The sequence below is a fragment of the Klebsiella sp. X13 genome (assembly GCF_003323835.1).
Lineage (GTDB): Bacteria > Pseudomonadota > Gammaproteobacteria > Enterobacterales > Enterobacteriaceae > Klebsiella > Klebsiella ornithinolytica.
In genome coordinates, this window is sequence record NZ_CP030874.1 from 3,957,051 (window position 1) to 4,014,542 (window position 57,492).

Consider the following 57,492-nt stretch of genomic DNA (forward strand, 5'->3'; position numbering starts at 1 on the left):
CCTCACGCAGATCGTCGTGGGTCAGCGTCGTGCTGCCGGCCCGCGCCGGTTTACAGGCGGCGGCAACCATGCGCAGCCCCTGGCTGGCGAAGCGAGAGATCTCATCCTCCCAGTACTGGCGCTCGAACGGAACCGTCCCCTGCTTTGTCATCTGCTCGCGGCACATCGCGAAAATCACATCCGGCGCGCCGGTGATCAACACACGCTCAGCGGTGTCGATTCTCTGCTGCGTCGCCATGTACTTATACTGTGAATCAAACGGAATTTTGGCAATCAGCTGCGTCTCAACCGGCGGCAGCTTTGCCTTCGCCGCCAGCACTTTTAACGCCCCTTCGGTCGGGCCGCCGGTGATGCCCCACAGGCCGCGCGCGTCCTGTACCAGCTGGCTGTCGTTGCACAGGTCAATGGTACGCAGATACGTTTCCAGTACGCTTCCGGCATGAATTTGTACCGGCTCATCGCTGCCTTCCAGATAGATATTGCCCTGCGGCTCATAGCTGTCACCCTCAACCCGGTAGCAGCAGTCGGCGGTGATAATCGCTTTGACCGTCATTTCGTTCATGGTCAGCGTACCGGTTTTATCCGAACAGACGACGGTCATCGCCCCCAGCGTTTCTACCGTCGGGAGCTTGCGAATAATGGCGTGTTTGCGCGCCATCGCCTGCACGCCGAGGGAGAGGATGATCGAGATAATCGCCGGAAGTCCTTCCGGGACCGCCGCTACGGCCAGGCTAATCAGGGAGAGCAGCAGTTCCCCCATGGGGATATCACGCAGGGCCAGGCTGAAGACAAACAGCGCCGCCATCATGGCGAGGATAATGACGAAAATCGCTTTACCCAGCTTATCCATCTGCACCAGCAGCGGCGTGCGATGCTTCTCGATACCGGCCATCATCTGGTTGATATGCCCAAGCTCCGTATCCTGCCCGGTCGCCGTCACGACGCCGACGCCACCGCCGGCGCTGATGGTGGTACCGGAAAACACCATGTTGGTCCGGTCGCCCAGCGGCAGTTCGCCTTTCAGCGCATCGGTGATTTTATCCACCACCGTTGATTCGCCGGTCAGGATCGCCTCTTCCACACGCAGGTTGTGAGTTTCGATCAGGCGCATATCCGCCGGAACGCGGTCGCCCGCCCGCAGAATAACGATATCACCCGGCACCAGATCGCGGGTGGGCAAGGTTTCGTGTTTACCGTTGCGCTGCACCCGGGCATTGCTGGAGAGCATGTTGCGGATCCCCTGCAGGGATTTCTCGGCGTTGCTCTCCTGCACGTGACCGATCAGGGCGTTGATGACCGTGACGCCCAGGATCACCAGGGTATCCACCCAGTGTCCCATCACCGCCGTCAGCGCCGCCGCCGCCAGCAGGACGAAAATCAGCACGTCGTTAAAGTGGGCCAGGAAACGCAGCCAGGCCGGCTTGCTTTTCTTTTCCGGCAGCGCGTTAGGGCCAAAGGAGGCCAGGCGTTCTGCGGCCTCGGCGGAGTGCAATCCCTCGGTGCGACTGTGGTTCTGCGCCAGTACCTGTTCAACGGTCTGCCGGTAGGCTGGCTGTGCCGCAGTATCTCCCGCAGGAGGCGAATTATGGGGGTGATGGATTCTGGTCAAATTAAATTTTCCTTATAAATTCCGTTATTCGGAAAGCCTGAAATCATTTCTGGCCAATGAATGAATATGATTTTATATAGCGAGATGAAAATTGATCCAGGACAATTAACGGCCCTCGCAAAATTTAAAATCTGTGATAAGTTAATTCCTCAAACAACTATTACAGAATATTAATAAACATATATTAAACGAGGTTCATTATGTCAGGAATCTACCGCGGACGCCGCCTGGTGCTGTACATCCTGCTGGCTATCAGTATTGCCACGCTGGTGGGATATAGTACCTATACTTTTGTAAAGTACACTCTTTAATAATGACGTTAATTGACATTAAGATGCTATTAATTTAATTACAAATAACGCCAACAATATTAACAGAAGGAATAAAAGCCCTGATATTAGCGCTACGTATAATGGCGTAAAATAATCACTCAGGAAAGGATATTGCGTTAAATGTCATTATACCTGACAATATGTTTTTTAACTGATGATTAACAAGTAATGAAACATCCGCTCGAAACGCTGATCGCCGCCGCAGGCATTTTATTGTTGGCCCTGATCTCTTGTTTACTGCTGCCAGCGCCATCCCTTGGGTTAACGCTGGCGCAAAAACTGGTCGATACCTTCCATCTGATGGATCTCAACCAGTTTTATACCCTGCTCTTTTGCCTGTGGTTCTTAGCGCTGGGCACGGGAGAATATGTGGTGTTGCGTTGGGTCTGGCGCCGCTGGTTTTCCCTTGAGCGCTAACCCGGTAAAGTCACGCATTCCCGCCACCAGCGCCTCGCACCAGGCGGCATAATCATGGCCGCTTGATGAAGGATGGAAGCTGACGCGATAGCCTTTATCGCGTAGCGCCTGTTCAAAGGTAAGGGTATTGCTGTAGATCCCGCCATCGGCTCCCGAGGTCTCAAACCGGCCTGCCTGGAGCCAGAAACGTATCGGATAGCGCGGCGACTGCTGATACTGGCGCGTCAGCCAGCCGGCTTCCTCGCCTTTGGGCGCCCACCAGTAAGAGCCCGACAGACTGAGGACATTGGCAAACAGCCGCGGATAGCGCAGCGCGACCCACGATGCGGCCAGGCCGCCGTAGCTGGAGCCGGCGACAACGGTTTTTTGGCGAATGGCATCCAGCCCCTGTTGTCGCAGCCAGGGCAGCAGCTCATGGGCCATAAAATCGGCGAAGAAGGGGTTGGGCGGCAGCTCTTTCGCCCGGCGCGGGTGATCGAGGCTATCAATAAACACCACATTGATCGGCGGCAGCACATGGCTGGCGATCAGGCTGTCCAGCACGTTGGCGAAGCGGTATTCATCCTGATAGGTTTTGCCATCAAACAACATCAGCGTCCAGCGCGCGGGCTGCGGCAGGCGCGGACGGTAGATCATCACTTCCCGGGTATTATGCAAAAAATCGCTGCGCAGCTGATGGCGGGTCAAAGTGCCATAGCGCAACGGCTGCGCCCTACGCTGCGGCGTGCAGTAGCGCGCCGGATTGAGCGCCAGCAGCGAATAGCGGTTCCAGCGATCGCTGGCGCGGTTGACGCTGTTCGGATTCAGCGGATCGGCCTGAGCGCTGACCAGAATCGCCCGCCGCTGCTCGTGCCCGACGCCGTCGACCTGCGGGACATCCGGCGCCAGCTTATATTGCATCAGGGTATCTGCCGGTACCACGTAGCTGCGAAACCAGACATCGGAATGGCCAAGCCGAAACAGCGGATCGTGATCGCCCGCCGGGGATCCCAGCAGGAAGACGTTTTTTCTCGCCCCGCGCCACAGGAAGGTGACGCGCTTGTGTCCTGCATCCACCGGTTCCACCATCGGCGTCCCTTCCTGTTCGCGCTCCTGCCAGAAACGCGTCGTAGAGCCACCCGCCGCCAGCTCCTGCATCAGCTGCTGCAAACGGGGACTGACGGGATCCAGTGCCTGGGTTTTCGCCAGCGCGGTGGTCTCCTTCATCCGCCAGCGGAAATGCCAGCGGGTGCCTTCTTCGCCGTGGAGCACCAGCGCTGAAGCGCGGTTCACCGGCAGGGAGAACAGCAGCGTTTGCTCGCCATCCGGCGGCCCTCCCGCCAGCAGCGTACGCAGCCGACGGTTATTTTCATCCAGCAGGCGGGCATCCGTTACCCCGGAAATCGTCGCCGAAACGTAGTTTTCCCCTAACGTCGGCAGATCAAAACAGACTTCGCCGCTGGCATCGAATTTTCCCTGCAGCTCTCCCTGCCGCGAAGAAGATTCGCAGTTCATTGCCACCGCCGGTAGCGCACTCATGCCGATCAGCAGACCACCCCATGCCATTTTCATCGCCCGATTTATCCCTGTAAAAATTTGTTACTAACGCTAATGCAAATGGTAATGATTTGCAATAACATCAACTCCGCTCGTTCAGGCCATTAGATTTTTCTGATGGGGGAAAGGGATGATTATGGCAATTTCAACCAAGGACATAGCAAATAAAATGTTTAAATATAATAAGATAACTAAACTCTGGGTCACGGGTCTTGCCGTGGCGACACTCGCCGGGCAGGCGCTGGCGGAGGAGACCCTCGTGGTCACCGCGAGCAGTAATGAAGATCCCACCGCCCCGGTCAAAGGGATCGTGGCGACGAAAACGCTTTCCGCGACGAAAACCGCCGCCGGGCTGGTGAAAACCCCGCAGTCGGTCTCGGTCATCACCCGCGATCAGATGGCGGCGCTGGACGTGACGTCGGTGTCACAGGCTCTGCGCTATAGCGCCGGGGTGTTCACCGAGTATCGCGGATCGTCCAACCGCAATGACGAAGTCTTCGTCCGCGGCTTCAGCTATGTACCGAAGTATCTCGACGGCCTGAGCTATGGCGCCACCGCGTCGTCGCAAACCGGCACAATGGATCCGTGGCTGCTGGAGCGCGTCGAGCTGGTACGCGGCCCGGCCTCGGTGCTGTTTGGCCAGGTCAACCCCGGCGGGCTTATCAGCATGACCAGCAAGCGTCCCACCAGCCAGCCGGTGCATCAAATCCAGTTCCGTACCGGCAACGACAATCTGGCGGAAGGCGCCTTTGATGTCGGCGGGCCGTTAAGCGACGACGGCCACCTGCTCTATCGCCTCAACGGTATCGCCCGCAGCCAGAACAGCCAGGTCGAGGATTATAAAGAGACGCGCATCGCCATTGCGCCGGCGCTGACGTGGTATCCCAACGATGCGACGCGCTTCACGTTGCTGACCAGCTATCAAAAAGATCCCGACGCCGGTTATCGCAACTTCCTGCCGCGCTACGGCACCGTCAACAGCGTCGATGGCAGCTATATTCCGCGCGACTTTAACGTCAGCGACCCCGGCTACAATCAATCCTGGCGCGAGCAGACTCTCATCGGTTATGAATTTGAGCATCAGCTCAACGACATGCTGACCCTACGGCAGAACGCGCGCTATGGGACGATAAAGCAGAAATATCGCTATCTGGTCTATTCCAACAGCGCAGCCAACAGCTCCGTGCTCTCACGTCGCGCCCAGCATGAGGAGCGGCAAACCGATGAGTTCGGTATCGATAACCAGCTTGAGGCGCAGTTCACGACCGGTCAGCTGGCGCACACCGTTCTCGGCGGCCTGGACTACAAAACCAGCAAGGATAAGCAGTACCTCGGTCGCGCCGGCGGTTCACAGTACGATCTCGACTGGCGTGCCCCGGTCTATGGTGTGAAGGTCGATGAAAGCACCTTCCGTACCGCCAGCGATGAACAGCAGAATCTCGATCAGGTTGGCCTCTACCTGCAGGATCAGCTGAGCCTGGAAAACTGGGAGCTGCTGCTTTCCGGCCGCTATGACTGGGCGGAAGTGCGTACCACCGACTTTACCGACAGCAGTCGCACCCAGAAAAACGACAGCAAGTTTACCTGGCGTACCGGTCTGCTGTATGCATTTGACTTTGGCCTGTCGCCCTATATCAGCTACAGCACCTCCTTCGAACCCAACCTGCAAACCAATCGTGCGCCGGGCGTCGCTCCGTTCGACCCCAGCGAAGGGAAACAGGTGGAAGTGGGTGTGAAATATCAGCCTACGCCGACGGCGTTGATGACTCTGGCGATGTACGACCTGACCCAAAGCAACGTTGCGACCTGGAACAGCGCGGCGGGATGGTATGAGAACAGCGGTAAGGTCCGCTCGAAGGGGGTGGAAGCCGAAGCGCACGCCACCTTCTTTGACAACCTCAACCTGATTGCTTCATACACCTGGACCGACGCGGAAACCGTGAATACCACCGTCGCCGGCACCGAAGGGAAAACCCCGGCGCGCATTCCGACCCATATGGCCTCGGCGTTCACCAGCTACACCCTGCCCAATGGCGCGCTAAAAAGCCTGACCGCTGGGGTTGGCGTGCGTTATATCGGCACCAGCTACGGCGATGCGAAAAACACCTTCAAGGTACCGGCGGTGGATCTGTATGACGCGATGGTCAGCTATGAGTTAGGCGAATTGAGCTCGAGCCTGAAAGGGGCGAAAGCGCAGTTCAACATCAACAATATCGCCGACACTAAATATGTTGCCTCGTGCGCCGGCGATAGCGCCTGTTTCTATGGCGTGGGTCGTACGGTGACGATGACGGTAAACTACGCCTGGTAGAAGCCCAAAATGCGTCCGCCGGTCTTTCCGGCGGACGCGCCTCAGTGGGCGCGATTGTGATTCTCTTTGCGGTAAGCACCCGGCGGCTGATGAAAGGTGCGGGTGAAAATGCGGGTAAACGTCTGCTGTGAATCAAAGCCGTATTTCAGGCAGATATCATAAACCCGCTGATCGGTGTCGCGCAGGTCGCGCGCCGCCAGCCGCAGTTTACGTTCGCGGATATAGCGCCCCAGACTCTCCCCTTTGTACTGCAAAAAGAGTCGTTGCAGATGCCATTTCGAATAACCAGAGTGACGCGCAATATCATCAATACGCAGCGGCTGATGCAAATTGTCATCAATCCACCCGACGATAGTCTCAATCACCTGAGCGGAAATAGTCATAAGTCCTCTCCTCTTTAATCAAACCCGTATTTATCGCCACCAGGTAGTAAATGATTGCGTCTTATCGGCAACCCAAACCGGCTCGCCAAGCATCGGCGTTAACAACCGCCACGGTCTTTGCTGGCTGGCCGCAGCCAGCCGCTTATAAGGATCGTCCCAGCTGTGTTTCGCCAGCACAAAGCGCCCCGCATGCCCCGGGAGCACCGCGCGCGTGCGGAGATCGTCGGCGGCCTGAGCCGTCTCGTCAGGCATCATATGAATGTATTTCCAGTCCTGGTCGTACTGGCCGTTCTCCATAATCGCCAGATCCACGGCGCCAAACTGTTCGCCGATGGCTTTAAAGTGCGGGCCGTAACCGCTATCGCCGCTGTAGTAAATCTTCTGCTGCGGGGTGACGAACATAAAGCTGGCCCACAGCGTTTGATTGCGCTTCAGCCCACGACCGGAGAAATGACGGGCCGGCAGCACATGCACGGTCAGTTCGTCGCTGACCTGCACCGCCTGATGCCAGTCCGCTTCGCTGATAATGGCGCTCTCCATGCCCCAGTAGCGCAGATGCGATCCCACGCCGAGCGGCGTCACCACGCGCTTGATTTTTGGCATCAGCGCTTTGATGGTGGCGTAATCCAGATGGTCGTAGTGATCGTGCGAAATAATCAGCAGGTCTATCTCCGGCATACGCTCCGCACGCCACGGATAGTCACCCGGGAAAGCTTTATTAATAAATGAGAACGGTGCGGCATAGTTGCTGAAGACCGGGTCAATCAGGATGCGTTTCCCCGCCAGCTGCACATACCAGGAGGAGTGGCCGAGCCACACCATCGTATCCTGCCCGATCGGCAGGCTGGCGAGATCGGTATTGACCAGCGGCAACGGCTGCGCGGGACGGGCATTTTCGCGTTTAGTCACCAGAAACTCCCACCAGGCGGCCAGCATATTTTTCTGCCCGGTGAAGCCCGGCGTGGGGAGCTGATTATGAAACTGGCCATCGCGATAGTGTGGCGACTGTTCCACCAGACTGAGCTGCGCGCCCTGCGGCGCCCGGCCAAACCCGGCATTTAAGACAAACGGCAAAGCTGTTGCTGAGGCTAATAACATAATGGCGACCACGCTGAAAGTGACACGGTTCATAACCTGACCAGATGAAACTCCCTATTATGAGAGTTTAGTGATATAACTTGATTATGAGTGAGTAAGCACTCATTATTAAGACGAATATGAAAGTCGTCAAGACGATTTTCAATTTTTTAACATCCACCGTTGCAGTGCCATGACATGGCGTGGTTAGATCGGGGTTTGATTTCGCGTGAGGTAAAATGTAGTGGCTCGTCCTAAGAGTGAAGATAAAAAACAAGCGTTGCTGGAGGCCGCAACGGCCGCCTTTGCCCAGTCGGGTATCGCCGCCTCAACATCGGCCATTGCCCGTAGCGCCGGGGTTGCCGAGGGGACGCTGTTCCGCTATTTCGCCACCAAGGATGAGTTACTCAACGAACTGTACCTCTCGATCAAATCGGGGTTAGTTAAAGCGATGGTCTCCGGACTGACGCCAAACGAAAAACGGCCGAAAGAGAACGCCCGCAATATCTGGGACAGCTATATCGACTGGAGTATTCGCCACCCGATGGAGCACAAGGCGATTCGCCGGATGGCGCTCAGCGAACGCATCACCGATGAAACCCGAACCCGCGTGAGAGAGATGTTCCCCGAGCTCAACGAAATGTGTCAGCTATCGGTCAAGCCGGTCTTTCTCAGCGACGCCTACAGCGCCTTTGGCGACGCCCTGTTTCTTTCGCTGGCGGAAACCACTATCGAATTTGCCAGCCACGATCCGCAGCGCGCCCGCGAGCTGATCGCCCTCGGTTTTGAGACCATGTGGCAAGCGCTTCACGAGAACGACGCCTGATGGACCGCGCTTCGCTGCACGCCAGCGCCCACCGGATTGCGCTCAGCTATCCGTTTACCGAACACTGTTGGCCGTTCGGCCCGGAGTATGACGTGTTCAAAGTTGGCGGGCGCATTTTTATGCTCACCATGACCCTTCGCGGTCGGGCGCTGGTGAATCTGAAAGCCGATCCGCAAAAATCGCTGCTCAATCGGGAGATTTACCGCAGTATTGAGCCGGGATATCACATGAACAAAAAACACTGGATCACCGTCGTCCCCGGCGAGGATATCAGCGAGGATCTGCTGGCCGAACTTATCGATGATTCATGGAATCAGGTGGTGAATAAGCTGACAAAAAAAGAGCGGATTCGGCTCCGTCCGGAAGGATTTTCAGGCTAGCGCGATAAGTGTTATCGCATTTTTGTCTCTTATCATTTCCCCGCCTTCGCTGTACTCTTCTCCCACTAAACGCCCCGTAAGGGGCTGTAAACTCGAATTATCTTGAGCATAAACCATGAGGAAGAGTTATGGATATCGTCTCCGTTGCCTTAAAGCGTCACTCCACAAAAGCCTTCGATGCCACAAAAAAACTGACGGCTGAAGAAGCGGAAAAGCTGAAAACATTGCTGCAATACAGCCCGTCGAGCACCAACTCCCAGCCGTGGCACTTTATCGTTGCCAGCACGGATGAAGGGAAAGCACGGGTGGCGAAAGCCGCCAGCGGCACCTATGTTTTCAACGAACGTAAAATTCTTGATGCTTCTCATGTCGTGGTTTTCTGTGCCAAAACCGCCATGGACGACGCCTGGCTGGAGCGCGTGGTGGACCAGGAAGAGGCCGACGGACGTTTCGCTACTCCGGAAGCCAAAGCCGCTAACCACAAAGGCCGCGTTTTCTTTGCCGATATGCACCGTAAAGATCTGCATGACGACAACCACTGGATGGCGAAGCAGGTTTACCTCAACGTCGGCAACTTCCTGCTCGGCGTCGCGGCAATGGGGCTGGATGCCGTGCCGGTTGAAGGGTTCGACGCCGCGATTCTTGACGCCGAATTTGACCTGACCGCACAGGGCTTTACCAGCGTGGTTATCGTTCCGGTCGGCCACCACAGCGTGGAAGATTTCAACGCCACGCTGCCGAAATCACGCCTGCCGCAGGCGACCACCATCACCGAGATTTAATCTCCCCGCGCACGCCGCTCGCCGGCGTGCCAGATTCGTTCTGCATAGCGGCCAATCACCGCCAGCGAAACGGCGAGGATCAGGAAGAACAGCACCTTGTGCATCCCGTCCCAGAAAAACTCGAAAAAACGCGTATAGAGATTGATAGCCAGGAAGGTCAGGCCAAAACCGCGCAGCATTCCGTCATCCGTTTTCAGACTGATATAAATACAGACGCCCGCCGCGACGCCGAATAACAGCGCCCACGGCAGCTGCTGCAGCGGTGAAATGCTGTACCAGGCGTCGGGATCCCGATAGCCAAAAATCGACAGAATCCATAACGCGATAAACAGATACGTCAGGCCCATGGCCTTACTGACGGTAAACAGCCGGCGCTGAAGCAGCCACTTTTGCAGCATAAAACAGAGCGCCAGCAGCACGCCACCGAACAGCACAAAACGCAGCGGATAGTTCATGCCCAGCCAGTAGGCCCCCCATCCCGCCAGGTAGCCGGTTTCCGCTCCGAACCAGTTGCCCAGCGCCAGCAGGAAGAACAGCCACACCAGCCCGGAACGGGCCGCCAGGCCGATAGCACCATAAATAGCGCAGCCGACCAGAAACAGTGGCGCAATATGGCCGCTGCCGTCATCCAGCCGCACGCCGAGTTGCCACAGCGCCAGCGCGGTAAACACCACGCCGACAAACAAAATCGCTTCACTGCTATAGTGCCAGTGCGAGGCCTGCCGCTGGCGACGGAATCCCCAGAGGTAGCAAACCAGCGCCACCGCCGCAGGCAGCGCAATCCGCGCCAGCGCCGAGTCGCTGAACAGGCTCACCAGCCAGGCAATCAGTTCACTATCGGCGAACAGGCTGCCCAGCGCGATCAGCAGGCAGGCCAGCGCCGTCCAGAAGGCATAGCGGCTCAGTCGCTGCCAGTCAAAGGTGCTCACGCGCAAAGTGCCCGCCAGCCGCTGGCTTTCCGCGTGGCTCAACTCCCCCGCGGCCTGCCATTCATCCAGCGCCTGCTGAATCACCCGCTGTTGTTTCCTGGTTACGTTCATCTGCGTTCCCTGTCGCTATAAGAGAGAATCCTGTTTATCCAGCCATGCCAGCGCCTGCTCGCCGGCGTCGTCCATCGGCAGGTACACCAGCAGCCGGGAGCCATTACGCGGGGCGGAATACCAGTACATCTGCTGCAGACTAAAGCGTCCGAGCTGGGGATGATTGAAATTCTTCACCTGATTTTCCACGCCGCGGACGTCATAACGCTGATGCCACAGCGTTTCAAATTCGGCGGAGGCGGCAAAAAAGCGCGCCAGCTTATTTTCCCACAGCGGGTCGCCCCGGTGTTCGGCCATGGCCGCGCGGAAATAGGAGACAAACGTCGGCAGCACATCGCGATTTTCAATACGGCTGCGCCAGGTCTCGTGGGTGAGATAGAGATAAATACAGTTACGGTTTTCTTCGGGAAGCGCGGCAAAATCGACGCCCATCAGCCGACAAAAACTGTCGTTCCACGCCACGATATCGAAATTGGGTTTCTGGATGCTGGCCGGCTGCGGCATCAGGCTATCGAGCATCCGCCGGGTCCCCGGAGCGATCCCTTCACATACGTTGACCTGCGTGGTTTCCGGCGGCGTCAGACCGGCCAGCACGAACAGATGGCGCGTCTCCAGCGGACTGCACTGCAGCGCATTCGCGACGCCCACCAGTACCGATTCCGACGGATTAACCTCCCGCCCCTGTTCCAGCCAGGTATACCAGGTCACGCCGACATCGGCCAGCATCGCCACCTCTTCCCGGCGCAGCCCGGGCGTGCGCCGCCGCCCTACTCGCGGCAGGCCAAGACGCTGCGGATCAAGGCTTTCACGCCGGGAGCGCAGAAAGGCGCCCAGCTGCTTACGGCTATCGTCGGGCGCTATCGGCACCGTTTCACGTTGCGGCATTCCCGTCATATTGACTCCAGCATGGTAGTACCAATACCAGTATAGACAGGAACTGGTACCCGTTTAATTTATCGGTAATGCTACGGCCATCCGCTGAATGACGCAATGGAGAGATCCGATGAATTCGTCTGCTGTTTCACCCGGCCGCGCCGGTTTACTGCTTCTGTTGACCGGCCAGATGCTGCCGCTGATCGACACCTCAATTACCAACGTGGCGCTGGACTCCATTACCCATTCACTGGATGCCAGCGCCACCCAGCTGGAGCTGATCGTCGCGCTCTACGGCGTCTCTTTTGCGGTGTGCCTGGCGATGGGCAGCAAACTGGGCGATAACTACGGCCGCCGCCGTCTGTTTATGTGGGGGGTCGCGCTTTTTGGCCTCGCCTCTTTGCTGTGCGGCATGGCCAACTCCATCGGCGGGCTGCTGGCGGCCCGCACGCTGCAAGGCGCGGGCGCGGCGCTGATTGTGCCGCAAATCCTCACCACCCTGCATGTGACGTTGAAAGGCAGCGCCCATGCGCGCGCGATCAGTCTGTATGGCGGGATTGGTGGGATTGCTTTTATCGTCGGGCAGATGGGCGGCGGCTGGCTGGTCTCGGCGGATATCGCCGGCCTGGGCTGGCGCAACGCGTTCTTTATCAATGTCCCGATCTGCCTGCTGGTGCTGGCGTTTAGCCCCCGCTATGTCCCGGAAACCCGCCGCGAAGCCCATTCGGCCATCGACTGGCAGGGCACCTTCAGCCTGGCGCTGATCCTCTGCTGTCTGCTGTTTCCGATGGCGCTGGGGCCGGAACTTCACTGGCCGTGGACGCTCCAGCTTTTGCTGGTGGCCGTGCTGCCGCTGCTGGTCTGGATGCGGGCCAGCGCGTTGCGTAAGCAGCAGCGCGGCGAACAGCCGCTGCTGCCGCCCCGTCTGCTGAAACTCACCAGCATTCGCTTTGGCATGGCGATCGCCCTGCTGTTCTTCAGCGCCTGGTCCGGCTTTATGTTCTGCATGGCGCTGACCATGCAGGCCGGTCTCGGCATGGCGCCATGGCAGTCAGGCAACAGCTTTATCGCCCTCGGCGTGGCCTATTTCCTCTCCGCGCTGTACGCGCCGAAGCTGATTGCCCGCTTCAGCATGGGACGTATTCTGCTGATTGGGCTGGTAGTGCAGATAGCCGGTCTGCTGCTGCTGATGGCGACCTTCGGTCACTTCGGCGCTCATACCTCGTCGCTGGCGATGGTGCCCTCTACCGCGCTTATCGGCTACGGCCAGGCGCTGATCGTTAACAGTTTTTATCGCATTGGCATGCGCGATATCAGCGCCAGCGATGCCGGTGCCGGGAGCGCCATTCTCAGCACCCTGCAGCAGGCGACGCTGGGATTAGGTCCGGCAATTCTCGGCTCGCTGTTTTTAACCCTCGCTCAACGCGGCGGCGGCACCTATCCGCAGGCGCTGATCGATTTCCTGGCCGTGGAGGTGGCAATGATGCTGCTCTTAGGCGCGATTGCCCTGCGGCTGCGCCATCATCTCAATATTCGTCCGGTGGCTACCGCCTCATAATCCATCATTGCATGACGCCTGATTTGCATAATATACATCCAGCGGTCATCATTACCGCTGGATGTACAGGAGACGTTATGCAGGAATTAATCTCACAAATTGCCGCCTTAGGCATCGAAATTACCCCCACCACTTCACTCATTATTATCTTCGGCATTATTTTACTGACCGCCATTGTCGTTCATTTTATTTTGCATAAAGGCGTGCTGCGCGCCTTCGAAAAGCGCGCGCAGGCCAGCAGCCATTTGTGGCTGCAAATCATCACCCAGAACAAACTGTTTCACCGGCTGGCCTTTACCCTGCAAGGGATTATCGTCAATGTGCAGGCGGTGTTGTGGCTGCAAAAAGGCAGTGAAGCCGCCAATATATTGACCACCTGCGCCCAGCTGTGGGTCATGATCTATGCCCTGCTGTCTTTCTTTTCACTGCTCGATGTGGTCTTCAATTTATCGCAGAAATTCGCCACCGCATCCCAGCTGCCGCTGAAGGGGATATTCCAGGGCATTAAGCTGGTCAGCGCGATTATTATCGGCATCCTGGTGATCTCATTACTGATTGGCCAGTCGCCGGCGATATTGATCAGCGGCCTCGGCGCCATGGCCGCGGTACTGATGCTGGTATTTAAAGACCCGATCCTGGGTCTGGTTGCCGGCATTCAGCTTTCCGCCAACGACATGCTGAAGCTCGGTGACTGGCTGGAAATGCCGAAATACGGCGCCGACGGCGCGGTCATTGATATTGGCCTCACCACGGTGAAAGTCCGTAACTGGGACAATACCATCACCACGATTCCCACCTGGTCGCTGGTCTCCGACTCCTTTAAAAACTGGAGCGGGATGTCCGCCTCCGGCGGGCGCCGCATTAAGCGCAGCCTGAATATTGATACCACCAGTATCCATTTTCTCGATGAGCGGGAGCAGCAGCGCTTAATTCAGGCCCGGCTGCTTAAGCCCTATATGGACTCGCGTCATCAGGAGATCAGCGAGTGGAACCAGCAAAACGCCACCGACCATTCGGTGCTGAACCTGCGCAAGATGACCAATATCGGCACCTTCCGCGCCTATTTACAGGAGTATCTGCGCAACCACCCGCGGCTGCGCAAAGATATGACGATGATGGTGCGCCAGCTGGCGCCGGACGCCAACGGCCTGCCGATTGAGATCTACTGCTTCACCAGCACCGTGGTATGGGCAGAATATGAAAGTATCCAGGCGGATATTTTTGACCACATTTTCGCCGTGGTGGACGAATTCGGGCTGCGTATCCACCAGTCACCGACCGGCAACGATATACGTTCGCTGGCGGCGGCAAATCACGGGTAAGGCTCAGGCACTGGCGCGGGCAATGATGCGCCAGTCCATCATCACCCGTTCGGCGGTGGCCTCCGGGTTGTCGATTTTCTTCAGCAGCAGGGTCACCGCCGTACGGCCAATGTCGCGCGACGGCTGTTCCACGGTGGTCAGCTGCGGCGAGACCATCTCCGCCAGCTCCGTACCATCAAATCCCATGACCGCAATATCGTCCGGCACCCGCAGTCCGGCCTGGGCGATCGCCCGCAGGGCGCCCGCCGCCAGCGAGTCGGCGACGGCAAATACCGCATCCGGCCGCTCTCTGGAGGCCAGCAGCGTTTCCATTGCCGCTTTACCGGCGGCGGCGCTGAGGTCGCTGGCATAAGCCACCTGCTGCCAGGCCAGTTCACGCACATGCAGTACGTTTTTATAGCCGCGCTCGCGCAGGCGGGCATAGCGATAGCTCAGATCGTGGTTAATCAGGGCAATGCGCCGATGACCGCTCTCCGCCAGCCGCGATACTGCCCCCTGCGCCGCATCGATGTCGTTAATGCCGACGCAGGAGATACTGCCGGCATCGGCATACTCGGCGCACTGTACCCACGGCGCATCACCGATCATCATCGTCAGTTCCGGCAGACTGGAGAGCGCGTTCATCGTAATAATCCCGTCGACCACTTTCCCCGACAGCAGCCTCAGCCCGGAAGTCGAGCGCGCCAGATCGGACCCGGAATTACACAGTAAAATACGGTAGCCGTGCTTCTCCGCCTCCTCTTCAATGCCCTTCACCACTTCCGCACAAAACGGGTTCGCAATATTCGACACCATCACCAGAATCATATAGCTCCGTGCCGTCCGCAGCTGGCGGGCCAGCAGGTTAGGCTGATAGTTGCTCTCTTTAATCGCCTGCAGCACGCGTTCGCGGTTCTTCGGTTTAACGGTATCGCTGTTATTCAGCACCCGCGATACGGTTGCCACTGAGACACCCGCCAGACGGGCGATTTTCTGAATTGACATAAAGGCGGCACTTCCTGGGATAAGGGGAATAATGCGCAGGCTACCATAAACGGGCCGTCGGTGTGCAGCGGGGCGCGCGCCAGCCCACTGATGCCCCTACGCATCGTGATGGAAAACTATTAATTATCAGGGCTATTATCCTTGCGCGTTAAGCGCGATGATTTTTCAGGTAACATAAACACCGCGCTCGGGCGCCGATAATTATAAAAGCTTACTATCAATACGTTAGGGATGATGTCATCAATGAAAATTCAAGTCGCACTGCTTGTCCTCGGCGGTTCTCTCGCCGCCCTCACCGGCTGCACCGCCTCAAAATCATCGCCGGAGCGCCATGCGTACTATTTTGTCGCCCATCGTTCTGATTTTGTCGGCGGTAATTTTGCCGTTAACCGGCAGGAAAATTACCGCTTAAATCTGCCGACCTTCACCGAGATCTATAACCGCGGCAAACAGGACCGAACCGCCGGCGTCAGCGAAAGCGATGCCCGACGCAATGCCGATGCCATTAAGCAGCAGGTTATGAAGGGTACCCGGTCACAACACACCTTCACCGGCAATGCCAGCGATAGCTGGAATAATGACATGGAGAATAAAGACGCGGTGCTGTTCGGCAACGAACTTTCCGCCGCCTATCTGGACGGGTATCTCGGCGTAAAATAAGTCATTGCGCGCCACCGGAGTGGCGCACAACCTGCCGCCTATCGCCTATCGCCTGACGCTGACCCAGCGCTGCTGCCGATGGCTTTGCAAAATCGCATCAACGATATACATCACATCCGCCCCTTCATAAAATGAGGCGAAACGCCGTTCGTCGGCTGCCGGCATCGTCCCGGCGCGTACCGCCTGATAGAAGCTCAACATCATATTCTTGAAGGCGTCCGGCCACCCCTCATTATGCCCGCCGGGGAAGTGGGCGCTGGCGGCGATGTCCGCCTGCATCAGACTCGGGTCATCGCTGAGCAGCTGATTTGGCTGCGCGCGCTGGCCAATCCACAGCCGCTGCGGAAGCTCCTGATCCCACGCCAGCGAACAGCGGCTGCCGTTAATTTCAACCGCCAGGCGGTTCTTTCTTCCGGCGCTGACCTGAGAAACGGTAAAACAGCCTTTGCTGCCGTCATCAAAGCGAAACAGCACGGACCCCATATCTTCCGTATCTACCTCGCGCACCTCAAAACGCGGAGATTCCCCCGTCTGGCTGAAGGTGGACTCGCCGGAAACGGCCGCGTGGCGCGTCGGCCAGACGATAGAAAGATCCGCCATCACCTCGGTGATGCGCCTGCCGGTCATAAACTGCACCGTGTCGCACCAGTGGGAGCCGATATCCGCCACCGCCCGCGAAGCGCCGCCCAGCGCCGACTCCACCCGCCAGTTATAGTCACTTTGCTGCACCATCCAGTCCTGCAAATAGCTGCCGTGCGCCGAAAACAGCCGTCCGACCTGCCCGGCGCGCATCATGCTGGCGGCCTGCTGGACCATCGCGAACTGGCGATAGACGAAGCTTACGCCGTGCACCACCCCCGCCTTCTCCGCCAGCGTGACCAGTTCACGCGCCTCATCCGGAAGCATGCACAGCGGTTTTTCCGAGAACAGATGCAGCCCGGCGTGCAACGCCTGGCGATTAATCTTCGCGTGCAGGTGGTTCGGCGTGCAGTTATGTACCACCTGTAAACCGGGATGTGCCAGGAGTTCCTCAACCTGACCATAAGCATGAGCTACATTCAGCTGCCGCGCTTTTTGCTGCGCCTGCGCCAGATTGCTGTCGCACAGCGCCACCACCTCGATGTCCCCGACCCGGCGCAGCGCTTCAATATGCGCCGGACCAATAAATCCAGTCCCAACAATGCCAACCTGAATCATGCTTGCCCCTCGCGACCGCTGGCGAAATCATCAAACGCCCGTTCGGAGACGGGAATAATATGGCGGCGGATAAATTCGCTGCCTTCGCGCGCGCCGGCCTCCGCCTCCTTCAGGCAGCACTCCCACTCCAGCACCGCCCAGCCGTCAAAGTCGTACTCGGTCAGCTTGCTGAAAATGCTCTTGAAATCAATTTGCCCATCCCCGGGCGAGCGAAAGCGCCCCGCCCGCTGCAGCCAGTTCTGATAGCCGCCGTACACGCCGCTGCGGCCGTCGCGACGAAACTCGGCATCTTTGACATGAAAGGCTTTGATCCGCGAATGGTAGATATCGATATACGCCAGGTAGTCCATCTGCTGGAGGTGCAAATGGCTGGGATCGTAGAGCATATTGCAGCGCGGATGGTTATCTACCCGCTGCAGGAAACGTTCAAAAGTCACGCCATCGTGCAGATCCTCACCCGGATGAATTTCATAGCAAAGATCGATCCCCTGCTCATCGTATAGATCGAGGAGCGGACGCCAGCGCCGCGCCAGTTCATCAAACGCCTCATCAATTCGTGACGGATTATGCGGCGGCCAGGGATAAAACAGAGGCCACGCCAGCGATCCGGAAAATGTCGCATGGGCCTGCAGGCCTAAGCGCGCCGAAGCCACCGCCGCCTGACGTACTTTTTCCACCGCCCACTGCTGGCGTGCCGGCGGATTTCCGCGTAGCGCGGCGGGGGCAAAGGCGTCGAACGCCGCGTCATAGGCCGGATGAACCGCCACCAGCTGCCCTTCCAGATGGGTTGAGAGCTCGCTGATGGTCAGACCATGTTCCGCCAGTCGCCCGCGAATCTCATCGCAGTAGGTCTGGCTCATCGCCGCGCGTTCAACATCAAAAATAGCCGGATGATTACACGGGATCTGTAGCGCCTGATAGCCCAGTCCGGCGGCCCAGGCGGCGATCCCGTCCAGGGTGTTAAACGGCGCCTGCGCGCCGATAAACTGCGCCAGAAAAATCCCCGGTCCCTTCATCGTTTTCATACCCCCTCCTGATAGTTAATGCTGCTCTTTCTCGCGATACTGGAAAGAGAAAAGGAAAATCAGCGCGATAACCGCCGCGGCCACCGCCGGGATCCACCAGAAGATGACCCACGCCTGCGGTACGGTCTGCCCGGCCACCAGCTGGTTATACAGCGCGCCGGAAATTTGCGATCCCAGCAGCATCCCGATGCCGTAGGTAAACATGACTATCATGCTTTGCGCCTGGCCTTTGACCTTCTCCCCCGCCACGCGGTCGGTATAGATAAAGCCGACGACAAAAAAGAAGTCGTAGCACACGCCGTGCAGCAGGATGCCGAGATAGAGCAGGAAGCGCCCCTCTTCGCTCACGCCAAGGGCAAAGAAGGCATAGCGCACAAACCACGCCACCATCCCGACCAGCAGCATGTACTTGACCCCGAGACGGCGAAACAGCAGCGGGATCACCAGCATAAACGCGATTTCCGACATCTGCCCAAATGACATCGCGGTGCTGACATCCGCCACGCCGGCATCCGCCAGCCAGGAGGCGGTGTAGGCATAGTAGGTCCCCAGCGGAATCGAGATCAGCGTGGCGCAGAGTGAGAAAATAAAGAAATGGCGCGTCTTGAGCAGCGCAAACGCATCGGCGCAGAGCAGGTCGCGAAACTTCAGCGGAATGCCTTTCGCCGCTGCCGGCGTATGCGGCAAAGTCAGGCTGTAGAGGGCCAGTAAGACCGAACACAGCGCCGCCAGATTAAATATAGCCGTGGTATCGGAAATTCCGCTCACGCCAATACAAATCCCGGCAATAATCCAGCCGATGGTGCCAAAGACGCGCACCACCGGGAAGGTTTTATCAACATTGTTCAGGCTGTGGAAAGCGATATTGTTGGTCAGCGCCAGCGTCGGCATATAGCACAACGTATAGCCAAACAGCAGGCCGATAAGCAGCGCGCCATTGTGCGCGACCAGCGCCTGGGGGACGAACCACAGGATCGCGGCTCCCGCCAGGTGCATCACCGCCATCACTTTCTGCGAAGCAAAGAAGCGATCGACCAGCATCCCCAGCACAAACGGCGACAAAATCGAGGCAATAGGCCCGGCAGAGAACGCATCGCCAATCAGCAGCGCCATATCGTAGCGCGTCATCACCAGCCCCAGGGTCACCGACCAGCTTCCCCAGATAAAGAACTGCATAAACATCATTAATGCCAGGCGCGGCACCAGAAACCGGTGCTGCACGCCAACGCTTTCACGTCCTTCCGTCGTTGATACCATTTTGTCCGCCCTCAAAAAGTAATCGATTACAAAACGTCACGAAATAAAAAGTAATCGATTACAAAAAGAAGATCCTGCGCTAATTACGCTAAGCGCGAAGACGATCACAATAAAAGGCAGATCGCCCCGGCGAAGGCCGGGGCAAGGAGGCATTACGCCGGACGGCGCAGCAGCTTAAAGACGATAAACAGGAACAGGATCCATACCGGCAGCAGAATGGCCGACAGGCGCATCCCGTCGATGGTGCACATCAGTACCAGAATCAGCGCAAGGAAGGCAATACAGAGGTAGTTGCCGCCCGGTGCCAGCAGCGCTTTGAACTTCGGCTCCCGCCCTTTTCGACGCTGGGCCGCGCGGAACTTCAGGTGCGCCATGCAGATCATGATCCAGTTCAGCAGCAGCGTTGCCACAACCAGCGCCATCAGCAGACCCAGCGCTTTCTGCGGCAGCAGATAGTTCAGCAGCACCACCAGCGAGGTAATCACCCCGGAGAGGATCAGCGAATTGACCGGCACGCCGCGTTTGCTGACGCGGGCCAGAAACTTCGGCGCATTGCCCTGTACCGACAGACCGAACAGCATGCGGCTGTTGGAGTAAACGCCGCTGTTGTAGACCGACAGCGATGCCACCAGAATGACGAAGTTAAGTGCAGAAGCTACCACGTTACTGTCAAGATTATGAAAAATCATCACAAACGGGCTGCTGTCGGACTTGATTTCCACCCACGGATAGAGCGCCAGCAGCACCACCAGCGAACCGATATAAAACAGCAGAATACGGTACACCACCTGGTTTACCGCCTTCGGAATGCTCTTTTCCGGATTTTGCGCTTCGGCGGCGGTAATACCAATCAGCTCCAGGCCGCCGAAAGAGAACATAATCACCGCCAGAGACATCACCAGGCCATGCCAGCCGGTGGCGAAGAAACCGCCGTGGCGCCACAGGTTGTCAAATCCGGCTTTGCTGCCGCCGTGGCCGCCAAACAACATCCACAGGCCAAAGCCAATCATGCCGATAATCGCCAGCACTTTAATTAAGGCAAACCAGAATTCCGCCTCGCCATACAGGCGAACGTTAACGAGGTTAACGGCATTGATGATGACAAAGAAGGCCGCCGCCCAGACCCAGGTCGGCACATCCGGAAGCCAGTACTGCATATAGATGCCGGCGGCGGTGAGCTCAGCCATCCCCACCAGCACAAACATCACCCAGTAGTTCCAGCCGGAGAGAAAACCGGCAAACGGGCCCCAGTATTTATACGCGAAGTGGGCAAAGGAGCCGGATACGGGCTCTTCGACCACCATTTCGCCAAGCTGGCGCATGATCAGAAAAGCGACGATCCCGGCGACGGCATAGCCGATCAGGACGGCCGGCCCGGCCATCTGAATCGCCGGTCCGATACCGAGAAACAGGCCGGTACCGATAGCGCCGCCGAGGGCAATGAGCTGAATATGTCGGTTCTGTAAACCGCGATGAAGCGTCGGGCCGCTCTCCGCTGTGGCATCTGACTGCGTTGACGCGTCTTTCACGTCTTTCCCCTGTGAGTTTTTATGAAGGGGCACCTTTTAACACTTCTGCTCGCCCGACTTCAAGTTGCAGATGCGTTGATTGCGCGGCAAGGGATGGTGACGAACGGCGGAAAAGGGATACACAGAAGGGGCGAGCGGCGTTGTCCCGCCCCGAATTTTACGATCAGAAATCGTAGCTCATCGATACTTTAACGGTACGTGGCTGGCCCTGGAACAGATAGGTGCCGGTATCATCAATACCTGACCAGTAGTTCTCATTGGTCACATTATCCACCCCGGCACGCAGGACCATCTGGTTTTGATTCTGGTTCAGCGCCAGACGGTAGCGTACGCCCAAATCGAGGGTCGTATAGCTGTCGAGTTTTTTGCTGTTCGCCGCGTCGGCATACTGTGAACCGGTGTGGTTCACCCGTGCGGTGGCCGTCAGCCCGTCAACCGGCTTGATGTCATACTCCGCGCCTAACACCGCGTAGAAGCGAGAAACGCCGATGGCATCTTTACCATCGTTGATCCCCTTCGCCGTTTTGGTTTGCTCCGGATCCAGCCACTGAACGCTGCCGTTCAGGCGCAGGCCTAGCGTCGGTTCGCCGAAGATGTTCAGTTCGACGCCGCGGTTACGCTGCTCGCCATCCAGACCGTAGTAGCCGTTAGCATCGGAGATAGCGTTAGGCTTTTTAATTTCAAACAGCGCCAGCGATCCCCCCAGGGTGCCATAATCAATTTTCACCCCAACCTCATCCTGTTTCGAATGAGCGATCCCGGTGCTCTGCCCGGCATTTGTCGCGGTATTTGGCGCCACGCTCCCCGGCTGCAGCGCTTCGGTGTGGTTGGCGTACAGCGACAGCGTCTCCCACGGCTTGTAGACCAGACCCACCGTCGGCGTCCAGCGGCTCTGGGTATAGCGGGAAGACGTATCTTCCAGACCGGTTTTGTTGCTGTAGTTACGCACCACCACTTTCTGATGACGCGCGGCGGCGGTGAGCAGCAGGCTGTTATCAAAGAAGCCTAGCGTGTCGCTCAGCAGCCAGCCCTGGGTACGGCTGCGTGACGTGGTGAGCGGGTCGAAGTAGTTGCCGCCAAAATAGGCGTTATCCGGCATCGCCACATCATGGTTGTCATAGATATTGGTGGTCGGGTTTTTCGCCGACATACGCCAGGCGGTGGCATCGGTTCTGACCTGGGCGGCATAGCCGACGTTGACCTGATGAGAGATAACCCCGGTGTTGAAATTACCCCGTACACCGCCCATTCCGCTGATCGAGTCGATGATGCGGTTGGTATCCAGACGCCCGACGGTAGCATCGCCGTTGTCGTTAACCAGCTTCGGCGCGCTATAGGTGCCGGTTTCATGCGAGTGCTGGCCGCCGAGGGCGCTGTACAACGTCCAGCTGTTGGTCAGGTCATACTCGGCTTTGGCCATACCGAATTCGCTTTCTATATCGCTATAGCCCCACTTCTGGCTGTAGTTTTTGCTGTTATCCGGCAGCGCAGGAACAAAATCGACGCCGCTGATATTGATCCCCATCGTTCCACCATGGAACGTCTTTTTCTGATAGCCGAAATCAAGAGAGGAGCGCAAACGTTCGCCGCGATAATCCAGCCCCAGTGACCCCAGCGTCGTGCGGCGCCGGTCATTATCAACCGCGCCCTCACCTTCGCGGTGAACCAGGTTCACCCGGGCGCCAAACTGATTATCTTCGCCAAAGCGACGGCCAAGGTCGAGGCTGCCGCCGACCTGAGAATCAGCGGTATAGTCCACGCCAACGCGGGTGGTCGGCACATCATCCGCACGTTTCGGTTCGAGGTTGATCATCCCGCCGACGCCGCTGCTGGCGACGCCATTGAGCAGACCGTTAGCCCCTTTGAAGACTTCAACGCGCTCCAGCATCTGGGTATCCATCACCTGACGCGGCACCACGCCCGCCAGGCCGCCCATGGTCATATCATCGCCATCCAGCTTAAACCCGCGAATGCGATAGGTTTCGGCAAAGTTACCGTAGCCCTGCACCGCCTGTACGCCGGCGTCATTACCGATAACGTCGGCGATAGTTTGCGCCTGCTGGTCCTGAATCAGTTTCGAGGTATAGCCGATAACGCTAAACGGCACATCCATCGCCTTTTGTTCGCCAAGCATACCGATACGGCCGCCGTGGGCAATTTGTCCGTCAAGGAAGGCCGGTACCACCAGGTCGCCGCCGGCTTTAAAATCGCTGCCTTCGGTCGCCTGAACGAGCATAACCTCTTCGTTTTTGTTGCTATCCGCGGTGTTGTCTGCAGCTACAGCGCTCTGGGTAATGGCGCCAATGGTTAACGCCAGCAGCGTTTTGCGCAGCGGGAATGGGGAAGACGTGATGTGCATAATGAGTCCGTGATGAAGATAAATGGAACAAATGGCCCGCTGCCGGGCCAGAATTTTTTATTGCGCGTTCAGGTCGATGCGGACAACGCTGTCCGGACCTTTGGTGGAGTGATCTTTGTTGAACGGTTGTTTAACGGTCACAAACAGCGTCTGCCCCTCGGCATCAAGCAACAGGCTGTTTGGATTCACGGGGATATCCCACTGTTTTTTCAGCGCATAGGTAGTGCCATCGAGGCTGATAACCTTGCCGGACTCGCGCTGGGAGATATAAATCTCATTGCGTTTCGGGTTGAACAGCACCGCCAGCGAGTCGCCCAGGTCGAGCTGCTTAATCACTTTGCCGCTGTGAATATCCAGCACCAGAGTGGTTTTCGCTTTTGAGTTATCGGTGACGAACAGGCGGCCGGTCTCGCTGTCTTCGGCGATATTCAGCAGCAGCGCCGGCTTGTCGCCCAGCGGCTTCCAGCGCTGTTCAATGCGGTTATTGCGCGGGTTGATTACGAGGATTTCCCCGCCGCCGTTGGCTGCATACAGACGTCCGGTTTGCGCGGAATAGTGCAGGCCGGTCATCCATTTACCGGTATTTTTAATCCGCGCTTTCAGCTTCAGCGTATTGGCATCAACCACCCAGATTTGCGCCGGGTCGGCAACGGCACCCACGTAGAGGGTATTATTCAGCAACAGGATCTGGCGCGCGCCGTACGGCAGCCCCTTCTCGTTGCGCTCGCTAAACAGCAGGCGCTTTTTGACTTTGCCGGTGGCGGTGTCAATGGCGCTGATGCCGCCGTCAAGCGAGTTGGTGACGAACAGCGTTGCGCCATCCGGCGTTATCTGGACGGCAAAGTTTTTCAGGTCGGTGTAGCTCAGGCCGATGGTCTTCAGCGTTTTCGGGTCGAGCTTATAGACCGCTCCGCCCTGCACGTCTTTAAAACCTTCGGCGCTGGCCACGTACAGCGCATCGCCCCGTGGGCTGAGCGCCATTTCGTACAGCCCCTCGGCCAGTTGACGTTTGAGCGGCTGTATGACGGTAACGGCGTTTTTCTCGGCGACCGGCGGGGTTACCTTAGTGGAAGGGGGTGTGGCGCAGCCGCTTAAGACGGCAGAAATGACCAGAGCTAATACCGGAATGGTGTATTTCATCATTGAAATCCTTAACAAAATCAATAAACCGGTGGTAGCTCTTCGCCGATATTATGTTGTTCCGGCATAGCAAGACTGAACCCCACCCTACGCCTTCGCTGTTTCCTTGTGAGCGGCTCACTGGCGCAGGTTAGTCCATTCTTAGCCTGCAAACAAAAAGAAGAATGAGAACTATACTCATTATCTTATAGCGTGCAAGCCTAATCACAACCGACCCGCGCAAAAGCGATAATCTGCTGAAAACAAGGCGTTCTTATGGGGGGAGCGGCTCTCACGAGCGGGAGAAAACGACAGACCCCGCGCGCTGACCGTACGGGGTAAGGGAAAATACGGGCCACATCCGACAAATCGCACGGCCCGATATACGATCGCTTCAGCACTATAGCGGCCGATGGCGCCGGACTAATAGCGTACCATCACCGATTTGAGTTCGGTGTAATCATCGATAAAGGCGCTGCCGAACTCGCGGCCAATCCCCGACCCTTTCATGCCGCCAAACGGCACCGCCGGATCGAGAAAGGTGTGCATATTCACCCAGACAATTCCGGCGTTAATCGCGTCGGAATAGCGCAGCGCCTTGCGGATGTTCTCCGACCAGACGCTGGCGGCCAGGCCAAACGGCGAAGCGTTAATCCGGGACAGCGCCTCCTCTTCGCTTTGGTAGCCGATAAAACTGCACACCGGACCGAAAGTCTCTTCCTGCATCAGCGTGCTGTTTTCGCTCCGGACCTTCACCGCCGTCGGTAAGACAAAATAGCCGTCGCCGGGCAGCGCTTCGCCGCCGCAGACAATGGTGTCGCCCTCTTCCCGCGCTTTTTCAATCAGCTGCAGCACCTTCTCAAACTGCACCCGATTAGCCAGCGGCCCCATCAGCGTCTGTTCATCCAGCGGTGAGCCGGGACGCAGCGCAGACAGGCGCTGCTTCAGTATTTCCAGCACCGCATCCAGCTTGCCCTGCGGCAGATAAAACCGCTCGGCGGCAGCGCAGATTTGCCCCTGGTTCAGATAACCTGCTTCGATAATGCCGTCCGCCATCGCCTCGGGGGTGAGATCGTCGAGAAACAGCGCGGCGTTTTTGCCCCCCAGTTCGAGGGTGACGCGTTTTCCGGCGCCGATCGCCGCATGCTGAACTTTCTCGCCGGTCGCCACCGAACCGGTGAAGCTGACCTTGGCGCAGGCCGGGTGGGCGATCAAGCGCTGGGCGATTTCACCGCCCGCGCCGTTCACCACGTTAATCACCCCGTCCGGGATCCCCGCCTCTTTCGCCAGCTCCGCAACCCGCAGCAGCGTCAGCGGCGTATACTCGCTCGGCTTCATCACGATGGTGCAGCCGCACACCAGCGCCGCCGCCAGCTTCCAGATAGCGATCATTATCGAAAAGTTCCACGGCACGATCCCTACCACTACGCCAACCGGCTGACGACGAGTAAAGGCCGTGTACTGCTCTCCCGCCATGGACGGGAGCGAGACATCCAGCGTTTCGCCGGTGACCTTGCCTGCCCAGCCGGCAAAGTAGCGCAGGAACGCCACCGACTGATCCAGCTCAAGCATTCGCGCCAGGCCGATGGTTTTACCGGAGCACAGGCTCTCCAGCTGCGCCAGCTCCTCACGATGGCTGGCCAGCAGATCGGCCAGCCTGAGCAGCAGCGTGCCGCGCTGCAGGGTCGGCATCGCACGCCAGGAGTCAAAGGCCTGGCTGGCGCTGGCCATCGCCCGATCCGCCTGCCCGACATCCGCCGACGTTACCCCGGCAATCGCTTTGCCAGTGGCGGGGTTTATCACCGCCAGCGTCGGTCCGTTGCCGGGCAAAGCCTCTCCGGCAATAAACTGCCCGTGCGGTTGGCGTAAAAAAGCTGCTACTTCAGCAAGTAAGGTCACGTCGCTCATCGGTGGCATCCGTTTTTTCAGGAAATGTTCCTCATCACATCACGCCAGAAACAGACTGCCTATCGTTCTAAAGAACGTCATTCTTTCGGACGATATTCAGCGCCCCGCCGCCATGCTGTGATGGAGGTCTTAGCCAGGCGAGACAGACAGGGTAACGCTATGAATATCAAAATCGATGCGCTGAACTACTACGGCGCCACCAAAAAATATCAGCTGCATTTTCCGGCGCTGCAGGATGATATTGACGCCGACGTGGTGATCATCGGCGGCGGCTTTTCCGGTATCAACACTGCGCTGGAGCTGGCAGAACAGGGCATCACCAACGTGGTCGTACTCGAAGCCCGTCATTTAGGCTACGGCGGCACCGGCCGCAACGGCGGCCAGGTCATGGCCGGCATTGGTCACGACATCGAAGCGGTGAAAAAACATGTGGGTAAAGAGGGGCTGGAGACGCTGTTTAAAATCTCGAACCTTGGTGCAGGAATCATTCGCGAACGGATTAAGAAATACAATATCGATGCCGACTTTGTTCCGGGTTACGGCTATCTGGCCTATAACCAGCGTCAGCTGAAGACCCTGCGCCAGTGGGAAAAAGAGTTTAAGGCCGCCACTCCGGATGAGGATATCGCGCTCTATACCGGCAGCGATGTGCAGCAAATTGTGGGCTCCGACGTCTACTGCGGCGCGCTCAAGCATATGGGCGGCGGGCAGATCCACTCCCTGAATATGCTGCTGGGCTCGGCAAAAGCGGCGCATTCATTAGGGGTGAAAATTTTCGAATCCTCTCCGGTCGTAGAGGTGAATTACGGCAAAGAGGTGCGGGTTCGCACGGCGATGGGCAGCGTGAAGGCGGCTAAACTGCTGTGGGCCTGCGACAGCTTCCTCAATAATCTGGAGCCGGAAATCTATAACAAGACGCTGGTGACCTACTCTTATCAGGTCTCAACGGAACCCCTTTCCGATGAGCTGATCGAACGCATCAGCCCGCTGCGCGGCGCCTTCAGCGACATTCGCCCGGTCATCAACTACTACCGAATTACGCGGGAAAACCGCCTGCTGTTCGGCAGCGCCACGCGCTACCTTGAATATACGCCGAACGATTTTGCCGCCTGGAATCGTACGCTGCTGGCGGAAGTGTTCCCCTATCTTAAGGATGTCAAAATCGACTTCGCCTGGGGCGGCCCGATGGCCTGTAGCGCGAACCTGTTCCCGCAAATTGGCACCCTGCGCGAGCACAATAACGTTTTCTACGTTCAGGGTTATTCCGGGTTTGGCGTCACCCCCTCGCATATCGTGTGCAAAATTCTCGCCGAAGGAATTAACGGCGGCTCAGATCGTTACCGCCTGATGAGCAGTATTCCTCACGCCACAATCCACGGTCGTGACAGCCTGCGTCTGCTGCTGGTCACCGCCGGAAAACTCATGCATCAAACCGCCGGTTACTGGAAAGGCCGGAGTTAACCAGGAGAACATCATGCAAGCATTTAAACTCGATCAACCGGTTCCTGAACTGCAGCCTATCGGCAGCGTCAGCCTGCTGGGCGCAACGCCAACCGAAGGCGATCCGCAGGTGGCGGGCGCTATGGTTTACGGCGAACCACAGGACGCCTTTACCTGCGGTCTGTTTTCGTCCACTCAGGGGAGTTTCACCATGACCTATCCGTTTACCGAACACGCCACCGTGCTGGAAGGCGAAGTTGAGCTGACCGTCTCTGGCGGCAAGCCGCAGCGCTTCGCCCCGGGCGACAGCTGGTTCGTGAAGCAGGGCACCGAAGTGGAGTGGAAAATCCTCACCCCGCGCTTCGTCAAACACTACCTGGCGAACGTCGAAAGCCGCTAACCAACGCAGACAATCCCCGGTGCCCGGCGGCGGGGATTGTATTCATGCACTGGGTCACAGATTCAACCGCCGTTCTCCACCTTCAGGACGATATTCATTGAGCCGGATGCCAACCTAAATTATGACTATCCGGAATGGCTATTCACTTCCAGCCACTCCCTGCCCTTACCTATCTTGTGCAGAGGTTGACTATGTTCAGTAAAAGACTCGCCAGCCATCTCGAACGCGGCGTCGTCGGCTTTCCTACTACCCTCGCCAGCTCCGTCGGACTGATTATGGCCAGCCCGGTGATCCTGACCGTGACCAGCGGTTTTGGGATGGGCGGCGATACCTTCGCGCTGGCGGTACTGCTGGCGTTTATCATGATGCAGGCGCAGGTCACCACCTTTGCCGAAGCGGCGACGCTAATCCCCACGACCGGCTCGGTATATGACTATATCGCCTGCGGGATGGGGCGTTTTTTCGCCATTACCGGCGCGCTGTGCGCCTATCTGATCGTGCATATTTTTGCCGGCACCGCGGAAACCATTCTGGCCGGGGTGATGGCGCTGGTGAACTTTGAGTCCATCAGCAGCCAGATGGCCGCCCATCAGAATACCTGGATGGTCGGTGTCGGAATGGTGGTGGTGTTCGGCCTGCTGAACGCCATTGGCGTCGAGATCTTCGGAAAGGTCGAAGTCGTACTGACCTTCGGGATGTGGAGCACGCTGACCATTTTCGGCCTGTGCGGAATTTTTATGGCGCCGGTGACCCATCTCTCCGGCTGGTTCGGCACGCCGCTTGATGTCAGCGATCTCTCAGGTCTGTTCGGCTATATCGGCATGGCGATGTTTATGTTCGTCGGCTGTGAACTGGTGACCCCCATGGCCCCGGAAATTAAACACGCGCACCGCACCATTCCTCGCGCGATGGCGCTCGGCCTGCTGGGCGTCGCAAGCTGCATGTTTATCTATGGTGCGGCCATTAACCGTCAGGTCGAGAACGTGGTACTGGACGCGGCGAACAACGTCCACCTGCTGGATACGCCGATGGCTATTCCGGCCTTCGCCGAACGGGTGATGGGCCACGCGGGACAGTACTGGCTGGGCGTCGGCCTGCTGCTGGCGGGCTGCGCGACCATTAATACTCTGATGGCCGCCGTACCGCGGATTATCTACGGCATGGCGCTGGATGGCGCGCTCCCGCGCTTCCTGACCTGGCTGCATCCCCGCTTCAAGACGCCGGTTATCGCCATTGCCATTGGCGTGGCGATACCCTGCCTGCACGCCTGGTATCTGAACGGCAATATCGATCGTATCGTGCCGCTGATCCTCGCCGCCGTCTGCGCCTGGGGCGTCGCCTATCTGCTGGTGACCCTTTCGGTGGTACTGCTGCGTATTCGTCGTCCGGATCTGCCTCGCGCCTACCGCTCGCCGTGGTTCCCGCTGCCGCAAATTATCTCCAGCGTCGGGATTATTATCGCCATCATCAATATCACCCCGCCGGGGATGGACAGCCGCGAAGTGCTGGTGCCATTTGGCATCATGCTCGGTCTGACCGCCGCCTATGCCCTCTTCTGGACGGTGTGCGTCCAGCGGGTCAACCCGTTCCGTCCGGTACCGGTTGAAGAGGTGGTGGAACGCGCGATTGGCAACTATGAGAAACAGAACCAAGGGGAGATGACGCCAGATGCCCTCCGTCCCCTCGTTTAGTACCCCGCTGATGAATGCGGTGCAGCGCGACCTGGCCGGCTGGAACAGCGAAAAGCTCAGCGAGCGCAGTGCGGTGCTGCACCTGAACGCCACCACCGACGTCACCTTCAGCGTTCGCCAGAAAAGGCTGTTTATGGCCAGCATTCACAGCTGCGAATTTGTCGTCGAGGGGCCGGTCACCCGGCCCGCTCAGGGTAACATTCGCGCCCATCAATCCGGCTGGCTTAAACGCCAGCCGGTGACCTTCCGGGCGGCAAAACCGGCCGCCGATCTCGCCCGTTACCTCAACCGTTTTCCGCGTTTACAGCAGACATTAAGCGAACTGGATTACCGCCGTTTCTCCTTAACCATTGATAATCAGCGCTGGCGCTGCTGCATTGAGCCGTGGGCCGCCAGCGAGGTGGTCTGCAAAATGCCGCCGCTGCGCCGCTATCTGCGTCTCGAAAAACATCAGCGGATGCTGCTGCTGAGCGTTATGAATATGCTGCATCAGGCGATCGGTCAGTGGATGGCGCAAACGGCGACAGAGAAGTGACATCAAAGAGAAGTGAAAAGTAGTCTCACACAGGAGAGCGCTTCTCCGCCTTCCTGGCGGAGAAGCGAAAGGAGATTACTTCAGCCCAAACCGGTGCGCCAGTTCGTCAATCGCCTGGCGCTGAAAGCGGGTAAAGGCCTCGCGCGGTTGCTGTTGCTGAATAAACGCCAGCAGCGGATCCTCAACCTCGGTTTTCACGCCGCTCAACGCCTCCATCACCGCCAGCCCGCAGAACGGTACATAGGATTCGGCATAGCCCCCTTCATGCACCATCACCAGCTTACCGCCGCACAGGCGATCGGCCGCCTCCTGCACCCGTTCGGTCATGGCGCGGAAACTATCGCTGTGGAGCAGCATTCGCGCCAGCGGATCCATAGCGTTGGCATCGTAACCGCAGGCGACGATAATCAGATCCGGTTCAAAACGAGCCAGCGCCGGCAGCACGATCGTTTCCAGCGCATAGCGCCAGCCGTCGTCCCCTGCGCCGGCCATCAGCGGAACATTAATGTTGTAACCTTCGCCGGCACCGGTGCCGCGATCTTCCTCTCCGGCATAGCCCGGTGGGAAACAGCCGTCCTGGTGCAGCGAGATTGTCAGCACATCGTCACGATGCAGGTAGATATGTTGCGTACCGTTGCCGTGGTGCACATCCCAGTCGAGGATCGCCACTTTACCCAGCCCGAACCGCGCCTTCGCCCGCTCCACGGCAATGGGAATGTTGGCAAGAAAACAGAAGCCCATCGATTGATCCGGCAGGCAGTGGTGGCCCGGCGGCCGCGACAGAGAGTAGGCATTATCCAGCTCGCCGCTCAGCACCGCCTCAACCGCGGCACAGGCCAGCCCGGCAGAAAGGCAGGCAATTTCATAGCTGCCCGGCCCCAGCGGCGCCTCTTTGCCCAGCAGACCGCCGCCGCTATCGCTGATCGCCTTAAAGCGCTCCAGATAATGTGCCGGGTGAATGCGGCGCAGATCCTCCTCGCCGGCGGCCGCACCGCCGCGTAGCTGAAGCTGCGCAGTCAGCCCCGCGACATCCATCAGGTTTTTCATCCGACGCTTGGTCTCCGGCGATTCCGCATGGCCGCCCCCTGCCGGAGGTTGTACCCAGCCGCCGACCGGTAGCGTCACCGCATGCAGGCCAGTACTGTGCCAGAAACAACGTTCATCAAAGAAGAAACCGGTTTTTCTTTTCACTCTATCCTCCCGTTGGCTCACTCTTCCCGGCGGACGATGCCGCCAGAATTAATCCTGCTGAGATCAGCGCGCAGCCGCCTGCCGCCGCAAGCAGCGCATCGGCGCTGGAAAAACGTTGTAGCAGCGCCCCGGCCAGCGCCGGACCGGCCGCCATTCCGCCGCCAATCACCAGATTGATGCTGTTCATCAGGCGACCGTTGTTATCCAGCCCGGCAACGCGCGCGAGAATAAAAGGCAGAACAAAGGTCCAGGTGAATTTGAACAGCAGCGCGGCCAGCGCGAAGCGCACCAGCAGCGGATGACTGACCAGCAGCACAATGCTGAGAATCAGCAGGCCGTAGCCCAGCCAGACCGGTATCCGGTCCGGGCGCCGCGTGCCGCGCAGAGCGGCGCCGCCCGCGCCGATAATGCCGCACACCGTCGCAGCCGCCAGCACCATGCCAATTTGCGCCGCGGTCAATCCCGCCGCGCTGCCGATGGTGCCGATAAAAGTCCACACCGCGCTGAGGCTTATATAAAACGTGAGGATCGCCAGCACCGCGCACAGCTTACGTCGCGGTGCGGCCGCGGGCGGCTGGCGGGAAGAGGCCGACATCGGCTGAAAGCGCTGAGGAAAGGCCGGGACCAGCGGCAGACAGCAGAGCATGATAGCGGCGAGGATCAGATACACCACCTTCAGGCCAAAGCTGGCAAACAGGGCGGGTAACACCAGCAGTCCCACCATTCCCAGCAGCAGTTGTCCCAGCACCCAGAAGGCATACACCCGGGAAGGATTGGCCGTCCCGGCCGCACAGCTGATACACAGGATCATCAGGGTGCCCCCCGCCAGCGAGGCGATGAAGCGGGCGATCAGCAGCGTTTCGTATTGACTGACCGCCGCCGAGACAAGATTGGCGACGAGAAACACCGCGCAGGCGCACAGGGCCACGCGGCGCCAGTTCAGACGACTCATCCACCACCATGCGGGCAGCGTCGCAAGGCTCATGGCGCCGAGTTCGGCGGAGAAAAGATAGCCAATCTCTGCCGGCGTCAGCTGCCATTCGCTGGCCAACTGCGCCGCGACCGCTGGCGCGGTCATCAGAATCCCCGGCGCAACGGCAGCGAAAATGACGATGGCCGCCAGCAGGCGGGCGGTGAAAACCAGCCCGGACGGCTGGGATAACAGCTTTTCGGCAACAGGCGTACTCGACATCGTGGTGCGTGCTCCAGTCAAAAAAGTCTCCCCCCGGGCAGCAGTCCAGGGAGTGATACCGTCAGGCATCAGGAAAACGCCGCGGTCGGCGGCGCGCGCGGGATGCGATGAGTCAGATTACAGATGCAGCGTGCGCTGAGCGGATGGCATCCAGGTTCGGGAAACGAGCTCGGTACGATTGACCACTTCGGTCTTGGCAAAAATATTGCGTAGGTGGGTCTTCACCGTGGAGAGAGAAATATCCAGCTGACGAGCAATCAACTTATTACTGGCCCCTTCGCGGACCATGCCAACAATTTCACGCTCTTTCGCCGTCAGCATCGCCGGCAGGTCTTCCTCTTCCTGGAGACAATCGTGGATGGCCAGCTCCACCAGCGGCAGCACCGCCTGGGCGCGCAGACGCTCTTCGCTGGAGAAAGCGACGTCGCGCATTAAGGAGATACCGGCAATAATCCGTCGGTCGCGGCGAATAAACACTTCGGTCATGTCGCGAACATTATTCGGCAACATAAACTCATGATAGTAATGACGGTTACGGTCACAGAGGCCTGGCGTCATCGCCGCCATGGTAATTGCCTGATGGCTAAAGCGGGACGGCAGCAGCGGATCTAACGGCTGAAAACACTCCAGATATTGCTGGTGCGTATTCGCAGAAATATTATGCAAAATATAGTGTTCTGGTTTTAAACGATGATTGACCCGATAAAACACCGCCGACGACAGTGGAATTAACTGTGAAATAGTCTGTAAACAACGGGCAATTATCGCATCATTACGACTGGCTTTTAATAAAGCAGACATGATCCCCTCCCGTCGAGGTGAAAGTGCGTTAAACGCGGATGACCAACGATACAAGAAGCATACATTTCACATTTAAGTAACACAATCATTAACATATTAACAATGTGATATTGGTTGCAAAATTTTATTTAACACACTGTTATTTAAAATATTATTATTGCGCATAGCGTTGTGTTATCGACCTAATATTAAAACATAAACAAAAGTTATTAACTTTATCCCCTGGCGCCGCGCGCTTCACATTCTCACGCTTTTCAGCGCCGAACTCGTCCTTTAGAACGATAGTCTTTTTCAACGACTCCTCTATACCTGATAAATAACACTCAGGTCATTTTCATCAGGCGCTTAACTCTGCAGGGAAGCGTAGGTTTTTCTGCTGCCCAAACAGAACCGCAGGCCGAAAAAATTAACCGGAGACGGAGTGCTGCCCCGCGCCAGAATGGCAAATAAAATAACTTAACCGGACAGGATCAAAACGATGCTGAATATCGCCGCACTACGCCAGCAGCAAATTCCGCTGGCTATGGAGCCTCGGGCAACGGTGCCCTTTCATCTTTTGATCAAACCCATTGGCCCGGCCTGCAACCTTGCCTGCCGTTACTGTTATTACCCACAGGGCGATACCCCGGTGCGGAAAATGGACGATGCGACGCTGGAGTCGTTTATCCGCCGCTATATTGCCGCCCAACCGGCCGGGGCCCGGGAGATTAATTTCGTCTGGCAAGGCGGCGAACCGCTGCTGGCCGGACTGCGGTTTTATCAGAAGGCGCTGGCGCTGCAGCAGCGCTATGCCCCCGCGGGCGTCACCATCAGCAACAGCCTGCAAACCAACGCCACGCTCATCAACGATGCGTGGTGCCGCCTGTTCCGGGAACATCACTTCACGGTCGGCGTCAGTCTGGAAGGCAGTGAAACACTGCAAAACCACCATCGTCCGGATAAACGCGGCCAGGCCAGCTACCCGGCGGCGCTGCGCGGCATCGCTCTGCTGCACCGGCATCAGGTGGAATTTAATTTACTGGTGGTGGTCCACGACGAGATGACCCGGCACGCGGCCTCCATTTACGACCATATTGTCAGTCTTGGCGCCCGCTACCTGCAGTTTCAGCCGCTGATGAGCGAAGGCGATGCCCTGGCGCAGGGCTACCGGCTCAGCGCCGATAACTGGGGGCGCTTTATGGTCGCTATCTGGCGCCAGTGGCGTAAGCGCGACGATATCGGGCGGGTTTTTGTGATGAATATTGAGCAGGCGTGGGGGCAATATTTTAGCCATACCAGCGCCACCTGCGTCCATGCCGCTCGCTGCGGCAGCAACCTGGTGATGGAGCCCGACGGCCGGCTCTACGCCTGCGATCACCTGATTAACGACCGGCATCATCTTGGCCAGCTCGACGACCGCCCGCTGGCTCAGGCGGTGGAGAGCGCGACCCGCCTGCCCTTCGGCAGCGAAAAAAGCCGACGCCGGGAGTGTCAGCAGTGCGCGGTAAAAATAGTCTGCCAGGGCGGCTGTCCGGCCCATCTTAACGACGCCGGCTACAACCGGCTGTGCGCCGGCTACTTCCATTTTTTTAGCGAAATTCTTGCTCCGCTGCGCCCCTACTCCCGCGATCTGAACGGCCTGCGCGCCTGGCGCGCCCGCTTTATCGACAGTCGGGTGACGCGCTAACCGACATTTTTCCATGGTCGCGCCGCCTTCATCTTCGGGCGCGATGAATCCCCGATCCTGAACAGGAGACCCGGTAGTGAAGAAAAAAACAGTGGCCGCCGCGCTGAGCATGATCCTCTCCGGCGCAGCGCACAGCGCGCAAACCGAGCGCCCCAACATCATCGTGATTATCGCCGACGATATGGGGTATTCCGATATCAGCCCCTTCGGCGGTGAAATCCCGACGCCTAACCTGCAGGCGATGGCCGAACAGGGCGTGCGCATGAGCCAGTACTACACGTCGCCGATGTCAGCCCCTGCCCGTTCGATGCTGTTGACCGGGAATACTAACCAGCAGGCCGGCATGGGCGGAATGTGGTGGTATGACAGCACCCTTGGCAAAGAGGGGTATGAACTGCGCCTCACCGATCGCGTCACTACCATGGCCGAACGATTTAAAGATGCCGGCTATAACACGCTGATGACCGGGAAATGGCACCTCGGCTTTGTACCCGGCGCCACGCCAAACGATCGGGGCTTTCGCCACTCGTTCGCCTTTATGGGCGGCGGCACCAGCCATTTTGACGATGCGATACCGCTGGGTACCGTCGAAGCCTTCCACACCTACTACACCCGCGACGGCCAGCGGGTTTCGCTCCCCGCCGACTTTTACTCCAGCGAGGCCTACGCCGCCCAGATGAACCAGTGGATCAAAGAAACGCCGTCGGAACAGCCGGTTTTTGCCTGGCTGGCCTTTACCGCCCCCCACGACCCGCTGCAGGCGCCGGATGAATGGATTTCCCGTTTTAAAGGTCAGTACGAGCAGGGCTATGGCGAAGTTTATCGCCAGCGAATTGCCCGTCTGAAGGCGTCAGGTATTCTCCATGACGACACGCCGCTTCCTGGGCTGGATCTCGATAAAGAGTGGGCGGCACTGACGCCGGAGCAGCAAAAATACACCGCGAAAGTGATGCAGGTATACGCCGCGATGATTGCCAACATGGATGCGCAGATCGGTACGGTGATGGAAACGCTGAAGCAAACCGGGCGGGATAAAAATACGCTGCTGATCTTTTTAACCGATAACGGCGCTAACCCGGCAGAAGGCTTTTACTACGAATCAGAACCCGCGTTCTGGAAGCAGTTCGACAATCGCTACGAGAATATTGGCCGCAAAGGTTCGTTCGTCTCCTATGGCCCGCACTGGGCGAACGTCAGCAACGCCCCTTACGCGCGCTACCACAAAACCACCAGCGGCCAGGGCGGCATCAATACCGACTTTATGATTGCCGGGCCCGGGATTGTCCATAGCGGCAAAATCGACGCCACCACCATGGCGGTGTATGACGTCGCGCCCACCCTCTATGAGTTCGCCGGTATCGATGCCACGAAAGCGCTGGCGAAAAAACCGGTCCTGCCGATGGTCGGCGTCAGCTTTAAACGCTATCTGACCGGCGAAAGCTTACAACCGCCGCGCTCCCGCTACGGCGTCGAGCTGCATAACCAGGCGGCCTGGATTGACGGTGACTGGAAGCTTCGGCGGCTGGTAAAAACCTTCCCGCAGGCGGGCGACGCGCCGTGGGGGCTGTTCAATCTTAAGCAGGACCCGCTGGAAACCCATGATGTCGCCGCACAATATCCGCAGCGGGTGCAGACCATGAGTCAGGATTACGCGGCGTTTGCCGGTCGCACCATGGTGGTTCACGCCGACGGCAAAGCCATCGACTATGTCGGCATCGACGCGAAAACCGGTCGCTACCTCGCGGTGGATCCTCAGACCATGAAACCCGTTGCGGCGCCACAGGCGATACCGGCGCCGCAGCACGATTGATTCATCCGGCGATCGTTCTTTCGGGCGATAGCCGGGAGCATATCCCCTTTCTAAGGTACAAAGCAGGCGTGTTGGGAGAGAAACGATGAGTAGAGTGGTAGTGATTACTGGCGGTGGCACCGGGATTGGCGCCGCCTGTGCACGACTGATGGCGGCGGCGGGCGAGACGGTGTTCATTACCGGCCGCCGTCTTGCCCCTTTGCAGGCGCTGGCGGAAGAGACCGGCGCGCTGGCGCTGGCGGGCGATGCCGCCAGCGGCGATGAGTGGCAGGCTCATCTGCTGCCGACGATTCTCGAACGCGCGGGCCATATCGACGTTTTAATCTGTAGCGCGGGCGGCATGGGCAACGGCGCCGTCGTGGAGACCAGCGACCGGCAGTGGCGTGCGGCGCTGGAGAGCAATCTCAACAGCGCGTTTGCCAGCGTCCGCGCCTGCCTGCCATCGCTGATTGCCCGACGCGGCAACGTGCTGTTTGTCGCCTCGATCGCCTCCCTCGCCGCCGGACCGCAGGCCTGCGGCTACGTCACCGCCAAACATGCAGTGATGGGCCTGATGCGTTCAGTCGCGCGGGACTATGGCCCGCAAGGCGTACGCGCCAACGCCATTTGCCCCGGCTGGGTGACTACGCCGATGGCCGATGAGGAGATGCAGCCGCTGATGGACGCGCAGGGGATCAGCCTTGAGCAGGCCTATCAGCAGGTGTGTCGCGACGTCCCGCTGCGCCGCCCGGCCAGCGCGCAGGAGATTGCGCTCGCCTGCCAGTTCCTCTGTTCCCCGCAGGCGTCGATTATCAGCGGTGCGACGCTGGTTGCCGACGGCGGCGCCAGTGCGGTTGATGTCCCGACGCTGGCATTTGCTTAACGTTCTTACACAACAAGGATCTCACATGACTTCAGAAGCCGTATTTATTCAGGTCGGCGCGCTTGCGGACGGCTTTGCGCCTCACGGCAACGTGCTGCCGGTTTCCTCTTTGCCCGGCGGAAAGCCACTGACCTTTTATTTGGCCGACGGCGCCAGTCATCAGCTGACGATGGCCGATGACCACGCCCTGCTCTGGGACGGGCAGCCCGTTTCCGGGCGCGTGACCGCCATTCGCCCCGATGTACTGTTTATCGATTTTCTCGATCCCGGCAAGGAGAACGCCAGCATCAGCGCGGTGTGCAACCTGACGCAAAATAACGCTACCCTGGTCTACGGTCAGCTGCCGACGGAGCAGGCCGCGCGCCTCGATGCGTTCAGCCGCGTCGAGCAGGGGCTGCCGCTGACGGCAGTCGAAGCCCGCTTCCATTTTGCCCGACTGAACCGCGAGCCGGGACCGCTACCGACCTTCACCCGCGCGCTGGTGGGAATGCGTAACCAGTACACCTACAGCCCGACCGAACGCTACGAGCATATTTATCTCAACGATAACTTCTATGCCTGGCAGTGTCTGGAGGGTGTGGAGAAAGGTCTGGCGGATGTCGATCGCTGTCACTATGTGCAGGTGGCGGACGATCTGACGCTGTTCGTCTGGCGCGAGAAAATCATTCCGACGCTGGGCGTGATCCTTATCGATCTGCAGCAGATGCGCACCGACGGCAAGATTCTCGGCTATCAGGGAAGTGATTTTGCCGCGCTGAGCAATTTCCCGGTCGGGGCCAGCGCGCAGATTCTGAATGTGACGAACCATTCTTCCTGAGCGTAGCGCCGGAGCCTGGCGGCTCCGGCACGTCGTCGTCAGGCGCTGGCAATCTCCAGCCGCGCCAGCTGGGCGGCATTCAGCGTCAGCTGAGCGGCACGAGCAAAGCTCTCGACCTGAGCCACGCTGGTGGCGCTGGCAATCGGCGCGGTCACCCCTTCCCGGCCCATCAGCCAGGCCAGCGCCACTTCGCCAGGTTTGGCATGATGCTGGGCGGCAACCTCTTCCAGGGTATCGATAATCCGCATTCCGCGCGGATTAAGGTATTTCCCGATGCCGCTGCCGCGCTGGCTTTGCGCCAGATCGGCCTGTTGACGGTATTTACCGGTCAGGAAGCCGGAGGCGAGGCTGTAGTAGGTGACGACGCCTATTTCCCGGCTGATGCACAGGTCGCACAGCGCCCCCTCAAAAGCGGAGCGGTGATAGAGGTTGTATTCCGGTTGCAGCACCTGCCAGGCCGGCAGCCCCTCTTTCCGCGCCACTTCCAGCGCCGCGGAAAGCTGCTGGGCATCCAGGTTAGAAGCCCCCGTCGCGCGAATTTTCCCCGCCTGCTGCAGCGCGTGAAAAGCGCTCAACGTCTCGGCAATGGGGGTTTCCGGGTCCGGCCAGTGGGCAAAATAGAGATCGATATAATCGGTGTTCAGACGGCGCAGCGAGTTTTCCACGGCCAGCTGGATCCAGGCTTTCTTCAGCCCTTTTTGCCCGGGCAGCCCTAAATCAGAGCCCACTTTGGTGAAGATTTTTACCTTATCACGCATCCCCGGACGCGCCTGCAGCCAGCGGCCAATCAGGGTTTCCGACTCGCCACCCTGGTTGCCATCCGCCCAGCGGGAGTAGACATCAGCGGTATCAATGGCGTCAAAGCCGTGGTCGACAAAAGCATCAAGAATGGCAAAACTGGTTTTTTCATCGCAGGTCCAGCCAAACACGTTGCCGCCGAAGACCAGCGGCGCGATGGAAAATCCGGTTTTGCCCAATGGACGTGTATTCATGCCGTTCACTCCTTATCGCTTATATTCTGCATCCTTCGCCAGGCCGCAAGGGGCGGGAAAGAACTATGAGTGGAGAGTCAGAAAAGGAATCTTGCGGCGGGCCCATCCGTGCCCGCCGGACGCATCACAACATTATGTCCCGGAATAGACGTCAAAGCTAAAATATTTACCCGACAGTTTTTTATAGGTTCCGTCGGCAAGAATCTGCGCGATCGCGCGGTTAATTTCCTGACGCAGCGCGTCGTCCTCTTTACGCAGGCCAATCGCAGCGCCGGCGCCAAACAGCTTATCGTCCTGCAAATGACCGCCAACAAAGGCGAAATCTTTGCCCTGCGGCTGCTGCAGGAAGCTGTAGTCCGCCATCATTCCGGAGAGCACCGCGCCATCAATACGCCCGGACTCCAGATCCCGCACGACGCTGTCAGCGCCCTGATAGGCCACGATATTAATTCCCGCCGGACGCCAGTGCTGGTTGACGTAAGTCTCCTGCGCTGAGCCCTGCTCCACGCCGATCGTTTTGCCTTTGAGCTGCTCCGGCGTATTGCCGGTCAGCGTATTTTTACGCGCCACGAGGAACACCGGGCCGTTATATAGCTTGTCGCTAAAGCCAATCTGCTCTTTGCGTTTCTCGGTCATATACATGCCGGAGAGAATCGCGTCGAATTTACGCGCCTTCAGCGCCGGAATAATGCCGTCGAAGTTGCTTTCCACCCACACGCATTTCGCCTGCAGCTGCTGGCAGATGGCGTTGCCTAAATCAATATCGAAACCCGCCAGTTTGCCCTGCGGGTCTTTCCATTCAAACGGCGCAAAAGTGGGATCGACGCCAAAACGAATTTCTTTTTGTTCTGCGGCCAGCGTCGATGCGGATGCCATCAGCGCGACCCACAGCAGTAGTGATTTTTTCATTATTTACGAGCTCCAGAGATCAACGGCAGTGTGTTTCAACTAACCGGGCGAAAAACGACGCCCCGGTGGTAATAATGTCATCGTTAAAGTCATAGCCAGGGTTATGCACCATGCAGCCGCCTTTATCGCCCTTCTCGCCGTTACCCAGCAGGAAATAGCAGCCCGGACGCGCCTGCAGCATAAAGGCAAAATCTTCGCTGGCATTCATCGGCGAAATGGATTCCAGCACCTGTTCGCTGCCAAAGAGTTCCGTCGCTAATGCTTTGGCGAACGCGGTCTCCTCCACGCTATTGGTCAGCACCGGGTAGGAGTCGTAGACCTCAATCTCGCTGGTCGCTCCGTAGCTTTTGGCGGTAAATTCGGTGATGTCGTGAATCCGTTTAATCAGCAGGTCGCGTACCTCCTGCTTCATCGCCCGCACGGTCAGTTCCATCACCGCGCTTTCCGGGATCACGTTGGAGGCGATGCCCGACTGGAAGGTGCCGACGGTGACAACGGCGGTTTCCCCCGGCGGCACGTTACGCGCGACGATACTTTGCAGGGCCATCACCAGCGCCGAGCCGGCGAGAATGGGATCGACCGCGCGCTCCGGATGGGCGCCGTGGCCGCCGTAGCCGTGAATGGTTATCTTGACGGTATCCGCCGACGCCATAAAGTTGCCGGCGTAGAAGCCCAGCTTGCCGACCGGCAGTCCCGGCATATTGTGCAGCGCAAACACGCAATCGCAGGGGAAGCGTTCAAACAACCCGTCTTTTATCATCAGGTCTGCGCCGCCAATCGCCTCTTCCGCTGGCTGGAAAATCACATGCACCGTGCCGTTAAACTGGCAGGCCGGCGAGGCAATATATTTTGCCGCCGCCAGCAGAATAGTGGTGTGACCGTCGTGGCCGCAGGCGTGCATTTTCCCTGGTACGGTGCTGGCCCAGGGTAATTCCGTGGTTTCAAAAATCGGCAGTGCGTCCATATCGGCGCGCAGCCCGATCGTGCGCGATGAATGCCCTTTCGTAAGCGACCCTACCAGCCCGGTTTTCCCCAGCTCGCGGGTCACCGCATAACCCCACTCCGCCAGTTTTTTCGCCACCAGCTCGCTGGTATTAAACTCTTCCAGACTTAATTCCGGATGGGCATGTAAATAATGACGGATCGCAATCATCTCTTCTTCAGCTGCTTTAATTTCTGGAATCACAAAATTGCTCATGCCGGTCTCCGGGAAATAAGAAATAGATATTCTGATTCATTCAGGCTTCAGGTAAACGGTTGTCGAAAAGTGGGATGCCAGAACCCCAAAACGTGAAGTATGAAGAATAATCTCAGACTCAATAACTTATCTGGATAAGCGTTTAATGCAAGCAAGATTTCTGATTTCCGGCGTGCGCTTCATCTCATTTACTAATGATTATTCAGCAAGTTACCGGCAATGCGAAAAAGAGTAAGGCGTTCAACAGAATGTAAAAAAGGCCAGCAAAACCATGCTAATAAACCTTATTTTAATAGTGATATAGCCCACAAATAAGGCAAAATTTAAATATAAACTTTTAATTATTGGATTGTTAACGAGTTTTTATTCTACGATCGCCACGCTTAAATCAGCGTATTAAATACCCGCATTTCCTCAGGAGGCGCCATGTTGCGGGCAGCGAGCATGCCGATAGCGCAGGCAGCGAAATCACCACGACATACCTGAAGATGATTCACGACGCCTCCTCCGGAACCAACGGAAAAATAAACGCGCGCCATAAGATGGACGCAGAATAGCGTAGAACTCAAATATGAAATATCAGGCTCTTTTCCTGGCGTCAGCGCTGGCGCTGGCAGGCTGTAGCGCCCAGGGTGATACCGCCAGCCAGCAGCGCGCCAGTATTCAAAAAATACGCAGCGAAACGCTGAGCAAACTCTATTCTCTCTACCCGGAAGCCCGTAGCGATATCCAGCACGCCGATGGCTATGCCGTATTTGCCAGCAACAGCAGCAAAATTCTGGTATTAGGATTTGGCAGCGGTTACGGCGTGGTTAAAGATCTCCGCACCGGCAAAGATACCTATATGAAAATGGCTCAGGGCGGCGCCGGGCTGGGGATGGGCGTGAAGCAGCAGCGCACCGTACTGGTGTTCCACGATAAAGCGGCACTCCACACCTTTATTACCCAGGGCTATATGGTCGGCGCAGACGCGAATGCCGCGGCGAAATATGATGATAAAGGTGTCGCGCCGGTCGCCGCGTCGGCAAGCGGCGTCGCAAAGGATACCTCTTCGCTGCCGTCGAAAGTGAACGTTTATGAAATTACCGAGAAAGGGCTGGCCGCTCAGGCGATGCTCAACGGCTATAAGTACTGGCCGGATGAGGCGTTGAATAAAAGATAGATTGCACGGGATAACAGGTCACCCGGCGGTAATCCCCTCTCCCTGAACGGGAGAGGGTTTGCCCGAGGGCGGATTCGCCCCTGCAGCATCGGTGCGAAATTAATGCGAAAGGACGCCGTTCACCAGAATAGACGTAATGATGCCGGTGGCCGCCGCAATCAGGACATAGTTGCCGTTAATATACGACCAGTGCTGCCCCTGCGGAGGCGGCGGCAGGCCGCGATCGTTCCAGTTGCTGACCCGATAATCATTCCCGCGATAACGCTCCGGCGCAGGTTGCCCCTTACGGAAGTCATGCCCGTTCCACGCAAAGTGGTCTTGTTCATGACGTTCCTGATGCGACTTCCCTTGTGCATGATTATTGCCGCGATTGTCGCCGGGGTTGTGACGATCCGAGCCGCGATTATCCGCGCCCTGACGATGGCTGTCGCCGTTGCCCTGAGGACCATTATTACCCGGTCCCTGCTGACGATTGCCGTCCGGACTACCGTGCCCAGAGCCGTTTTGCCACACCTGCTGTTGGCCTGGGTTACCGTTGCCGTTCGGGCCGTCGGCCCAGGCTAACGAGCTTAATGCGCAGGACAACATAACGGCCAGAGAAATCATTTTTTTCATTGTACACCTCCTGATATGCCTCCTTTTTACCGCCGGAATGTGGAGAAAGAGTGAGTATCAGGATATCCAGGACAATTCCTGGCATTATCGTTCGCTATCAACGCCGCGAGGGGCGTCGCCGCGACGTCATCACCGTCGCTGCCGATGAGGGGCAAAAAGAGGGGCAAAAAAAAGGCCGCTTTCGCGACCTTATTTTATGCAACGCTACCGGAATTATTCGGTGACTTTATTTTTCAGCTCTTCCGCACCCTGCTTGGTTTTATCCCAGCCTTTTTCGGTGGCGGCTTTAGTCTTATTCCAGCCTTTTTCCGTCCCTTCTTTGGTCTTATCCCAACCCTTCTCCGTCCCTTCTTTGGTCTTATTCCAGGTTTTTTGAGCACCTTCGCTCACCTGGCTGCCGACGCTGTCGCTTTTACCTTGCGCCGCGTGTTCGGCTTTCAGCTTCTGCTCTTCGCCCTCGTTCTGGGCCTGGTGCAGTTTTTCTTTCGCCGTATTCGCCCCTTCATGGGCCGCCGCGACGGTATCATCAGTTGCGTGTGTTGTCGCAGCAAAAACAGGGGCTGCTACCAGAATCGCAGATAACGCAATCATTGCTTTTTTCATCATTTCCTCTCTAACGTGCTTAATGTTATGAGTCATCAACAGCATGGCATAACATTCCGGTCATGACTTTAGGGATAGTTCTTAAAACCAGCGCCGTCTATTTTTCCCATTTTTCAGTCTTACCACCACGCTATTCAGGATGCACCAGCAAATTCCAGTAAGTTGTTACATTTTATGAAAATGCTTTTTCATATACCTGCCGTTTATTTTTATACGCGAATAATTATCAAAATCATTATATTTATAAATATGCAAACGGAACTCAAATTATGGCAAGAAAATCAGTAAGTTCACTCATTCTTACTGCCTTAATCTCGATCCCCGCGCTTAGCTACGCGACGCAATATCCCCTCACGGTTACCGACCTCGATGGCCGTCAGATAACGCTCCAGCATGAACCCCAGCGCATCATCCTGCAGGATGGACGGGATCTCATGTCGCTGGCGCTGCTGGATCGGGACAACCCGTTTCAACGCGTTGTGGCCTGGAACAACCTGGCGAAAAAGCAGGACGTGGCGACCTGGAAAATGCTGCAGCAGAAGTGGCCGCAGTCAGCAGCCATTCTTGATATGGGCTTTAGCGACAAAGGCAACGTTGACCTGGAAAGCGTCCTCTCCCGCCAGCCCGATCTGATGATTGCACAGCTGCGCGCAAAGCCGGCGCTGACCGAAAGCGGGGTGATCGGCAAACTTACCGCACTGAAGATTCCGGTGTTATTTGTCGATTATGAAGTCAATCCTTCCCGCGATACCGCCCCCAGCATCGACCTGTTAGGTCAGGTGCTTAACCGTGAGAGCAACGCCAAAGCTTATACCGATTTCTACCGCCGGCACCTGCACGCTATCGAGCAGCAAACGGCCACAATCACCCCAAAAGCCACGGTTTTCGTCGAAGCGCTGGCCGGCAATAGCGACGCCTGCTGCTTTACCCACGGGCACAGCGGTTGGGGCGGATTAGTGGAAGCCGTCGGCGCCACTAATGTTGGCTCCCAGCTGCTTCCCGGCGCCTCCGGATTTGTATCGCTGGAAAAAATTATCAGCATGAAGCCCGATGCCTACATCATGACAGGTTCGAAGCGCGGCAACAGCCAGGTACTGCCGCTAGGCTACCAGGTCAGCCAGCAGGAGGTTAATGCCCAGGGTGAAGCGCTGCTGGCGAGAACCGGCGTCAGCGATATCCCGGCGGTAAAAGCGAAGCGGGCCTACGGGGTTTACCACCATTTCTATAACCATCCGTGGAATATCGTCGGCATGGAGTACCTGGCAAAAGATATCTACCCGCGGGCGTTCACTACCCTGAATCCCGATGAGACGTACCACGACATCGTGCGTCGCTTTACCTCCCTGCCAGACCTGCCGTTCGTTTTTTCCTGGAAACAAGGTGAGTAACCCGCATGAGTTCGACCACTGAATCCGGCATCCGCATACGGAATACCGGTACCGACGGCGTGATGGCCCACTATCGCCAAATTCTGCGTCGCCGCATCGCATTGATGCTACTGTTGTTGCTGCTGATTGTCGCCTCGCTGCTACTCGATTTCGTGCTCGGGCCGTCAGGCATGTCGCTACATACCCTATGGCAAACCCTGACGAACCCCGGCAGCGCAGCGGCCGGAACGCGGGTCATTGTCTGGGATATTCGTATGCCCTACGCGCTGATGGCAGTGGTGGTGGGCCTTGCTCTGGGCCTGGCCGGCGCAGAGATGCAAACGATCCTCAACAATCCGCTCGCCAGCCCTTTTACACTCGGCGTCTCCTCAGCGGCGGCGTTCGGCGCAGCGCTGGCCATCGTGCTGGGGATTGGCCTTCCCGGCATTCCCAACCAGTGGTTTACCTCCGCAAACGCGTTTCTGTTCGCCCTACTGGCCGCCCTGCTGCTGGACGGCATCACCCGCTGGACCCAGGTCGCCACTTCCGGGGTCATCTTATTTGGTATCGCGCTGGTATTTACCTTTAACGCCCTGGTATCGATGCTGCAGTTTGTTGCCAATGAGGACACGCTACAGGGCCTGGTGTTCTGGACCATGGGCAGTATCGATCGCGCCTCCTGGCAAAAAGTGGGGATTTTATTTGCCGTCCTGGCGGTCGTGATGCCACTTTCCATGCTGAATGCGTGGAAGCTAACCGCGCTGCGCCTCGGCGAAGATCGGGCGATGAGTTTTGGCATCAACGTCCGTCGTCTACGTCTGACCACGCTTTTGCGCATTAGCATCTTATCGGCGCTGTCGGTGGCCTTCGTTGGCCCAATCGGCTTTATTGGCCTCGTCGCACCGCACATTGCGCGCCTGGTTTTTGGTGAGGATCACCGCTTTTATCTGCCCGCCAGCGCCTTTATTGGCGCCCTGGTGCTATCGCTCGCCTCGGTGGCGTCGAAGAATCTGCTGCCCGGCGCGATCATCCCGGTAGGGATAGTCACCTCGCTGGTCGGTGTTCCCTTCTTCCTGAGCATTATTTTACGCCATCGGGGAAACGTATGAGCCTGCACACCCCAGCGGAATCGGGACTGGCGCTCGGCCATTTCAACGCCGGTTATCCGAAACGTCAGGTCATTCACGATCTGACTGTCCCTCATCTACCGTGCGGTAAAATCACGGCGCTTCTGGGTCCCAACGGCAGCGGGAAATCGACGCTAATGCGGGCGATGGCGGGCCTCGGCCCGTCGACGGGGGAACTGTCACTGGCCGGAGAAAACCTGCTGACGCTACCGTTTGCCAGACGGGCAGAAAAAGTGGTCTATCTACCGCAAACGCTGCCTGCAGGCGTGCATCTGCACGTGCTGGAGTCAATTATCGTCGCCCGGCACGCTGCCGGAGGCGTACGTTCTGATAGCGAGGCGGAAGTCATGTCCCTGCTGCGCCAGCTGGGTATTGCACATCTGGCGTTAAGCTACCTGGACCAGCTTTCCGGCGGGCAAAAACAGCTCGTCGGCCTGGCCCAGTCGCTTATCCGCCAGCCGTCATTACTCCTGCTGGATGAACCGCTCAGCGCGCTGGATTTGAACTACCAGTTTCACGTGATGGACCTGGTACGCCAGGAGACCCGCCGGCGCAATATCATCACCCTGGTGGTGGTACATGATATTAATATTGCGTTGCGCCATGCCGATCATGTGCTGATGCTGAAGGGAGGCCAGCTGCTGGCCGACGGCGCGCCGTCGCAGGTGATTACGCCGGAGATACTTGCGTCGGCCTATGGCGTGCGCGGCCGGATTGAACCCTGTTCTCAGGGGATAATGCAGGTGATTATCGACGGTCTGGCAGAGGGATGATAAGACGCTGGCCAGGCACGTGAGTTGCCCGACCAGCGCCCGCTTAACGGCGTACGCAAACGACAGGTTAATGATCGAGATAAAGGTAGTTTTCCCAGCTTTTCATGCGGATCAGGATCTTCCTGATTAGCGACAGGTGCTCTAAATGGCCGGAGTAAACCGCCGCTTCAACATCGGTTCCCTGCGGCAGATGGTAGTTTTGTAGCCGCGTATCCGTCACCCGGAAGACCACCAGCGCCCGACCGCGGGTATCCAGATCGCGAGTTGTCAGCAATGTCCCCTGTCCCTGAAACTGACTCTCGCCAATCGCCGGCAGCACCTCGGTCACCTCGGCGTGAAATACCGTCCCCGGTACCGCCGGGAACAGGAGCTCGGCCTGCTCGCCTTTTTCCAGACGCTGCAACGAATTCTGGCGGAAGGCCGCCACGAACTCACGTTTGTCCGCTTCTCCCGTCGGGACAAAGGTCATCACCGGCTTCAGACCGAGGGCTGTCGACATCGTCCCGGGGCGTAAACCGACGGTGCTGACGTAGCCATCTGACGGGGCGCGAACGACGGTATTTTCCAGTTTAAACTCCGCCGCGCGCAGCTGCGCCAGCAGCGAGGCGACTTTGGTGTTTTCGCCGTTGACCACCGAATTCAGGTTATTGTGCGCCTGAACTACGCTCGCCTGAGCAGCGGCGACCGCGGCTTCATCGGCCTTCCAGCTCTGACGGCGGGTATCCACCATCTGATCTGAAAATGCGCCTTTGTCGTGGCCCGCCTGGAAGCGAGCATATTCCCGCTGCGCCCGATCGCGCAACGCTATCGCTTTTTGGAGATCGGCCTGGGCACTGTTGAGAGCGGCGTTGAGCGACAGCGCATCCTGGCTGGCCGCTTTGACCTGCGCTGTCAAATCATCAACCTGCGCCTGAAAGGGCGTCGGGTCGAGGGTGAACAAGACGTCCCCCTTGTGCAGCATTTGATTCGGCTGCACCGGCACGCTCATCACCCGGCCGCGCGTTTGCGAGACAACAGGCACCGTGCGAAAGACCTGTTTACCTATATCGGTGTAGGGGAAGTTATAGTTCATTCCCAGAATTAATGCGCCAATCAGTACCACCCCACCTAATACGGCGGTAGGCACCGTCCATTTATTCAGCGGAATACGGAAAATTTTAAATATCGCAATACTTAATGCGGCATAACACAGGAGCAGCAACGTTTCCATTATTCAGCCCCTTTATTATTTATATTGACTGCGGCACGCTGTTTCACCGCATTTAACTCCTGCTGAAGGGTGTCCAGACGAGTGCAGGCCTGTTCCAGGCGATGATGCAGGTCGCTCTGTTCTTGCGCCATTTTTTGCATCCCCCAGCCGCGGTCTTCACGCCACAGAGTGGCCCAAATCCACAGCAGCGGCCACAGGATATGCAGTGTAAACAGGCTCACCCATCCGGCGTAATGGATCGCATCCTGATGCGGATGATTTCTTTTTTTAGCAATTTCATAGGGGATATCGTGAATCACAATTACCCCGTAAAACAGGATCAGGACTACCGCAACGAGGATAGCCAATGCAACATAATCCAGGGTCATCGAATAACTCCAGAGAGATAATTAAATTAAGCCGTAAGCGGAATGAAGGCGTCACGACGCCGGGGAAATAATTAAAAATAATTTTCCATGCGAGTATTAATCAGAATTTTTCAGGGATTTTCCGGTCAATGGAAATAAGCTGCCCTTTTTTTACCGTAATATATCCCCCCTCTTTCAGCGCCGCCAGCACCTGATAGACATAGCTTCTTGAAAGATTCGTTCGTTTGATAATAAAAGCGGACAAACTTTCGCGCTTGCCGGTATCAATTTCGCGGCGGTACAGATAGCGAAAGAGCATCGACTTGATGGTCTGGAACCCCGACAGATTGCCTCTTTCATTGCTGACATCCAGTACGAAGATGCCCATATAAACCAGAATCGTCGTCAGCTCTTTCATGTACTGCGGCGACGAATGATAAAAAATACGTTCAAAATCGCTGGAGGCAATTTTGCTAAAGCGACAATTTTCCTGGCAGCGGTAGAAGAATCTGGCCGACGGACAATAGTGCTCCAGCAGGCCCAGCGGCATATTTTCAATAACAATACCCAGCAGATTTTGCTCATCATCTACGGCAAGGGTCACCTGCCCTTGCCGCAAAAAGTAGATGAACCCTTCTGCGGGCTGGAAACGCTCGCCGCTGGCCAGCTCAAGATCTTCACCGCAGGCAATAACCTCTGGCAGATGGCTTGTCAGCTCCAGCGACTGGTAAAAAGCGTGAATATTGCCAAAACGACTCACCATCTTTAAATACGCTCTCCCTCGCTCGCCGGCAGTGGGCAAATCATTGCTTCACAAAATATAGCGAAGAACACCAGGCAGTAAAAGTCCACAGCTGGAGTTCTGCCTCCGGGAACGATGCTCCCCGCTTCCGTCACGCCGTTTTTTGTCCTGCTTCTCACTTTATCGATCGCAGCGTTTCGTTCATCGGCGGGCTATGCTTAAATAAGCTAAACCGGTTTAATTAAGTTTAGCATTGAGGTGAAAACAGTATGAATGCAAAAGTTTGGGTGCTTGGGGATGCGGTAGTGGACCTGCTGCCGGAAAGCGGCGGTCGCCTGTTGCAGTGTCCCGGCGGCGCGCCGGCCAATGTGGCGGTAGGTATCGCCCGCCTGAGTGGCAACAGCGGGTTTATCGGCCGCGTCGGCGACGATCCTTTTGGCCGCTTTATGCAGCAAACTCTGCGCGAGGAACAGGTGGATACCCGCTACATGCGCTGCGATCCGCAGCACCGGACCTCTACCGTGGTGGTCGATCTCGATGGCGAAGGGGAAAGAACCTTTACCTTTATGGTACGCCCCAGCGCGGATCTGTTTTTACAGCCGGAAGACCTTCCGCCCTTCGCCGCCAACGAATGGCTGCACGTCTGCTCCATCGCGCTCAGCGCCGAACCCAGCCGCAGCACAACCTTCGCGGCGATGGAGAGAATAAAATTAGCCGGCGGTCGGGTCAGCTTTGACCCCAATATCCGCGCGGATCTCTGGCAGGACCCGGAGCTGCTGCATGCCTGTCTCGATCGCGCGCTGCGTCTGGCAAACGTGGTAAAACTGTCCGAAGAAGAGCTGGCGTTAATCAGCGGCAGAGACGATTTAGTCGAAGGGATAACCGCCCTGACCCAGCGCTACCAGCCTGAACTTCTGCTGGTCACTCAGGGTAAAGCCGGGGTGCTCACCGCTTTTCAGCAGCAGTTAACCCACTTCTCCGCGCAGCCGGTGGTCAGCGTCGATACGACCGGCGCAGGCGATGCGTTTGTCGCCGGGCTGCTTGCCAGTCTTGCCGCGAAGGGAATGCCAACGGATCCCGCGGCGCTGGAACCGGCAATCATGCAGGCGCAAACCTGCGGAGCGCTGGCCACTACCGCCAAAGGGGCGATGACCGCCCTTCCCTACCAGCACGATCTTAACCTCTCATTTTGATCCTTTCGGGCTGCTCTGGCGGCCCACTTTGTTGCATCCATCACATTTATTAAATCGGTTTAGCAATTTATATTCACAGATGTTAAAGGTCATGTTTAACATAGCGCCTAAACCGGTTTAGCAAAAACACAATAATGTCAATTTTACGTTTGGGATGCGACCTACATGTATAAAAAAAGCACACTCGCGGTTGTTATTACTTTGCTCACCGGCGCGGCCTCAGCTCATGCACAAACGGACCTCAGCAGTATCGAAGCCCGTTTGATCGCCCTGGAAAAACGCCTGCAGGATGCCGAAAACCGGGCTCAAACCGCGGAAAACCGCGCCGAGTCGGCGGAGAAGAAAGTCGAGCAGCTCACCACCCAGCAGCAAAAAACCCAGGACAACACCCAGCAGGTAGCCCAGCGCACCGCCCAGCTGGAGAAAAAAGCCGACGAGAAAAGCGGGTTTGAGTTCCACGGCTACGCCCGCTCCGGCGTAATCATGAACGACTCCGCCGCCAGTACCAAATCCGGCGCCTATATGACACCGGCGGGGGAAACCGGCGGGGCCATCGGCCGTCTGGGGAACCAGGCCGACACCTATGTCGAAATGAACCTCGAACATAAGCAGACCCTGGATAACGGGGCAACGACGCGCTTCAAGGTGATGGTGGCCGACGGCCAAACCACCTACAACGACTGGACGGCAAGCAGCAGCGATTTGAACGTGCGCCAGGCTTTCGTCGAGCTGGGTAATCTGCCCACCTTCGAGGGTCCCTTCAAAGGTTCAACCCTGTGGGCCGGGAAACGTTTCGACCGCGACAACTTTGATATTCACTGGGTCGACTCCGACGTGGTATTCCTCGCCGGGACCGGCGGCGGTATTTACGACGTGAAGTGGAACGACAGCCTGCGGAGTAACTTCTCTTTATACGGGCGCAACTTCGGCGATATTGATGATTCAAGCAATAGCGTGCAGAACTACATCCTCAGCATGAATAACTTCATCGGCCCGGTGCAGGTGATGGTCAGCGGGATGCGGGCGAAAGATAATGATGAGCGCAAAGATACCAACGGTAATCTGGTCAAAGGCGATGCGGCAAATACCGGGGTACATACGCTGCTCGGTCTGCACAACGACAGCTTTTACGGCCTGCGTGAAGGGACCAGCAAAACGGCACTGCTCTATGGCCACGGGCTGGGTGCCGAAGTGAAAGGCGTCGGTTCCGACGGCGGGTTGCGCCCGGGAGCAAATACCTGGCGCTTCGCCAGCTACGGCACCACGCCGCTCAGCGAGAACTGGTTTATCGCCCCGGCGGTGCTGGCGCAGAGCAGTAAAGATCGCTATGTCGATGGCGACAGCTACCAGTGGGCGACGCTCAACCTGCGTCTGATTCAGGAGATCACTCAGAACTTCGCCCTTGCTTACGAAGGCACCTACCAGTACATGGATCTCAAACCCGAAGGCTACAACGACCGCCATGCGGTGAACGGAAGTTTCTATAAACTCACCTTCGCCCCCACCTTTAAGGTCGGTAGCATTGGCGATTTCTTCAGCCGTCCGGAGATCCGTCTCTACACCTCGTGGATGGACTGGAGCAAAAAACTGGATAATTACGCCAGCGATGATGCCTTAGGCAGCAGCGGTTTTAAATCAGGCGGTGAATGGTCGTTCGGTATGCAAATGGAAACCTGGTTCTGACGGTTAGCGCCTGATGCCAGAAACACCGGGGCGGCGGCGAGTCGGCCATCGCCCCGGACACAATAACGACGCAGAGACTGCGCCCCCGTAAACCCGGGACCACAACACGATAATTATTACGCATTCAGAGGGTACTATGGATTTTGAACAGATTTCCCGCTCGCTGCTTCCGCTTCTGGGAGGTAAGGAAAACATCGCCAGCGCCGCGCACTGCGCCACGCGCCTGCGTCTGGTGCTGATCGATGATGCGCTCGCCGACCAGCAGGCTATCGGCAAAATTGAAGGCGTAAAAGGATGTTTTCGCAACGCCGGACAGATGCAGATTATTTTTGGCACCGGGGTGGTGAACAAAGTTTACGCCGCGTTTATTCAGGCCGCCGGCATCGGCGAATCCAGCAAGTCGGAAGCCGCCGATATCGCGGCGAAAAAGCTTAATCCGTTCCAGCGTATCGCCCGTCTGCTGTCAAACATCTTTGTACCCATTATTCCGGCTATCGTAGCCTCCGGTCTGCTGATGGGCCTGCTCGGCATGGTGAAAACCTACGGCTGGGTCGACCCGAGCAACGCTATCTACATTATTCTGGATATGTGCAGCTCGGCGGCGTTTATTATTCTGCCGATCCTGATTGGCTTTACCGCCGCCCGCGAATTTGGCGGTAACCCCTACCTTGGCGCGACGCTCGGGGGCATTCTGACCCACCCGGCGCTCACCAACGCCTGGGGCGTGGCCGCCGGTTTCCATACCATGAACTTCTTCGGCCTTGAGATTGCGATGATCGGCTATCAGGGTACGGTGTTCCCGGTGCTGCTGGCGGTATGGTTTATGAGCATTGTTGAGAAGCAGCTGCGCCGCGTCATCCCCGATGCGCTGGACCTGATCCTGACGCCGTTCCTGACGGTGATTATTTCCGGTTTTATCGCCCTGCTGATTATCGGTCCGGCGGGCCGCGCGCTGGGAGACGGCATCTCATTCGTGCTCAGTACGCTGATTACCCACGCCGGTTGGCTGGCTGGGCTGCTGTTTGGCGGTCTCTATTCGGTTATCGTGATTACCGGTATTCACCACAGCTTCCACGCTATCGAAGCCGGACTGCTGGGCAACCCCGCCATCGGCGTCAACTTCCTGCTGCCGATTTGGGCGATGGCCAACGTTGCTCAGGGCGGCGCCTGCCTGGCGGTGTGGTTTAAAACCAAAGATGCCAAAATCAAAGCCATTACCCTGCCATCGGCGTTTTCTGCCATGCTGGGTATCACCGAGGCGGCGATTTTTGGTATCAACTTACGCTTTGTGAAGCCGTTTATTGCAGCGCTGATCGGCGGCGCAGCGGGCGGCGCATGGGTCGTCTCCATGCACGTCTATATGACCGCGGTCGGCCTGACGGCGATTCCAGGCATGGCTATCGTGCAGGCCAGTTCGCTGCTGAACTACATTATCGGGATGGTCATCGCCTTCGGCGTTGCCTTTGTCGTCTCCCTGCTGCTGAAATACAAAACGGACGCGGAATAATGTCACTTCCATCACGCCTGCCTGCGATTTTGCAGGCCGTTATGCAAGGCCAGCCGCGCGCGCTGGCCGACAGCCACTATCCCCGCTGGCACCACGCGCCGGTCACCGGGCTGATGAACGATCCCAACGGCTTTGTCGAATTTGCCGGGCGCTATCACCTGTTCTATCAGTGGAACCCACTCGCCTGCGATCACACCTTCAAATGCTGGGGGCACTGGAGTTCTGCCGATCTGCTGCACTGGCGGCATGAACCGATTGCGCTGATGCCGGACGAAGAGTATGACCGCAACGGCTGCTACTCAGGCAGCGCGGTGGATAACAACGGGACGTTGACCCTGTGCTACACCGGTAACGTCAAATTTGCAGACGGCAGCCGGACCGCCTGGCAGTGCCTGGCGACGGAAAATCCCGACGGCACCTTCAACAAAACCGGCCCGGTCCTGCCGCTGCCAGAGGGCTATACCGGCCACGTGCGCGACCCGAAAGTCTGGCAGCATGAAGGCCGCTGGTACATGGTGCTGGGTGCGCAGGATCGGCAAAAGCGCGGCAAGGTGCTGCTGTTCAGCTCCGCAAATCTCCATGAGTGGACGAGCGAGGGCGAAATCGCCGGCGCCGGCATCAACGGACTGCACGATGCCGGTTATATGTGGGAGTGTCCGGACCTGTTCCCGCTTGGCGATCAGCATATTCTGATTTGCTGCCCGCAGGGGATTCCCGGCGAGAAAGAGCGCTACCTCAACACCTATCCGGCGGTGTGGATGGCCGGCGGCTTCGATTACGCCAGCGCCGCCTTCACGCACGGCGAGTTGCACGAGCTGGATGCCGGGTTTGAGTTCTATGCCCCGCAAACCATGCAGACAGCCGACGGCCGTCGGCTGCTGGTTGGCTGGATGGGCGTACCGGACGGCGAGGAGATGCGCCAGCCGACGCGGGCCAACGGCTGGATCCACCAGATGACCTGCCTGCGCGAACTGGAGTGGGTGGACGGCAAACTCTATCAGCGCCCGCTGCGCGAACTGAGCGCCCTGCGCGGCGAAGTCCGCAGCTGGCAGGGCAACGTTCTGCCGCTGGCCCCGCTGGAAATCGCCCTCGATACCGCCGCTGACGACGCGTTTAGCCTCGATTTCGGCGGCGCGTTGACTCTCGAGCGCGATAGCCACGGCCTTCGTCTGGCGCGGCGCAGCCTCGCCAGCGACGAAATGCTCTATCGCTATTGGCGCGGCACGGTTCGCTCGCTGCGGATCTTCATCGACCAGTCGAGCGTGGAGATTTTCATTAACGACGGCGAAGGGGTGATGAGCAGCCGCCTCTTCCCGGACTATCCCGCACAGCTGGTTTTCAGCGGCGCGACGCCGGTAACATTCTGCTACTGGTCGCTGGAGCCATGCATGGTAGAATAAGCGTTTTAAATTCAGGCGCATGTTGTCGTGATGAAAACCAAACGCGTTACCATTAAAGATATCGCCGAGCTGGCGGGTGTCTCGAAAGCCACCGCCAGCCTGGTGCTGAACGGTCGTGGCAAAGAACTCCGCGTGGCGCAGGATACCCGCGAGCGCGTGCTGGCCATCGCGCGCGAACAACATTATCAGCCCAGTATTCACGCCCGCTCGCTGCGCGATAACCGTAGCCACACCATCGGTCTGGTGGTGCCTGAAATCACCAACTACGGGTTTGCCGTCTTCTCTCATGAGCTGGAAATGCTCTGCCGCGAGGCGGGCGTTCAGCTGCTGATCTCCTGTACCGACGAAAACCCCGGCCAGGAAACCATGGTGGTCAATAATATGATTGCCCGCCAGGTTGACGGGCTGATCGTCGCCTCCTGTATGCACAACGACGCCGATTACCTCAAGCTCAGCGAACAGCTGCCGGTGGTACTGTTTGACCGCTGTCCCAGCGACAGCACGCTGCCGCTGGTGATGACCGACTCCATCAGCCCAACGGCGGATCTGATTTCCCGCATCGCGCCTCAGCATCGCGACGAGTTCTGGTTTCTCGGCGGGCAGCCGCGTCTGTCGCCCTCCCGCGATCGTCTGGCAGGGTTTACTCAGGGGCTGGCAAACGCCGGTGTCGAACTGCGTCCCGAGTGGGTGATTAACGGCAACTATCATCCGAGCTCCGGCTACGAGATGTTCGCCGCCCTCTGCGCGCGTCTCGGGCGGCCGCCAAAGGCGCTGTTCACCGCCGCCTGCGGTCTGTTGGAAGGGGTGCTGCGCTATATGAGCCAGCACCATTTACTGGATTCCGATATTCATCTGGCGAGCTTTGACGATCACTATCTCTACGATTCGCTATCGCTGCGTATCGACACCGTCCAGCAGGATAACCGTCAGCTGGCCTGGCACTGCTACGATCTGATAAGCCAGCTGATCGACGGCAACACGCCTGAGCCGCTACGGCGCTACCTGCCCGCGACGCTGCAGTTCCGCCATCGTTGATTCGCCAGGCGTTTTTAAATGACCAACTTGAATGAAACCGTGCGCGCGTATCTCTGCCGGGTGGCGGCTAACGCCTGACCCGGCCGACGAAAACCAAACACCGACCCGGCAAGGCATTAGCGCCACCGGGTGATAGCAGAGATGGTCTCTTGAATGGAACATCCCTGGCCTTTACCTCCCGTTAATAGAACACGCTCACGCATCCAGCCCGCTAATCCGCACCAGATGCACGGTGAGCCACAGCAGCTCGTTGCCGCCGAGGGTGATATCGAGCTGGGCCTTGACGTAATCGCGGATCCGCAGCGCGCAGCGGTAGGCCTCCGGATACTCCTTAATCACCTGCACCAGCAGAAAACTGTCCCGCGCGTCGTCCAGTTCCCCCTCCTGTAAACGCTGGAGGAAGAACTGCATATGGACCAGAAAGCGCGAGTAGTTAATCGATTCGGTGTCTATCTGCTGCTTAAAGTGGTACTGCACGAGATTAAAAATATCCTTCAGCATCTTCACCGACTGCATGGTCTGCGCCACGTCGTCACCCTCGCTCTGGCCGTTAACCAGATGAAAAGCGATATTTCCGGCCTCCTCCTCCGGCAGTTCAATCCCGTACTGCTGGCGAATAATCGTCACCGCGTCGCTGGCGACGCGGAACTGCTGCGGATAAAAACGTCTCACTTCCGGCAGCAGACGGTTTTGAATGGCGATCCCTTTGCGGCTGCGTTCGATGGCGAAGGTCAGGTGGT

At 57.7% G+C, this 57,492-nt stretch carries 52 protein-coding genes (2 of these 52 running past the window's edge); 26 read left to right on the forward strand and 26 right to left on the reverse strand.

Features of this window, described 5'->3' with window-relative positions:
• Positions 1–1,609 carry the 5' portion of a cation-transporting P-type ATPase gene (locus DSD31_RS18825; RefSeq protein WP_162786326.1) on the reverse strand. The gene continues 1,115 nt to the left of window position 1, outside the view, so only the first 1,609 of its 2,724 coding nucleotides appear in the window; the start codon lies at positions 1,607–1,609; the stop codon falls past the left edge of the window.
• A 500-nt stretch (positions 1,610–2,109) separates the two neighbouring features.
• Between DSD31_RS18825 and DSD31_RS18830 the strand changes: the two genes are divergently transcribed.
• Entirely contained in the window at positions 2,110–2,358 is a 249-nt protein-coding gene (locus DSD31_RS18830) for a DUF1158 domain-containing protein (RefSeq protein WP_004859198.1), read from the forward strand.
• Here the strand turns inward: DSD31_RS18830 and DSD31_RS18835 are convergent.
• Entirely contained in the window at positions 2,287–3,909 is a 1,623-nt protein-coding gene (locus DSD31_RS18835; RefSeq protein WP_004859195.1) for an alpha/beta hydrolase-fold protein, read from the reverse strand. The genes DSD31_RS18830 and DSD31_RS18835 overlap by 72 nt on opposite strands.
• Before the next feature lie 154 nt (positions 3,910–4,063).
• Here DSD31_RS18835 and DSD31_RS18840 point away from each other — a divergent pair, with 154 nt between their 5' ends.
• Positions 4,064–6,205, forward strand: a complete 2,142-nt coding sequence (locus DSD31_RS18840; protein ID WP_032717170.1) for a TonB-dependent siderophore receptor — start codon at positions 4,064–4,066, stop codon at positions 6,203–6,205.
• 41 nt (positions 6,206–6,246) lie between these two features.
• Here DSD31_RS18840 and DSD31_RS18845 read toward each other — a convergent pair whose 3' ends face one another.
• Positions 6,247–6,588, reverse strand: coding sequence for a RamA family antibiotic efflux transcriptional regulator (locus tag DSD31_RS18845; protein WP_004859189.1), 342 nt, complete (start codon positions 6,586–6,588; stop codon positions 6,247–6,249).
• 30 nt (positions 6,589–6,618) lie between these two features.
• Entirely contained in the window at positions 6,619–7,719 is a 1,101-nt protein-coding gene (locus DSD31_RS18850) for an MBL fold metallo-hydrolase (protein WP_004859180.1), read from the reverse strand.
• A gap of 190 nt (positions 7,720–7,909) precedes the next feature.
• Here DSD31_RS18850 and DSD31_RS18855 point away from each other — a divergent pair, with 190 nt between their 5' ends.
• The 3 genes from DSD31_RS18855 to nfsB all read left to right on the forward strand — a co-directional run bounded on the left by DSD31_RS18855 (position 7,910) and on the right by nfsB (position 9,653).
• Entirely contained in the window at positions 7,910–8,491 is a 582-nt protein-coding gene (locus DSD31_RS18855; protein WP_004859175.1) for a TetR/AcrR family transcriptional regulator, read from the forward strand.
• The gene (locus DSD31_RS18860) at positions 8,491–8,871 is read left to right on the forward strand and encodes an MmcQ/YjbR family DNA-binding protein (protein ID WP_004859171.1); all 381 of its coding nucleotides are present in this window, start codon (positions 8,491–8,493) and stop codon (positions 8,869–8,871) included. The genes DSD31_RS18855 and DSD31_RS18860 overlap by 1 nt, the downstream gene beginning before the upstream one ends.
• Before the next feature lie 128 nt (positions 8,872–8,999).
• A complete protein-coding gene (gene nfsB / locus DSD31_RS18865) occupies positions 9,000–9,653 on the forward strand; it encodes an oxygen-insensitive NAD(P)H nitroreductase (protein WP_015584949.1) in 654 nt (217 codons plus the stop codon).
• On the opposite strand, the gene DSD31_RS18870 is transcribed toward nfsB, so the two are convergent.
• Together DSD31_RS18870 and DSD31_RS18875 are read right to left on the reverse strand one after the other, a co-directional pair.
• Positions 9,650–10,693 (reverse strand): DUF2157 domain-containing protein, encoded by a 1,044-nt coding sequence (locus DSD31_RS18870; RefSeq protein ID WP_065905960.1) that lies wholly within the window; start codon positions 10,691–10,693, stop codon positions 9,650–9,652. The two genes, nfsB and DSD31_RS18870, sit on opposite strands and share 4 nt — an antisense overlap.
• 15 nt (positions 10,694–10,708) lie before the next feature.
• Complete coding sequence (locus DSD31_RS18875) at positions 10,709–11,587, reverse strand: helix-turn-helix transcriptional regulator (protein ID WP_044023557.1); 879 nt, start codon at positions 11,585–11,587, stop codon at positions 10,709–10,711.
• A gap of 109 nt (positions 11,588–11,696) precedes the next feature.
• Here DSD31_RS18875 and DSD31_RS18880 point away from each other — a divergent pair, with 109 nt between their 5' ends.
• Together DSD31_RS18880 and DSD31_RS18885 are read left to right on the forward strand one after the other, a co-directional pair.
• Positions 11,697–13,124, forward strand: a complete 1,428-nt coding sequence (locus DSD31_RS18880) for an MFS transporter (protein WP_004859160.1) — start codon at positions 11,697–11,699, stop codon at positions 13,122–13,124.
• A 77-nt stretch (positions 13,125–13,201) separates the two neighbouring features.
• Positions 13,202–14,446 (forward strand): mechanosensitive ion channel family protein, encoded by a 1,245-nt coding sequence (locus tag DSD31_RS18885; protein WP_113991249.1) that lies wholly within the window; start codon positions 13,202–13,204, stop codon positions 14,444–14,446.
• Positions 14,447–14,449: 3 nt separating this feature from the next.
• Here the strand turns inward: DSD31_RS18885 and DSD31_RS18890 are convergent, their stop codons facing one another.
• Complete coding sequence (locus tag DSD31_RS18890; protein WP_004859153.1) at positions 14,450–15,430, reverse strand: LacI family DNA-binding transcriptional regulator; 981 nt, start codon at positions 15,428–15,430, stop codon at positions 14,450–14,452.
• 243 nt (positions 15,431–15,673) lie between these two features.
• On the opposite strand from DSD31_RS18890, the gene DSD31_RS18895 reads away from it, so the two are divergent.
• Positions 15,674–16,090 carry an Exc2 family lipoprotein gene (locus DSD31_RS18895; RefSeq protein WP_032716829.1) on the forward strand — a complete coding sequence of 139 codons (417 nt, stop codon included), beginning with the start codon at positions 15,674–15,676 and terminating at the stop codon, positions 16,088–16,090.
• 45 nt (positions 16,091–16,135) lie between these two features.
• On the opposite strand, the gene DSD31_RS18900 is transcribed toward DSD31_RS18895, so the two are convergent.
• The 7 genes from DSD31_RS18900 to DSD31_RS18930 form a co-directional block, all read right to left on the reverse strand.
• Positions 16,136–17,287 carry a Gfo/Idh/MocA family protein gene (locus DSD31_RS18900; RefSeq protein ID WP_004859146.1) on the reverse strand — a complete coding sequence of 384 codons (1,152 nt, stop codon included), beginning with the start codon at positions 17,285–17,287 and terminating at the stop codon, positions 16,136–16,138.
• Positions 17,284–18,312: a sugar phosphate isomerase/epimerase family protein gene (locus DSD31_RS18905; RefSeq protein WP_004859143.1), complete on the reverse strand. Its 1,029-nt coding sequence runs from the start codon at positions 18,310–18,312 to the stop codon at positions 17,284–17,286. The genes DSD31_RS18900 and DSD31_RS18905 overlap by 4 nt, the downstream gene beginning before the upstream one ends.
• 15 nt (positions 18,313–18,327) lie before the next feature.
• Positions 18,328–19,533, reverse strand: a complete 1,206-nt coding sequence (locus tag DSD31_RS18910; RefSeq protein ID WP_160873237.1) for an MFS transporter — start codon at positions 19,531–19,533, stop codon at positions 18,328–18,330.
• Between the two features lie 188 nt (positions 19,534–19,721).
• Positions 19,722–21,098, reverse strand: coding sequence for a phenylalanine transporter (gene pheP, locus DSD31_RS18915; RefSeq protein WP_004859136.1), 1,377 nt, complete (start codon positions 21,096–21,098; stop codon positions 19,722–19,724).
• A 163-nt stretch (positions 21,099–21,261) separates the two neighbouring features.
• A complete protein-coding gene (locus tag DSD31_RS18920; RefSeq protein ID WP_113991250.1) occupies positions 21,262–23,457 on the reverse strand; it encodes a TonB-dependent receptor in 2,196 nt (731 codons plus the stop codon).
• A gap of 57 nt (positions 23,458–23,514) precedes the next feature.
• Complete coding sequence (locus tag DSD31_RS18925) at positions 23,515–24,597, reverse strand: YncE family protein (RefSeq protein ID WP_015584956.1); 1,083 nt, start codon at positions 24,595–24,597, stop codon at positions 23,515–23,517.
• A gap of 402 nt (positions 24,598–24,999) precedes the next feature.
• A complete protein-coding gene (locus DSD31_RS18930) occupies positions 25,000–26,493 on the reverse strand; it encodes an aldehyde dehydrogenase family protein (RefSeq protein ID WP_160873196.1) in 1,494 nt (497 codons plus the stop codon).
• A 150-nt stretch (positions 26,494–26,643) separates the two neighbouring features.
• Here DSD31_RS18930 and DSD31_RS18935 point away from each other — a divergent pair, with 150 nt between their 5' ends.
• The 4 genes from DSD31_RS18935 (at position 26,644) to DSD31_RS18950 (ending at position 30,550) form a co-directional block, all read left to right on the forward strand.
• Positions 26,644–27,945 (forward strand): NAD(P)/FAD-dependent oxidoreductase, encoded by a 1,302-nt coding sequence (locus DSD31_RS18935; RefSeq protein ID WP_004859120.1) that lies wholly within the window; start codon positions 26,644–26,646, stop codon positions 27,943–27,945.
• Between the two features lie 13 nt (positions 27,946–27,958).
• On the forward strand, positions 27,959–28,324 hold the full coding sequence (locus tag DSD31_RS18940) for a cupin domain-containing protein (RefSeq protein ID WP_004859114.1): 366 nt from the start codon (positions 27,959–27,961) through the stop codon (positions 28,322–28,324).
• A 191-nt stretch (positions 28,325–28,515) separates the two neighbouring features.
• Complete coding sequence (locus DSD31_RS18945) at positions 28,516–30,015, forward strand: APC family permease (protein ID WP_004859112.1); 1,500 nt, start codon at positions 28,516–28,518, stop codon at positions 30,013–30,015.
• Positions 29,993–30,550, forward strand: a complete 558-nt coding sequence (locus tag DSD31_RS18950) for a DUF3156 family protein (RefSeq protein ID WP_054829226.1) — start codon at positions 29,993–29,995, stop codon at positions 30,548–30,550. The genes DSD31_RS18945 and DSD31_RS18950 overlap by 23 nt, the downstream gene beginning before the upstream one ends.
• Before the next feature lie 75 nt (positions 30,551–30,625).
• On the opposite strand, the gene DSD31_RS18955 is transcribed toward DSD31_RS18950, so the two are convergent.
• The 3 genes from DSD31_RS18955 to DSD31_RS18965 form a co-directional block, all read right to left on the reverse strand.
• Positions 30,626–31,741 (reverse strand): class II histone deacetylase, encoded by a 1,116-nt coding sequence (locus tag DSD31_RS18955; RefSeq protein WP_032716820.1) that lies wholly within the window; start codon positions 31,739–31,741, stop codon positions 30,626–30,628.
• Between the two features lies 1 nt (position 31,742).
• A complete protein-coding gene (locus DSD31_RS18960) occupies positions 31,743–32,933 on the reverse strand; it encodes an MFS transporter (protein WP_064359663.1) in 1,191 nt (396 codons plus the stop codon).
• A 117-nt stretch (positions 32,934–33,050) separates the two neighbouring features.
• Positions 33,051–33,734 (reverse strand): helix-turn-helix transcriptional regulator, encoded by a 684-nt coding sequence (locus DSD31_RS18965; protein WP_004859096.1) that lies wholly within the window; start codon positions 33,732–33,734, stop codon positions 33,051–33,053.
• Between the two features lie 478 nt (positions 33,735–34,212).
• Here DSD31_RS18965 and DSD31_RS18970 point away from each other — a divergent pair, with 478 nt between their 5' ends.
• From DSD31_RS18970 to DSD31_RS18985, 4 genes are all read left to right on the forward strand, one after another.
• Positions 34,213–35,400, forward strand: coding sequence for an anaerobic sulfatase maturase (locus tag DSD31_RS18970; protein WP_004859093.1), 1,188 nt, complete (start codon positions 34,213–34,215; stop codon positions 35,398–35,400).
• A 76-nt stretch (positions 35,401–35,476) separates the two neighbouring features.
• Entirely contained in the window at positions 35,477–37,210 is a 1,734-nt protein-coding gene (locus DSD31_RS18975; RefSeq protein ID WP_015584962.1) for an arylsulfatase, read from the forward strand.
• 85 nt (positions 37,211–37,295) lie between these two features.
• On the forward strand, positions 37,296–38,072 hold the full coding sequence (locus DSD31_RS18980; RefSeq protein ID WP_032716816.1) for an SDR family NAD(P)-dependent oxidoreductase: 777 nt from the start codon (positions 37,296–37,298) through the stop codon (positions 38,070–38,072).
• A 25-nt stretch (positions 38,073–38,097) separates the two neighbouring features.
• Positions 38,098–38,889: a MoaF C-terminal domain-containing protein gene (locus tag DSD31_RS18985; RefSeq protein WP_113991251.1), complete on the forward strand. Its 792-nt coding sequence runs from the start codon at positions 38,098–38,100 to the stop codon at positions 38,887–38,889.
• Positions 38,890–38,927: 38 nt separating this feature from the next.
• Here the strand turns inward: DSD31_RS18985 and DSD31_RS18990 are convergent, their stop codons facing one another.
• From DSD31_RS18990 to DSD31_RS19000, 3 genes are all read right to left on the reverse strand, one after another.
• Positions 38,928–39,881, reverse strand: a complete 954-nt coding sequence (locus tag DSD31_RS18990) for an aldo/keto reductase (RefSeq protein WP_113991252.1) — start codon at positions 39,879–39,881, stop codon at positions 38,928–38,930.
• A gap of 132 nt (positions 39,882–40,013) precedes the next feature.
• A complete protein-coding gene (locus DSD31_RS18995) occupies positions 40,014–40,790 on the reverse strand; it encodes an ABC transporter substrate-binding protein (protein ID WP_004859075.1) in 777 nt (258 codons plus the stop codon).
• Between the two features lie 19 nt (positions 40,791–40,809).
• A complete protein-coding gene (locus DSD31_RS19000; RefSeq protein WP_015584965.1) occupies positions 40,810–41,988 on the reverse strand; it encodes a M20 aminoacylase family protein in 1,179 nt (392 codons plus the stop codon).
• 571 nt (positions 41,989–42,559) lie between these two features.
• Between DSD31_RS19000 and DSD31_RS19005 the strand changes: the two genes are divergently transcribed.
• Positions 42,560–43,150 carry a lipid-binding SYLF domain-containing protein gene (locus DSD31_RS19005; protein ID WP_004859069.1) on the forward strand — a complete coding sequence of 197 codons (591 nt, stop codon included), beginning with the start codon at positions 42,560–42,562 and terminating at the stop codon, positions 43,148–43,150.
• Positions 43,151–43,249: 99 nt separating this feature from the next.
• Here DSD31_RS19005 and DSD31_RS19010 read toward each other — a convergent pair whose 3' ends face one another.
• Positions 43,250–43,765, reverse strand: coding sequence for an RcnB family protein (locus DSD31_RS19010; protein ID WP_004859066.1), 516 nt, complete (start codon positions 43,763–43,765; stop codon positions 43,250–43,252).
• A 50-nt stretch (positions 43,766–43,815) separates the two neighbouring features.
• On the opposite strand from DSD31_RS19010, the gene DSD31_RS26240 reads away from it, so the two are divergent.
• Positions 43,816–43,989 carry a hypothetical protein gene (locus tag DSD31_RS26240; RefSeq protein WP_155407389.1) on the forward strand — a complete coding sequence of 58 codons (174 nt, stop codon included), beginning with the start codon at positions 43,816–43,818 and terminating at the stop codon, positions 43,987–43,989.
• Here the strand turns inward: DSD31_RS26240 and DSD31_RS19015 are convergent.
• The gene (locus tag DSD31_RS19015; RefSeq protein WP_015584967.1) at positions 43,979–44,368 is read right to left on the reverse strand and encodes a hypothetical protein; all 390 of its coding nucleotides are present in this window, start codon (positions 44,366–44,368) and stop codon (positions 43,979–43,981) included. The two genes, DSD31_RS26240 and DSD31_RS19015, sit on opposite strands and share 11 nt — an antisense overlap.
• Before the next feature lie 269 nt (positions 44,369–44,637).
• On the opposite strand from DSD31_RS19015, the gene DSD31_RS19025 reads away from it, so the two are divergent.
• The 3 genes from DSD31_RS19025 to DSD31_RS19035 are packed head-to-tail and all read left to right on the forward strand — an operon-like array spanning position 44,638 to position 47,635.
• Positions 44,638–45,756, forward strand: coding sequence for an ABC transporter substrate-binding protein (locus tag DSD31_RS19025; RefSeq protein WP_015584968.1), 1,119 nt, complete (start codon positions 44,638–44,640; stop codon positions 45,754–45,756).
• 59 nt (positions 45,757–45,815) lie between these two features.
• On the forward strand, positions 45,816–46,844 hold the full coding sequence (locus DSD31_RS19030) for a FecCD family ABC transporter permease (protein WP_160873239.1): 1,029 nt from the start codon (positions 45,816–45,818) through the stop codon (positions 46,842–46,844).
• The gene (locus DSD31_RS19035) at positions 46,841–47,635 is read left to right on the forward strand and encodes an ABC transporter ATP-binding protein (RefSeq protein WP_113991253.1); all 795 of its coding nucleotides are present in this window, start codon (positions 46,841–46,843) and stop codon (positions 47,633–47,635) included. The genes DSD31_RS19030 and DSD31_RS19035 overlap by 4 nt, the downstream gene beginning before the upstream one ends.
• Before the next feature lie 67 nt (positions 47,636–47,702).
• Here the strand turns inward: DSD31_RS19035 and DSD31_RS19040 are convergent, their stop codons facing one another.
• The 3 genes from DSD31_RS19040 to DSD31_RS19050 all read right to left on the reverse strand — a co-directional run bounded on the left by DSD31_RS19040 (position 47,703) and on the right by DSD31_RS19050 (position 49,955).
• Complete coding sequence (locus tag DSD31_RS19040; protein WP_004859055.1) at positions 47,703–48,845, reverse strand: HlyD family secretion protein; 1,143 nt, start codon at positions 48,843–48,845, stop codon at positions 47,703–47,705.
• Positions 48,845–49,213, reverse strand: coding sequence for a DUF3302 domain-containing protein (locus tag DSD31_RS19045; protein WP_032716811.1), 369 nt, complete (start codon positions 49,211–49,213; stop codon positions 48,845–48,847). Before DSD31_RS19045 ends, DSD31_RS19040 begins: the two co-directional genes overlap by 1 nt.
• Before the next feature lie 100 nt (positions 49,214–49,313).
• On the reverse strand, positions 49,314–49,955 hold the full coding sequence (locus tag DSD31_RS19050; RefSeq protein ID WP_113991254.1) for a helix-turn-helix domain-containing protein: 642 nt from the start codon (positions 49,953–49,955) through the stop codon (positions 49,314–49,316).
• 248 nt (positions 49,956–50,203) lie between these two features.
• Between DSD31_RS19050 and DSD31_RS19055 the strand changes: the two genes are divergently transcribed.
• The 5 genes from DSD31_RS19055 to DSD31_RS19075 all read left to right on the forward strand — a co-directional run bounded on the left by DSD31_RS19055 (position 50,204) and on the right by DSD31_RS19075 (position 56,752).
• A complete protein-coding gene (locus DSD31_RS19055; protein ID WP_113991255.1) occupies positions 50,204–51,127 on the forward strand; it encodes an aminoimidazole riboside kinase in 924 nt (307 codons plus the stop codon).
• Positions 51,128–51,292: 165 nt separating this feature from the next.
• The gene (locus tag DSD31_RS19060; protein ID WP_004859034.1) at positions 51,293–52,810 is read left to right on the forward strand and encodes a carbohydrate porin; all 1,518 of its coding nucleotides are present in this window, start codon (positions 51,293–51,295) and stop codon (positions 52,808–52,810) included.
• Positions 52,811–52,946: 136 nt separating this feature from the next.
• Complete coding sequence (locus DSD31_RS19065; RefSeq protein ID WP_004859031.1) at positions 52,947–54,317, forward strand: sucrose-specific PTS transporter subunit IIBC; 1,371 nt, start codon at positions 52,947–52,949, stop codon at positions 54,315–54,317.
• Positions 54,317–55,717 (forward strand): sucrose-6-phosphate hydrolase, encoded by a 1,401-nt coding sequence (locus DSD31_RS19070; protein ID WP_099842888.1) that lies wholly within the window; start codon positions 54,317–54,319, stop codon positions 55,715–55,717. Before DSD31_RS19065 ends, DSD31_RS19070 begins: the two co-directional genes overlap by 1 nt.
• Positions 55,718–55,747: 30 nt before the next feature.
• Complete coding sequence (locus tag DSD31_RS19075; protein ID WP_004859026.1) at positions 55,748–56,752, forward strand: LacI family DNA-binding transcriptional regulator; 1,005 nt, start codon at positions 55,748–55,750, stop codon at positions 56,750–56,752.
• Positions 56,753–56,947: 195 nt separating this feature from the next.
• Here the strand turns inward: DSD31_RS19075 and licT are convergent, their stop codons facing one another.
• Positions 56,948–57,492: the 3' portion of a BglG family transcription antiterminator LicT gene (gene licT / locus DSD31_RS19080; RefSeq protein ID WP_004859023.1), read on the reverse strand. It continues 295 nt past the right edge of the window; the window shows 545 of its 840 coding nt (coding positions 296–840); the start codon falls outside the window, past its right edge; its stop codon occupies positions 56,948–56,950.

Excerpts from the sequence above, each read along its gene's own strand:
- DSD31_RS18885 (WP_113991249.1), top strand. The coding sequence starts at position 13,202 with ATGCAGGAATTAATCTCACAAATTGCCGCCTTAGGCATCGAAATTACC.
- DSD31_RS18930 (WP_160873196.1), bottom strand. The coding sequence starts at position 26,493 with ATGCCACCGATGAGCGACGTGACCTTACTTGCTGAAGTAGCAGCTTTT.
- DSD31_RS18895 (WP_032716829.1), top strand. The coding sequence starts at position 15,674 with ATGAAAATTCAAGTCGCACTGCTTGTCCTCGGCGGTTCTCTCGCCGCC.
- DSD31_RS18905 (WP_004859143.1), bottom strand. The coding sequence starts at position 18,312 with ATGAAAACGATGAAGGGACCGGGGATTTTTCTGGCGCAGTTTATCGGC.
- DSD31_RS19045 (WP_032716811.1), bottom strand. The coding sequence starts at position 49,213 with ATGACCCTGGATTATGTTGCATTGGCTATCCTCGTTGCGGTAGTCCTG.
- DSD31_RS18945 (WP_004859112.1), top strand. The coding sequence starts at position 28,516 with ATGTTCAGTAAAAGACTCGCCAGCCATCTCGAACGCGGCGTCGTCGGC.
- DSD31_RS18940 (WP_004859114.1), top strand. The coding sequence starts at position 27,959 with ATGCAAGCATTTAAACTCGATCAACCGGTTCCTGAACTGCAGCCTATC.
- DSD31_RS18835 (WP_004859195.1), bottom strand. The coding sequence starts at position 3,909 with ATGAAAATGGCATGGGGTGGTCTGCTGATCGGCATGAGTGCGCTACCG.
- DSD31_RS19075 (WP_004859026.1), top strand. The coding sequence starts at position 55,748 with ATGAAAACCAAACGCGTTACCATTAAAGATATCGCCGAGCTGGCGGGT.
- DSD31_RS18990 (WP_113991252.1), bottom strand. The coding sequence starts at position 39,881 with ATGAATACACGTCCATTGGGCAAAACCGGATTTTCCATCGCGCCGCTG.
- DSD31_RS18845 (WP_004859189.1), bottom strand. The coding sequence starts at position 6,588 with ATGACTATTTCCGCTCAGGTGATTGAGACTATCGTCGGGTGGATTGAT.
- DSD31_RS18870 (WP_065905960.1), bottom strand. The coding sequence starts at position 10,693 with ATGAACGTAACCAGGAAACAACAGCGGGTGATTCAGCAGGCGCTGGAT.
- DSD31_RS19050 (WP_113991254.1), bottom strand. The coding sequence starts at position 49,955 with ATGGTGAGTCGTTTTGGCAATATTCACGCTTTTTACCAGTCGCTGGAG.
- DSD31_RS18850 (WP_004859180.1), bottom strand. The coding sequence starts at position 7,719 with ATGAACCGTGTCACTTTCAGCGTGGTCGCCATTATGTTATTAGCCTCA.
- DSD31_RS19015 (WP_015584967.1), bottom strand. The coding sequence starts at position 44,368 with ATGAAAAAAGCAATGATTGCGTTATCTGCGATTCTGGTAGCAGCCCCT.
- DSD31_RS18830 (WP_004859198.1), top strand. The coding sequence starts at position 2,110 with ATGAAACATCCGCTCGAAACGCTGATCGCCGCCGCAGGCATTTTATTG.
- DSD31_RS18860 (WP_004859171.1), top strand. The coding sequence starts at position 8,491 with ATGGACCGCGCTTCGCTGCACGCCAGCGCCCACCGGATTGCGCTCAGC.
- DSD31_RS18900 (WP_004859146.1), bottom strand. The coding sequence starts at position 17,287 with ATGATTCAGGTTGGCATTGTTGGGACTGGATTTATTGGTCCGGCGCAT.
- DSD31_RS18985 (WP_113991251.1), top strand. The coding sequence starts at position 38,098 with ATGACTTCAGAAGCCGTATTTATTCAGGTCGGCGCGCTTGCGGACGGC.
- DSD31_RS18925 (WP_015584956.1), bottom strand. The coding sequence starts at position 24,597 with ATGAAATACACCATTCCGGTATTAGCTCTGGTCATTTCTGCCGTCTTA.
- DSD31_RS18920 (WP_113991250.1), bottom strand. The coding sequence starts at position 23,457 with ATGCACATCACGTCTTCCCCATTCCCGCTGCGCAAAACGCTGCTGGCG.
- DSD31_RS18960 (WP_064359663.1), bottom strand. The coding sequence starts at position 32,933 with ATGTCGAGTACGCCTGTTGCCGAAAAGCTGTTATCCCAGCCGTCCGGG.
- DSD31_RS19035 (WP_113991253.1), top strand. The coding sequence starts at position 46,841 with ATGAGCCTGCACACCCCAGCGGAATCGGGACTGGCGCTCGGCCATTTC.
- DSD31_RS18995 (WP_004859075.1), bottom strand. The coding sequence starts at position 40,790 with ATGAAAAAATCACTACTGCTGTGGGTCGCGCTGATGGCATCCGCATCG.
- DSD31_RS18875 (WP_044023557.1), bottom strand. The coding sequence starts at position 11,587 with ATGACGGGAATGCCGCAACGTGAAACGGTGCCGATAGCGCCCGACGAT.
- DSD31_RS18965 (WP_004859096.1), bottom strand. The coding sequence starts at position 33,734 with ATGTCTGCTTTATTAAAAGCCAGTCGTAATGATGCGATAATTGCCCGT.
- DSD31_RS18840 (WP_032717170.1), top strand. The coding sequence starts at position 4,064 with ATGTTTAAATATAATAAGATAACTAAACTCTGGGTCACGGGTCTTGCC.
- DSD31_RS18980 (WP_032716816.1), top strand. The coding sequence starts at position 37,296 with ATGAGTAGAGTGGTAGTGATTACTGGCGGTGGCACCGGGATTGGCGCC.
- DSD31_RS19005 (WP_004859069.1), top strand. The coding sequence starts at position 42,560 with ATGAAATATCAGGCTCTTTTCCTGGCGTCAGCGCTGGCGCTGGCAGGC.
- nfsB (WP_015584949.1), top strand. The coding sequence starts at position 9,000 with ATGGATATCGTCTCCGTTGCCTTAAAGCGTCACTCCACAAAAGCCTTC.
- DSD31_RS18880 (WP_004859160.1), top strand. The coding sequence starts at position 11,697 with ATGAATTCGTCTGCTGTTTCACCCGGCCGCGCCGGTTTACTGCTTCTG.
- DSD31_RS18970 (WP_004859093.1), top strand. The coding sequence starts at position 34,213 with ATGCTGAATATCGCCGCACTACGCCAGCAGCAAATTCCGCTGGCTATG.
- DSD31_RS19040 (WP_004859055.1), bottom strand. The coding sequence starts at position 48,845 with ATGGAAACGTTGCTGCTCCTGTGTTATGCCGCATTAAGTATTGCGATA.
- DSD31_RS18950 (WP_054829226.1), top strand. The coding sequence starts at position 29,993 with ATGCCCTCCGTCCCCTCGTTTAGTACCCCGCTGATGAATGCGGTGCAG.
- DSD31_RS19055 (WP_113991255.1), top strand. The coding sequence starts at position 50,204 with ATGAATGCAAAAGTTTGGGTGCTTGGGGATGCGGTAGTGGACCTGCTG.
- DSD31_RS19060 (WP_004859034.1), top strand. The coding sequence starts at position 51,293 with ATGTATAAAAAAAGCACACTCGCGGTTGTTATTACTTTGCTCACCGGC.
- DSD31_RS18890 (WP_004859153.1), bottom strand. The coding sequence starts at position 15,430 with ATGTCAATTCAGAAAATCGCCCGTCTGGCGGGTGTCTCAGTGGCAACC.
- DSD31_RS19010 (WP_004859066.1), bottom strand. The coding sequence starts at position 43,765 with ATGAAAAAAATGATTTCTCTGGCCGTTATGTTGTCCTGCGCATTAAGC.
- DSD31_RS19065 (WP_004859031.1), top strand. The coding sequence starts at position 52,947 with ATGGATTTTGAACAGATTTCCCGCTCGCTGCTTCCGCTTCTGGGAGGT.
- DSD31_RS19000 (WP_015584965.1), bottom strand. The coding sequence starts at position 41,988 with ATGAGCAATTTTGTGATTCCAGAAATTAAAGCAGCTGAAGAAGAGATG.
- DSD31_RS19025 (WP_015584968.1), top strand. The coding sequence starts at position 44,638 with ATGGCAAGAAAATCAGTAAGTTCACTCATTCTTACTGCCTTAATCTCG.
- DSD31_RS18935 (WP_004859120.1), top strand. The coding sequence starts at position 26,644 with ATGAATATCAAAATCGATGCGCTGAACTACTACGGCGCCACCAAAAAA.
- DSD31_RS19070 (WP_099842888.1), top strand. The coding sequence starts at position 54,317 with ATGTCACTTCCATCACGCCTGCCTGCGATTTTGCAGGCCGTTATGCAA.